General features: G+C 71.2%; 60 protein-coding genes and 1 pseudogene (2 of these 61 cut by a window edge). 26 read left to right on the top strand and 35 right to left on the bottom strand.

What is annotated here, in order from left to right; genetic code table 11:
• The 3 genes in view from C9J87_RS07575 to C9J87_RS07565 are tightly spaced (each overlapping or abutting the next) and all read right to left on the bottom strand, a layout consistent with a single transcriptional unit that may run on beyond the window.
• Nucleotides 1-2158, bottom strand: partial view of an ABC transporter permease family protein gene (locus tag C9J87_RS07575; RefSeq protein ID WP_107705142.1) — the 5' portion only. Its footprint begins 179 nt before the window's first position; 2158 of the gene's 2337 nt are visible here — the first part of the coding sequence; it begins with the start codon at nucleotides 2156-2158; its stop codon lies off the left edge, out of view.
• Nucleotides 2155-2811, bottom strand: coding sequence for an ABC transporter ATP-binding protein (locus C9J87_RS07570; RefSeq protein WP_010834491.1), 657 nt, complete (start codon nucleotides 2809-2811; stop codon nucleotides 2155-2157). The genes C9J87_RS07575 and C9J87_RS07570 overlap by 4 nt, the downstream gene beginning before the upstream one ends.
• Entirely contained in the window at nucleotides 2808-3695 is an 888-nt protein-coding gene (locus C9J87_RS07565) for an ABC transporter ATP-binding protein (RefSeq protein WP_232819927.1), read from the bottom strand. The genes C9J87_RS07570 and C9J87_RS07565 overlap by 4 nt, the downstream gene beginning before the upstream one ends.
• A 119-nt stretch (nucleotides 3696-3814) precedes the next feature.
• On the opposite strand from C9J87_RS07565, the gene C9J87_RS07560 reads away from it, so the two are divergent.
• The gene (locus C9J87_RS07560) at nucleotides 3815-6133 is read left to right on the top strand and encodes a DUF6351 family protein (protein WP_107705141.1); all 2319 of its coding nucleotides are present in this window, start codon (nucleotides 3815-3817) and stop codon (nucleotides 6131-6133) included.
• A 33-nt stretch (nucleotides 6134-6166) separates the two neighbouring features.
• Nucleotides 6167-7672, top strand: a complete 1506-nt coding sequence (locus tag C9J87_RS07555) for an SDR family NAD(P)-dependent oxidoreductase (protein ID WP_010834494.1) — start codon at nucleotides 6167-6169, stop codon at nucleotides 7670-7672.
• Nucleotides 7673-7807: 135 nt separating this feature from the next.
• Here the strand turns inward: C9J87_RS07555 and C9J87_RS07550 are convergent, their stop codons facing one another.
• The 5 genes from C9J87_RS07550 to C9J87_RS07530 all read right to left on the bottom strand — a co-directional run bounded on the left by C9J87_RS07550 (nucleotide 7808) and on the right by C9J87_RS07530 (nucleotide 11131).
• A complete protein-coding gene (locus C9J87_RS07550) occupies nucleotides 7808-8236 on the bottom strand; it encodes a VOC family protein (protein WP_107705140.1) in 429 nt (142 codons plus the stop codon).
• Between the two features lie 133 nt (nucleotides 8237-8369).
• Nucleotides 8370-8705: an antitoxin gene (locus tag C9J87_RS07545; RefSeq protein ID WP_010834496.1), complete on the bottom strand. Its 336-nt coding sequence runs from the start codon at nucleotides 8703-8705 to the stop codon at nucleotides 8370-8372.
• A gap of 119 nt (nucleotides 8706-8824) precedes the next feature.
• Entirely contained in the window at nucleotides 8825-9475 is a 651-nt protein-coding gene (locus tag C9J87_RS07540; RefSeq protein WP_107705139.1) for a CE1759 family FMN reductase, read from the bottom strand.
• A complete protein-coding gene (locus tag C9J87_RS07535) occupies nucleotides 9472-10620 on the bottom strand; it encodes an LLM class flavin-dependent oxidoreductase (RefSeq protein WP_107705138.1) in 1149 nt (382 codons plus the stop codon). The genes C9J87_RS07540 and C9J87_RS07535 overlap by 4 nt, the downstream gene beginning before the upstream one ends.
• A 124-nt stretch (nucleotides 10621-10744) precedes the next feature.
• On the bottom strand, nucleotides 10745-11131 hold the full coding sequence (locus tag C9J87_RS07530) for a hypothetical protein (RefSeq protein WP_198652300.1): 387 nt from the start codon (nucleotides 11129-11131) through the stop codon (nucleotides 10745-10747).
• A 181-nt stretch (nucleotides 11132-11312) separates the two neighbouring features.
• Here C9J87_RS07530 and C9J87_RS07525 point away from each other — a divergent pair, with 181 nt between their 5' ends.
• From C9J87_RS07525 to C9J87_RS07500, 6 genes are all read left to right on the top strand, one after another.
• Nucleotides 11313-12098 carry a glycerophosphodiester phosphodiesterase family protein gene (locus C9J87_RS07525; protein WP_107705207.1) on the top strand — a complete coding sequence of 262 codons (786 nt, stop codon included), beginning with the start codon at nucleotides 11313-11315 and terminating at the stop codon, nucleotides 12096-12098.
• 150 nt (nucleotides 12099-12248) lie between these two features.
• Nucleotides 12249-12545 carry a metal-sensitive transcriptional regulator gene (locus tag C9J87_RS07520; protein ID WP_010834501.1) on the top strand — a complete coding sequence of 99 codons (297 nt, stop codon included), beginning with the start codon at nucleotides 12249-12251 and terminating at the stop codon, nucleotides 12543-12545.
• Between the two features lie 8 nt (nucleotides 12546-12553).
• Nucleotides 12554-12757, top strand: coding sequence for a heavy-metal-associated domain-containing protein (locus C9J87_RS07515; RefSeq protein ID WP_036491373.1), 204 nt, complete (start codon nucleotides 12554-12556; stop codon nucleotides 12755-12757).
• Nucleotides 12754-13629: a hypothetical protein gene (locus C9J87_RS07510; protein ID WP_010834502.1), complete on the top strand. Its 876-nt coding sequence runs from the start codon at nucleotides 12754-12756 to the stop codon at nucleotides 13627-13629. Before C9J87_RS07515 ends, C9J87_RS07510 begins: the two co-directional genes overlap by 4 nt.
• Nucleotides 13616-15793 (top strand): heavy metal translocating P-type ATPase, encoded by a 2178-nt coding sequence (locus C9J87_RS07505; RefSeq protein WP_107705137.1) that lies wholly within the window; start codon nucleotides 13616-13618, stop codon nucleotides 15791-15793. Before C9J87_RS07510 ends, C9J87_RS07505 begins: the two co-directional genes overlap by 14 nt.
• Nucleotides 15794-15881: 88 nt before the next feature.
• Complete coding sequence (locus tag C9J87_RS07500) at nucleotides 15882-16592, top strand: EcsC family protein (protein ID WP_010834504.1); 711 nt, start codon at nucleotides 15882-15884, stop codon at nucleotides 16590-16592.
• Nucleotides 16593-16610: 18 nt separating this feature from the next.
• Here C9J87_RS07500 and C9J87_RS07495 read toward each other — a convergent pair whose 3' ends face one another.
• Genes C9J87_RS07495 through C9J87_RS07480 form a run of 4 tightly spaced genes read right to left on the bottom strand, consistent with a single transcriptional unit; the run spans nucleotide 16611 to nucleotide 20065 of the window.
• Complete coding sequence (locus tag C9J87_RS07495) at nucleotides 16611-17015, bottom strand: hypothetical protein (RefSeq protein WP_010834505.1); 405 nt, start codon at nucleotides 17013-17015, stop codon at nucleotides 16611-16613.
• On the bottom strand, nucleotides 17008-17361 hold the full coding sequence (locus C9J87_RS07490) for a hypothetical protein (RefSeq protein ID WP_010834506.1): 354 nt from the start codon (nucleotides 17359-17361) through the stop codon (nucleotides 17008-17010). The genes C9J87_RS07495 and C9J87_RS07490 overlap by 8 nt, the downstream gene beginning before the upstream one ends.
• 21 nt (nucleotides 17362-17382) lie before the next feature.
• Nucleotides 17383-18342: a TIGR03885 family FMN-dependent LLM class oxidoreductase gene (locus C9J87_RS07485; protein ID WP_107705136.1), complete on the bottom strand. Its 960-nt coding sequence runs from the start codon at nucleotides 18340-18342 to the stop codon at nucleotides 17383-17385.
• Nucleotides 18343-18367: 25 nt separating this feature from the next.
• Nucleotides 18368-20065: an alpha-amylase family protein gene (locus C9J87_RS07480; RefSeq protein ID WP_198652299.1), complete on the bottom strand. Its 1698-nt coding sequence runs from the start codon at nucleotides 20063-20065 to the stop codon at nucleotides 18368-18370.
• A 19-nt stretch (nucleotides 20066-20084) separates the two neighbouring features.
• Here C9J87_RS07480 and C9J87_RS07475 point away from each other — a divergent pair, with 19 nt between their 5' ends.
• Complete coding sequence (locus C9J87_RS07475; protein ID WP_198652298.1) at nucleotides 20085-21137, top strand: DNA polymerase IV; 1053 nt, start codon at nucleotides 20085-20087, stop codon at nucleotides 21135-21137.
• Between the two features lie 62 nt (nucleotides 21138-21199).
• Nucleotides 21200-21601: a YbaB/EbfC family nucleoid-associated protein gene (locus C9J87_RS07470; RefSeq protein ID WP_107705134.1), complete on the top strand. Its 402-nt coding sequence runs from the start codon at nucleotides 21200-21202 to the stop codon at nucleotides 21599-21601.
• 21 nt (nucleotides 21602-21622) lie between these two features.
• Here C9J87_RS07470 and C9J87_RS07465 read toward each other — a convergent pair whose 3' ends face one another.
• The gene (locus tag C9J87_RS07465) at nucleotides 21623-22816 is read right to left on the bottom strand and encodes a RimK family alpha-L-glutamate ligase (protein WP_010834511.1); all 1194 of its coding nucleotides are present in this window, start codon (nucleotides 22814-22816) and stop codon (nucleotides 21623-21625) included.
• Nucleotides 22817-22842: 26 nt separating this feature from the next.
• On the opposite strand from C9J87_RS07465, the gene C9J87_RS07460 reads away from it, so the two are divergent.
• Nucleotides 22843-23328: an ATP-dependent zinc protease family protein gene (locus tag C9J87_RS07460; RefSeq protein ID WP_036491375.1), complete on the top strand. Its 486-nt coding sequence runs from the start codon at nucleotides 22843-22845 to the stop codon at nucleotides 23326-23328.
• Here C9J87_RS07460 and C9J87_RS07455 read toward each other — a convergent pair whose 3' ends face one another.
• A complete protein-coding gene (locus tag C9J87_RS07455) occupies nucleotides 23329-23979 on the bottom strand; it encodes a TetR/AcrR family transcriptional regulator (protein ID WP_010834513.1) in 651 nt (216 codons plus the stop codon).
• Nucleotides 23980-24052: 73 nt separating this feature from the next.
• Here C9J87_RS07455 and C9J87_RS07450 point away from each other — a divergent pair, with 73 nt between their 5' ends.
• Both C9J87_RS07450 and C9J87_RS07445 read left to right on the top strand, forming a co-directional pair.
• The gene (locus C9J87_RS07450) at nucleotides 24053-25000 is read left to right on the top strand and encodes an NAD(P)-dependent alcohol dehydrogenase (RefSeq protein ID WP_036491377.1); all 948 of its coding nucleotides are present in this window, start codon (nucleotides 24053-24055) and stop codon (nucleotides 24998-25000) included.
• Nucleotides 25001-25064: 64 nt separating this feature from the next.
• The gene (locus tag C9J87_RS07445; RefSeq protein WP_107705133.1) at nucleotides 25065-26030 is read left to right on the top strand and encodes a succinylglutamate desuccinylase/aspartoacylase family protein; all 966 of its coding nucleotides are present in this window, start codon (nucleotides 25065-25067) and stop codon (nucleotides 26028-26030) included.
• Between the two features lie 12 nt (nucleotides 26031-26042).
• Here C9J87_RS07445 and C9J87_RS07440 read toward each other — a convergent pair whose 3' ends face one another.
• The 3 genes from C9J87_RS07440 to C9J87_RS07430 all read right to left on the bottom strand — a co-directional run bounded on the left by C9J87_RS07440 (nucleotide 26043) and on the right by C9J87_RS07430 (nucleotide 27894).
• Nucleotides 26043-26810 (bottom strand): WXG100 family type VII secretion target, encoded by a 768-nt coding sequence (locus C9J87_RS07440; RefSeq protein ID WP_107705132.1) that lies wholly within the window; start codon nucleotides 26808-26810, stop codon nucleotides 26043-26045.
• On the bottom strand, nucleotides 26807-27130 hold the full coding sequence (locus C9J87_RS07435) for a hypothetical protein (protein ID WP_156887261.1): 324 nt from the start codon (nucleotides 27128-27130) through the stop codon (nucleotides 26807-26809). The genes C9J87_RS07440 and C9J87_RS07435 overlap by 4 nt, the downstream gene beginning before the upstream one ends.
• Nucleotides 27131-27219: 89 nt before the next feature.
• Nucleotides 27220-27894, bottom strand: a complete 675-nt coding sequence (locus tag C9J87_RS07430) for a hypothetical protein (protein WP_107705131.1) — start codon at nucleotides 27892-27894, stop codon at nucleotides 27220-27222.
• 66 nt (nucleotides 27895-27960) lie between these two features.
• Between C9J87_RS07430 and C9J87_RS19930 the strand changes: the two genes are divergently transcribed.
• Complete coding sequence (locus C9J87_RS19930) at nucleotides 27961-28131, top strand: hypothetical protein (RefSeq protein WP_198016876.1); 171 nt, start codon at nucleotides 27961-27963, stop codon at nucleotides 28129-28131.
• Between the two features lie 104 nt (nucleotides 28132-28235).
• Nucleotides 28236-29201: an IS481 family transposase gene (locus C9J87_RS07425; protein WP_036491618.1), complete on the top strand. Its 966-nt coding sequence runs from the start codon at nucleotides 28236-28238 to the stop codon at nucleotides 29199-29201.
• Between the two features lie 19 nt (nucleotides 29202-29220).
• Here C9J87_RS07425 and C9J87_RS07420 read toward each other — a convergent pair whose 3' ends face one another.
• Genes C9J87_RS07420 through C9J87_RS07405 form a run of 4 tightly spaced genes read right to left on the bottom strand, consistent with a single transcriptional unit; the run spans nucleotide 29221 to nucleotide 31274 of the window.
• Nucleotides 29221-29586, bottom strand: a complete 366-nt coding sequence (locus C9J87_RS07420) for a hypothetical protein (RefSeq protein ID WP_107705130.1) — start codon at nucleotides 29584-29586, stop codon at nucleotides 29221-29223.
• A 38-nt stretch (nucleotides 29587-29624) separates the two neighbouring features.
• Nucleotides 29625-29837 carry a hypothetical protein gene (locus tag C9J87_RS07415; protein WP_036491382.1) on the bottom strand — a complete coding sequence of 71 codons (213 nt, stop codon included), beginning with the start codon at nucleotides 29835-29837 and terminating at the stop codon, nucleotides 29625-29627.
• Between the two features lies 1 nt (nucleotide 29838).
• Nucleotides 29839-30834: an SDR family NAD(P)-dependent oxidoreductase gene (locus C9J87_RS07410; RefSeq protein WP_107705129.1), complete on the bottom strand. Its 996-nt coding sequence runs from the start codon at nucleotides 30832-30834 to the stop codon at nucleotides 29839-29841.
• Nucleotides 30831-31274: an SRPBCC family protein gene (locus C9J87_RS07405; protein ID WP_036491384.1), complete on the bottom strand. Its 444-nt coding sequence runs from the start codon at nucleotides 31272-31274 to the stop codon at nucleotides 30831-30833. Before C9J87_RS07405 ends, C9J87_RS07410 begins: the two co-directional genes overlap by 4 nt.
• Nucleotides 31275-31376: 102 nt before the next feature.
• Here C9J87_RS07405 and C9J87_RS07400 point away from each other — a divergent pair, with 102 nt between their 5' ends.
• On the top strand, nucleotides 31377-31991 hold the full coding sequence (locus C9J87_RS07400) for a class I SAM-dependent methyltransferase (RefSeq protein WP_051204262.1): 615 nt from the start codon (nucleotides 31377-31379) through the stop codon (nucleotides 31989-31991).
• A gap of 3 nt (nucleotides 31992-31994) precedes the next feature.
• Here C9J87_RS07400 and C9J87_RS07395 read toward each other — a convergent pair whose 3' ends face one another.
• A complete protein-coding gene (locus C9J87_RS07395) occupies nucleotides 31995-32768 on the bottom strand; it encodes an acyl-CoA thioesterase domain-containing protein (RefSeq protein ID WP_010834522.1) in 774 nt (257 codons plus the stop codon).
• Between the two features lie 78 nt (nucleotides 32769-32846).
• On the opposite strand from C9J87_RS07395, the gene C9J87_RS07390 reads away from it, so the two are divergent.
• On the top strand, nucleotides 32847-33653 hold the full coding sequence (locus C9J87_RS07390) for a GTPase domain-containing protein (protein WP_107705128.1): 807 nt from the start codon (nucleotides 32847-32849) through the stop codon (nucleotides 33651-33653).
• A 23-nt stretch (nucleotides 33654-33676) separates the two neighbouring features.
• Here the strand turns inward: C9J87_RS07390 and C9J87_RS07385 are convergent, their stop codons facing one another.
• Genes C9J87_RS07385 through C9J87_RS07375 form a run of 3 tightly spaced genes read right to left on the bottom strand, consistent with a single transcriptional unit; the run spans nucleotide 33677 to nucleotide 35687 of the window.
• Nucleotides 33677-34183: an FBP domain-containing protein gene (locus C9J87_RS07385; RefSeq protein WP_107705127.1), complete on the bottom strand. Its 507-nt coding sequence runs from the start codon at nucleotides 34181-34183 to the stop codon at nucleotides 33677-33679.
• Between the two features lie 29 nt (nucleotides 34184-34212).
• Nucleotides 34213-35085 (bottom strand): RNA polymerase sigma-70 factor, encoded by an 873-nt coding sequence (locus C9J87_RS07380; protein ID WP_107705126.1) that lies wholly within the window; start codon nucleotides 35083-35085, stop codon nucleotides 34213-34215.
• Nucleotides 35086-35090: 5 nt separating this feature from the next.
• Nucleotides 35091-35687, bottom strand: a complete 597-nt coding sequence (locus C9J87_RS07375) for a carboxymuconolactone decarboxylase family protein (protein ID WP_107705125.1) — start codon at nucleotides 35685-35687, stop codon at nucleotides 35091-35093.
• A gap of 123 nt (nucleotides 35688-35810) precedes the next feature.
• On the opposite strand from C9J87_RS07375, the gene C9J87_RS07370 reads away from it, so the two are divergent.
• Complete coding sequence (locus C9J87_RS07370) at nucleotides 35811-36566, top strand: hypothetical protein (protein ID WP_107705124.1); 756 nt, start codon at nucleotides 35811-35813, stop codon at nucleotides 36564-36566.
• Nucleotides 36567-36569: 3 nt separating this feature from the next.
• On the opposite strand, the gene C9J87_RS07365 is transcribed toward C9J87_RS07370, so the two are convergent.
• Nucleotides 36570-37604, bottom strand: coding sequence for an esterase/lipase family protein (locus C9J87_RS07365; protein ID WP_157953142.1), 1035 nt, complete (start codon nucleotides 37602-37604; stop codon nucleotides 36570-36572).
• Between the two features lie 84 nt (nucleotides 37605-37688).
• Here C9J87_RS07365 and C9J87_RS07360 point away from each other — a divergent pair, with 84 nt between their 5' ends.
• Both C9J87_RS07360 and C9J87_RS07355 read left to right on the top strand, forming a co-directional pair.
• Nucleotides 37689-38282 (top strand): dihydrofolate reductase family protein, encoded by a 594-nt coding sequence (locus C9J87_RS07360; RefSeq protein ID WP_107705122.1) that lies wholly within the window; start codon nucleotides 37689-37691, stop codon nucleotides 38280-38282.
• A gap of 21 nt (nucleotides 38283-38303) precedes the next feature.
• Nucleotides 38304-38969, top strand: a complete 666-nt coding sequence (locus C9J87_RS07355; RefSeq protein ID WP_107705121.1) for a hypothetical protein — start codon at nucleotides 38304-38306, stop codon at nucleotides 38967-38969.
• Between the two features lie 19 nt (nucleotides 38970-38988).
• Here the strand turns inward: C9J87_RS07355 and C9J87_RS07350 are convergent, their stop codons facing one another.
• Complete coding sequence (locus C9J87_RS07350; RefSeq protein ID WP_107705120.1) at nucleotides 38989-40554, bottom strand: peptide chain release factor 3; 1566 nt, start codon at nucleotides 40552-40554, stop codon at nucleotides 38989-38991.
• A 51-nt stretch (nucleotides 40555-40605) separates the two neighbouring features.
• Complete coding sequence (locus C9J87_RS07345; protein WP_107705119.1) at nucleotides 40606-41274, bottom strand: hypothetical protein; 669 nt, start codon at nucleotides 41272-41274, stop codon at nucleotides 40606-40608.
• A 173-nt stretch (nucleotides 41275-41447) separates the two neighbouring features.
• On the opposite strand from C9J87_RS07345, the gene C9J87_RS07340 reads away from it, so the two are divergent.
• Nucleotides 41448-41747 carry a hypothetical protein gene (locus tag C9J87_RS07340; protein WP_157953141.1) on the top strand — a complete coding sequence of 100 codons (300 nt, stop codon included), beginning with the start codon at nucleotides 41448-41450 and terminating at the stop codon, nucleotides 41745-41747.
• A gap of 5 nt (nucleotides 41748-41752) precedes the next feature.
• Here the strand turns inward: C9J87_RS07340 and C9J87_RS07335 are convergent, their stop codons facing one another.
• On the bottom strand, nucleotides 41753-42115 hold the full coding sequence (locus C9J87_RS07335; protein WP_036493581.1) for a TraR/DksA family transcriptional regulator: 363 nt from the start codon (nucleotides 42113-42115) through the stop codon (nucleotides 41753-41755).
• 130 nt (nucleotides 42116-42245) lie between these two features.
• Between C9J87_RS07335 and mraY the strand changes: the two genes are divergently transcribed.
• Entirely contained in the window at nucleotides 42246-43331 is a 1086-nt protein-coding gene (mraY, locus tag C9J87_RS07330; protein WP_010834546.1) for a phospho-N-acetylmuramoyl-pentapeptide-transferase, read from the top strand.
• A 40-nt stretch (nucleotides 43332-43371) separates the two neighbouring features.
• On the opposite strand, the gene C9J87_RS07325 is transcribed toward mraY, so the two are convergent.
• Nucleotides 43372-43833, bottom strand: a complete 462-nt coding sequence (locus C9J87_RS07325; protein ID WP_107705205.1) for an SRPBCC family protein — start codon at nucleotides 43831-43833, stop codon at nucleotides 43372-43374.
• Nucleotides 43834-43967: 134 nt separating this feature from the next.
• Between C9J87_RS07325 and C9J87_RS07320 the strand changes: the two genes are divergently transcribed.
• Nucleotides 43968-44303 (top strand): antibiotic biosynthesis monooxygenase family protein, encoded by a 336-nt coding sequence (locus tag C9J87_RS07320; protein WP_107705117.1) that lies wholly within the window; start codon nucleotides 43968-43970, stop codon nucleotides 44301-44303.
• 103 nt (nucleotides 44304-44406) lie between these two features.
• On the opposite strand, the gene C9J87_RS07315 is transcribed toward C9J87_RS07320, so the two are convergent.
• The 5 genes and pseudogenes from C9J87_RS07315 to dnaB form a co-directional block, all read right to left on the bottom strand.
• Entirely contained in the window at nucleotides 44407-44889 is a 483-nt protein-coding gene (locus C9J87_RS07315; protein WP_232819914.1) for a DUF309 domain-containing protein, read from the bottom strand.
• A gap of 259 nt (nucleotides 44890-45148) precedes the next feature.
• On the bottom strand, nucleotides 45149-46846 hold the full coding sequence (locus tag C9J87_RS19925) for a M36 family metallopeptidase (protein ID WP_269801728.1): 1698 nt from the start codon (nucleotides 46844-46846) through the stop codon (nucleotides 45149-45151).
• A gap of 119 nt (nucleotides 46847-46965) precedes the next feature.
• Nucleotides 46966-47424 (bottom strand): annotated as a pseudogene (locus C9J87_RS20415) (M36 family metallopeptidase); the annotation flags it as partial.
• 1599 nt (nucleotides 47425-49023) lie between these two features.
• Entirely contained in the window at nucleotides 49024-49428 is a 405-nt protein-coding gene (locus C9J87_RS07300; RefSeq protein WP_107705114.1) for an NUDIX domain-containing protein, read from the bottom strand.
• Between the two features lie 81 nt (nucleotides 49429-49509).
• Nucleotides 49510-50916: a replicative DNA helicase gene (dnaB, locus tag C9J87_RS07295; RefSeq protein WP_198652296.1), complete on the bottom strand. Its 1407-nt coding sequence runs from the start codon at nucleotides 50914-50916 to the stop codon at nucleotides 49510-49512.
• Nucleotides 50917-51454: 538 nt separating this feature from the next.
• On the opposite strand from dnaB, the gene C9J87_RS07290 reads away from it, so the two are divergent.
• The 3 genes in view from C9J87_RS07290 to C9J87_RS19630 are tightly spaced (at most 54 nt apart) and all read left to right on the top strand, a layout consistent with a single transcriptional unit that may run on beyond the window.
• Complete coding sequence (locus C9J87_RS07290; protein ID WP_107705112.1) at nucleotides 51455-52780, top strand: MATE family efflux transporter; 1326 nt, start codon at nucleotides 51455-51457, stop codon at nucleotides 52778-52780.
• The gene (locus C9J87_RS07285) at nucleotides 52777-53286 is read left to right on the top strand and encodes a hypothetical protein (protein ID WP_036491398.1); all 510 of its coding nucleotides are present in this window, start codon (nucleotides 52777-52779) and stop codon (nucleotides 53284-53286) included. Before C9J87_RS07290 ends, C9J87_RS07285 begins: the two co-directional genes overlap by 4 nt.
• 54 nt (nucleotides 53287-53340) lie before the next feature.
• Nucleotides 53341-54080: the 5' portion of a hypothetical protein gene (locus tag C9J87_RS19630; RefSeq protein WP_010834555.1), read on the top strand. 394 nt of this gene lie beyond the right edge of the window; the window shows 740 of its 1134 coding nt (coding positions 1-740); its start codon is at nucleotides 53341-53343; its stop codon lies beyond the right edge, outside the window.

Genomic DNA, 54080 nt, shown 5'->3' with positions numbered 1-54080 from the left:
GCCCGCCGAGCAGCAGGTGCACCGCGAGCCAGCCGCCCGCTGCCACCGAGCCCAGGACGACCGCGGCGAGGGCCGCCAGCTCGACCCGGCCGGCCCGGCGGGCCTCGCCCAGCCCGACCCCGAGCACTCGCAACGAGGCGACGTCGTGGCGATAGCTGCGCAGGTGCCGGGCGATGCCCGCGGCCAAGGAGAGCAGCGCGACCAGCGCGCAGAAGGCCGCCATCAAGGCGTAGGCCCGGGACTGGTCCGCGCCCGCTGCGGTGGAGACGCTGCGGCGTACGTCCTCGAGGGAGCGGGCCTTCGTGCCGGTCGCCTCGGTCAACGCCGCCAGCATCGCGGACGGTGTGTCGTCGGCGACCACGATCGAGGTCTCCGCGTCGGGCACCGTCGGCCGGGATCCGACCATGCTCGTCGGCAGGTCGGTCAGCTGCCCGATGCCACCGAGCAGCGGCAGCGCCTCGAAGCGGGTGCCCTCGCCGAGCACGCGATCGTTGCCGGCGATGTCGAGCGGGAGGCCGGGCTCCGCACCGGCCGCGAACTCCGGGATCGGGTCGGAGATCGCCGCCACCTGCAGGTCGAGCAGGCCGTCGGGCAACGGATTGACCTCGAGGCCGTCGAGCCGGTTGGCGACGGACCGGTAGTGGAGGTCGAGACCGGGATAGAACCTGATGTTGCCCAGGCCGTCGATCGCGGACCGGTCCGGTTGCCACGCGACGTCGAGCAGAGAGCGGTCGCCCACGGACAGCTGCGTCAGGAGCACGCGGTAGGAGGTGTCATCGAGCTCGAAGACGTTGCCGCCACCACCCGCGAGCGTTCGGGCGATCGCCAGCCCGGTCACCTGGCAGCCGGCGGTGCAGCCGGGCAGCCGGACGGAGCGACGATCCTGCTGTCCCGGGCGCGGGTTGAGCAGGGCCTCGATCGATGCGCCCTTGCCATCGGCCGTGACGTAGTCGAGCTCCAGGATCAGCCGGGTCGTGGCGGTGGGGCCGGACTCGATCCGCTCGCTCGCGACCTCGAGCCGGTTGCCGCGCACGGTCAGGTCGGCGGAGTCGGTGGTGAGCTCATCGATGCGTGCGGCCGCAGCTGCCGCCGGGGTGTCGTCGTAGAAGTCGCCGGCCACGGACTCGAAGCGCGCCGCGTCGACATAGGCCCGCCGCTCGCCGAGCCGGCCCTCGTTGGGCACGACCGCCACCGCCATCAGGTGCTGGCCCTCGGGGTCGAGGTCGCGGGTCAGCGCCAGGGCTTGTACGGCGCCCTCCTCGACCGGCACGCTCCGCGGACCGCCGGCAGCGATCCGGGCGCCACCGTCGACCCAGTCGGTGACCGAGGAGGCGCCGGTGAGGGCGAGGACGCCGACGACGGCCGCGGCGACGAGCAGCCGCATGGGCGTCACGAGGTCGTCGGCCCGCGACAGCCGCCGCGTGGCCAGGAACCCGGACAACCCCGACGTCGCCGTGGCACCGGTCGCACCGCGGGCGAGCAGGCGCAGCACCCAGATCGCGACCTGGCCCAGCGCCAGCCCGACCAGGGCGGGCCCGAGCAGCACCAGGACGTCGGGATCGCCGACGACGGCCTGGCGGCTGCGGTAGGCCGCGACGGCGGCACCGACGATGACGAGCACGCTTCCGAAGAGCACCAGCGTCGTCGCGCGCCGGGGTCGGTTGCGGGTCGCGACCTGCACCGACAGTGGTTCGGTGACGGTCGCCCAGGTGCCGAGCAGGACGATCAGCAGGCTGCCCGCGGCGGTGCCGAGGGCGACGCCGGCAGCCGTCGACCCGAGCGCCGGCACGTCGGCGTCGAGCCAGGCGCTGCCCGCGACGCGTGCGACCAGCGAGCCGAGCACGAGCCCCAGACAGGTGCCGAGCACGATCGTGACGAGGGGCTCGGCCAGCAGGACGCCGCCGAGCCGGAGCCCGCGGATCCCCCGCAGCCGAGCCAGGCCGATCTCCTCGCGGCGCGCGGCCGCGAGCTCACGACCGATGCTGGGGATCGCGACCGCGCCGAGCAGCAGCAGCGGCGACATCAGCCAGCGCGAGGTGCCGGCGGCCTCGGCGAAGCCGAGAACGGCGACCGCTCCGCCGACGACGACGGTCGTCATCGCGAGCAGCGTCAGCAGGGTGCCGCGGCGGCTCCACGCTCCGCGGAGGGCACGGGTCATGCGTGCGCTGTCCGGCTCTGCACCAGCCGGCCCTCGTCGAGGGCGTAGTGCACGTCGCAGGCCTCCACGACCGCCGGGTCGTGGGTCGCGACGACGACCACGGACCCGCGGGCCGCCTCCTCGTGGAGCTCGGCCAGCACCACGCCGCGGTTGCCCTCGTCGAGCTCGGAGGTGGGTTCGTCGGCGAGCAGGATTCCGGCGCCGACGACGAACCCGCGGGCGCAGGCGACGCGCTGCATCTGCCCGCCCGAGAGCTCCTCGACCTGCCGGTCACCGAGGTCGGCGATGCCGAACCGGCCCAGCGCCGCCTCGGCCTCCTCGTCCGCGTCGCGCGGGTCGACCCCGCGAGCACGCAGGGCGATGGAGACGTTCTCGCGAGCACTGAGGATCGGCACCAGGCCATAGACCTGCAGCACGAACGCGACGTCTGGGCGCGGGTCGCCGGTGCCCTGCCACATCGACGCATCGGCGTACGACGTCGTGCCGGTCGTCGGCTCGAGGAGCCCGCCCGCGATGGAGAGGAGGGTGGTCTTGCCCGACCCGCTCGGACCGGACAGGGCCGTCACCTTGCCGGCCGGGAAGGTCAGCGTGACGTCGTCGAGCAGGGTGCGGCCGGCGACGTAGGTGATGTCGCTGAGGACCAGGTCGCTCACTGGGCTGCCCCTTCTCCGCTCGAGCGGGTGATGATCAGGCGCCCCTGGTCGTCGTCCTCGAACTTCACCAGCGTGCCGGGCGGCCACTCAGCCGCGACGTGGCCCGGGAGGTGGAGCACGCCGTCCTCGCCGACGACGGCGTATTCGGAGCCGTGGCGGCCCTCGGCGCCGACGCGACCGCCCTTCATCGTGATCGAGCGCGGGAAGGTCGCGGCCACCTCGGGCTGGTGGGTGACGACGACGATGGTGGTGCCGAAGTCGTCGCCGAGCGAGTGGATGAGGTGCAGGACGTGGTCGCGGTCCTCATGGCTGAGCTGGCTCGTCGGCTCGTCGGCCAGCAGCAGCCGGGGCGCGGTCGCGACCGAGCAGGCGAGCGCGAGCCGCTGGCGCTGGCCGCCGGACATGGTGGAGACGACCTGGTCGGCCTGCTCCTCGAGACCGACGCGGCTCAGCAGCTCGGTGTCGAGCATCGCGTCGCGGCGCTCGGTGGAGCTGAGGGAGAGCCGGGCGAAGGCGATGTTCTGGCGACCCGTGGCATAGGGCAGCAGGTTGCGGGTCGCGCCCTGCAGCATGGTGGAGACCGACCGGGAGCGGATGCGGGCGAGATAGCGCTCGCCCATCCGCGAGATCTCCTCGTCACCGAGGAAGATCCGGCCGGCGCTCGGCTTCTGGATGCCGCCGAGCAGCGTCAGCAGCGTCGACTTCCCGGAGCCGGACGGGCCGAGGAAGGCCACCCGCTCGCCCGGCGCGATGACGAGGTCGACGCCACGCAGCGCGACCACGTCGTGCCCGCCGAAGGTCTTGTAGAGGTGCACGACGCCCTCACAGCGCACCCCCAGTCCCCCGATGGCGACCGCCGGCCGCGCGTCTGCCTGATCCAGCACTGCACTCCCCCTCGCAACGGCCCTCGCAACGGGCCTGGTCGTCACCCTAGCCACGCCCACCGACCGACGTAGCCGGGTCAACGGCGAGTCGTTGTGCTTCCGACACCCAAGGAGTGCCCGTGACCCTCGCCCTCATCCGTCGCACCGCCGCCGTCCTTCTCACGCTGGTGCTCGGCGCCTCGCTGCTCTCCGGTTCGGGGCCACTCGTGTCCGCCGCGGCCGCCGGCTCCCCCACCGTCGGCTCCGCCGATCCGGGTCGTACGGCGATGCGCCCACCCGGCAAGCGCAAGCCGCGGCTCCGGATCTCGGTGCTCTCCAACCGGGCCGACCTGATCTCGGCCGGCGATGCGCTGGTCGTCGTACGGCTCCCGCGCAGGGTCGACCCGAAGAAGGTCGTCGTCACGGTCGGCGAGCGCAGGGTGACCCGGGCGTTCAAGGTCCGCGCGGACGGCCGCTACTGGGGCCTGGTCAGGCACCTGAGGCTCGGGCGCAACGTCGTGAAGGCCTCCGCGCCGCGGGCCCGCAGCGGCCGGACGGTCATCACCAACTTCCCCAACGGTGGCCCGGTCTTCGCCGGCCCGCAGCCCGGGCCCTACCAGTGCCAGCCCACCGCCCGCGACGCCCAGTGCAACCAGCCGGCGTCCTACTCCTTCCTCTACAAGTCCACCGACCCGCTCAAGACCGGCCTGTCGCGCTACCACCCGAAGAACCCGCCCGACGACGTCGCGACGACGACCACCGACCAGGGGGTCACGGTGCCGTTCGTGGTGCGCCGCGAGGACGGCTTCCAGGATCGCGACCGCTACACGATCCTCACCCTCTTCAGGCCCGGCAAGGCCTGGAAGGCGTGGGCCCCGCAGGCCCAGTGGAACCACAAGGTGCTCGCCACCCACGGCGGCGGGTGCGGTGCGTCCTACGGCCCGGCCCACCCCAACCTCCACGACTTCGCGGGGACCCTGCCGGCATCCCCGGTCGAGGACAGCTATGTCACCGCGCTCGCCAAGGGCTTCGCGGTGCTCGCCACGGCGCTCAACAACACCGGCCACAACTGCAACCTCGCGGTCGAGGCCGAGTCGATGATGATGGCGCGCGAGCGGCTGGTGGAGCGCTACGGCGAGGTGCGCTACCTCATCGGCACCGGCTGCAGCGGCGGGTCGATCGCGCAGCACACGATCGCCAACTCCTACCCCGGGATCTACCAGGGCCTGGTCACGACCTGCTCCTACCCCGACGTCTTCACCGCCGGCGCGCAGTTCGCCGACTACCACCTCATGCGCAAGTACTTCGAGGACCCGTCGCGGTGGTCGCCCGGCACCGTCTGGCTGCCCACGCAGATGGCCGACGTCGAGGGACACATCAGCCACCTCAACGCGGTCGCCGCCGACGAGTTCCTGTTCAAGAAGGCCATCAACCCGGAGACGCCGTGCCTCGGCACGAAGGACCCGGTCGCCGGTGACCCCTCGACCCGTTTCGACTCCGACATCAACCCGGCCGGTGTCCGCTGCTCGATCCTCGACATCGTGATGCAGCTGCTCGGGCCGCGTCCCAAGTCGGTCTGGTCGGCGCAGGAGAAGGCCGCCGGGCACGGGTTCGCGGGCGTCCCGTTCGCCAACACCGGCGTCCAGTACGGCCTGAACGCGCTCAACCGGGGCACCATCACGCCCGAGCAGTTCGTCGACCTGAACGAGAAGGTCGGGGGCATCGACGTCAACGCCGACCCGACGCCCGGTCGCATCGCCGGCGACCCGACCTCGATCGCCCGCGCCTACCGCACCGGGCTCATCAACGAGATGAACCACCTCGACGAGGTGGCGATCATCAACCACGGCGGGCCCGACCCCGGCGTGGCCCACGACTACGCCCACGCGTGGTGGACCGAGACGCGCCTCGAGCGCGACCAAGGGCACACCGACAACAGGGTCATGTGGTTCGGCCCGGCCCCGCTGATCGGGGACGTGGAGTGGTCGCGCGAGGCGTTCCTCGCGATGGACGGCTGGCTCGCGGCTGTCGAGAAGGACAAGCGGGCCATCCCGCTCGCGCAGAAGATCACCGCCGACCGGCCCGCCACGGTGACCGACCGCTGCATCGGGGTGTGCGCGACCGATGTGACCCAGCTGCGTCTGTCGACCCCGCGCCAGGAGGCCGGCGGCGACATCGCCAACGACGTGGTCGCCTGCCGGCTGACGCCGCTCGACCGGTCGACGTACACCTCGCCGCTGCCGTTCAGCGACGCGCAGTGGGCGCGGCTGCAGGCCGTCTTCCCCGCCGGGGTGTGCGACTGGAGCAAGCCCGGCGTCGGGCAGGGACGGGCCGAGACCTGGCTGGGCTACGGCACCGCCACCGAGGTCGTGTACGGCGGTCGCCCCCTGCGCGCCGCCCCCGCCCGCTCGGGTGCCGGGCTGATGTCGCGGTCCTTCCGGGAGCTCCTGCGGAAATGAGGTAGCGGCCCGCGCCGCCGTACCATTGCGCCAGTGACCTCCCCGCATGACGCCGGCCTCGACCCCGAGGACCTGGCCGCCACCCTCCGCGTGCTGCAGCAGCTCCACACGCTGCCGCCCGAGCACCCCGACCACGTGACGGTCAAGCGCGCGGCCTCGCACATGTACAAGGCGATCAAGGCCGAGCGGAAGCTGACCAAGCGCGCCGAGGAGCTCGCCCACGACCGGGCGGTCACCGAGCTCACGGCGACCGGGTCGCCGGTGCGGATCGACGACGAGACGTCCGGCATCCCGCTCGTCTCCAACGCGCCGGGCGCCTTCGCCGGCGAGCTGATCAACCCGCGCGGGTGCTACATCTGCAAGAACGACTACACGCTGGTCGACGCGTTCTACCACTGGCTGTGCCCGAGCTGCGCGGCCTTCAGCCACACCAAGCGCGACCAGCGCACCGACCTCACCGGCAAGCGCGCGCTGCTCACCGGCGGTCGCGCCAAGATCGGGATGTACATCGCGCTGCGGCTGCTCCGCGACGGCGCGCACACGACGATCACGACCCGCTTCCCGCGTGACGCCGTGCGTCGGTTCTCCTCGCTCGAGGACTCGGACGACTGGCTGCACCGCCTCAAGGTCGTCGGCATCGACCTGCGCGACCCCACCCAGGTCATCTCGCTGGCCGACGACGTCGCAGCCGCGGGCGCGCTCGACATCCTGATCAACAACGCCTGCCAGACCGTACGCCGCACGCCGGGCGCCTACGCCCCGCTGGTCGACGCCGAGCTGGCTCCGCTGCCGACCGACCGGGAGCTCCCGGAGATGGTCACCTTCGACCGCATCTCCGAGGCGCACCCCGCCGCCATCGCCGGCGCGCTGGCCGACACGGCCGTCGCCCACCACCTCGGCGAGAGCGCCGAGCACGCCCTCGCCGCGCACAACGCGGCGTCGCTGACCGCCCTCGCACTGACGGCCGGCAACGCGTCCCTCGACGCGCACATTGCGGGCACCGCCGTCGACGCGGGCGGCCTGCTCCCCGACGTACAGCTGAACAACTCCTGGACGCAGACGGTCGGCGAGGTCAACCCGCTGGAGCTCCTCGAGGTGCAGCTGTGCAACTCGATCGCGCCGTTCCTGCTGGTCTCCCGGCTGCGACCGGCGCTGGCCGCGGCGGCGGTCACTGCGTCGTCCGGGCGCGCGTACGTCGTGAACGTGTCGGCGATGGAGGGACAGTTCGGTGGCCGCCGCTACAAGGGCGCCGGGCACCCGCACACCAACATGGCCAAGGCCGCGCTCAACATGCTCACCCGCACGTCGTCGGAGGAGATGTTCGAGACCGACAAGATCTTGATGACCGCCATCGACACCGGCTGGATCACCGACGAGCGCCCGCACGCCGAGAAGCTGCGGATGGCGGCCGAGGGCTGGCACGCCCCCCTCGACCTCGTCGACGGCGCCGCCCGCGTCTACGACCCGGTCGTCCTCGGTGAGGCCGGCGAAGATCTCTACGGCTGCTTCGTGAAGGACTTCAAGCCCTCACCCTGGTGAGGGCCGTCAGCGCGCTAGCCAGTTGAGCAGCAGGGTCAGGACGACCGAGGCACCGATCGACACGAGGATCATGACGAGGCAGCCGGGGCCACCCCCGAGAGGTCTGATCTGGACAGGGCTCATGTGCCCACCCTGTCAGGCCGGGGCGCCCTCACCGGCGATGTTGACCAGCCAGTTGATCCCGAACTTGTCGACGAGGGCACCGAACTCGTCACCCCACGGGGCGGGCTCGAGCGCCTGGACTACCTGGCCGCCGTCGCTGAGGCCGGCGAAGTAGCCGCGGAGGGCCTCGCCGTCCTCGCTCGTCCCGGACAGGCTGATGGAGACGTTGTTGCCCCTCGTCACCTGCACCATCTCGGGCGGCGCGTCGGCGACCATCAGCGTGAAGCCGGCGGGCGTCTCGAGCTGGCCGTGCATCACCTGGACGGCGAAGTCGCCCTGGGTGCCCATGTCGCCGAAGGTCATCACGGTCAGCTCGCCGCCGAGGACGGACTGGTAGAACTCCAGCGCCTCGCGGGCCTGGCCGTCGAGGACGTTGACGTAGGGGTTCAGCCGTGCAGCCATCGGGTGCCTCCTGGGGTCGGGAAGTCTCTTCGACCAACCTAGGAGCCCGTCACGGTCTGCGTCGAGCGTCCTCGGGAAATAGAAGAAGGCCCGCTCCCCACGGGGGTGGAAGCGGGCCTTCAGTCTGGGTCGATCACTCGGCGGCGGGGATCTCGTCCTCCGCGACCGGCGTGACCGGGGTGGTGCTCGGGCGCTGGTCCGCGAGCTTGGTGACACCGTTCGACACGGTCTCACGGACCTTGTCGACGTGGGGCGCGAACCGGCCCTCGGTGCGTTCGTCGATGGTGGTGCTCATCTTGTCGAGGAAGCGCTCCACGTCGTCGCCGCGCTCGGCGGCCAGCGTCGCGACCTTGTCGCGGGCGGTGGTGAAGGCGGTCTCGAGCTGGATGACGAAGTCGTTGACGTGCTTGTCGATCTGCAGCTCGTCGATCGTCTGCTTCAGCTTGTCAGCGATGTTGGTGTCGGACATGTGCGTCCCCCTTGAGCGGGTCGTGCGGTTGCCGCCGGTCGGCTGCACTGTCCTCAACGATGCCCCATGGGCCGCGATTCCGTCGCCCGGGGTGTCGATCGCCACGTGCCCGCCGGGAATCAGCCCGAGTGTCCGCGCAGCAGCTCGGCGAAGTCGGCGACGGGCGCCAGGTCGTTCCCGGACGTACGGCGACGCGCGGTCGGGTCCGGGGCGAACCCGGCGACGTGGTCGCTGCCCGAGACCACAACGGCGTTGGCCAGCTCGGCCGCGGCCCGGGCCACCCGGTCGGAGAGACCCGTGCTGCCGAAGTCCTCGGTCGCGGCGAACACGCCGGTCGGGAGCACGACGGCTCGCAGGTAGCTGAACAGCGGGCGCATCGCGTGGTCGAGGACCAGCGAGTGCCGGGCGGTGCCGGCGGTCGCGGCGATCAGCACCGGCATGCCGTTGAGGGCGTCGGTGTCGAGCGCGTCGATGAGCATCTTGAACAGCCCGCTGTAGCTCGCGCTGAAGACCGGGGTGACGGCGATCAGGCCGTCGGCGGCCGAGATCTGCTCGCGGACCGCGGCCAGGCGGGGCGTGGCGACGCCTCCGCTGGTCATGTAGCCGGCGAGGTCCTGGGCGAGCTCGCGCACCTCGACGTACTCGAAGGACACGGCCTCGCCGCGGGAACCCACGGCCGCCGAGACGGCGTCGGCGAGCTGGTCGCCGAGCAACCGGGTGGACGAGGGCACCGTCAGGCCGGCGGTGAGGACGACGATCGTGCGGGTCATGACTGTGCTCCTTCGGTGACGGTTGCGGTGTCGTCGGCCTTGGCGGGCTCGACGAGGTGGTGCCTGGCCTCGGGACCGGCGGCCACGAGGGAGGTGTGGGTGGGCGGGTCGCTCGGCACGTGGGCCGGGCGGCGGCGGTCGAACTCCGCGCGGAGCACGGGGACGACCTCGCGACCCAGGATCTCGAGCTGCTCCAGCACGACCTCGGTCGGCAGGCCGGCGTGGTCGATGAGGAACAGCTGGCGCTGGTAGTCACCGGCGTAGTCGGCGAAGCCCAGCGTCCGCTCGATGACCTGCTCGGGTGTGCCGACGGTCAGCGGGGTGGCGGCGGAGAAGTCCTCGAGGGACGGGCCGTGGCCGTAGACCGGGGCGTTGTCGAAGTAGGGCCGGAACTGCTTCTTGGCCTCTGCCTCGGTGGCACCCAGGAACACCTGTCCGCCGAGGCCGACGATCGCCTGGTCGGCGGCGCCGTGGCCGTAGTGCTCGAAGCGCTGGCGGTAGAGCCGGACCATCTTGGCCGCGTGGTCGGGGCCCCAGAAGATGTGGTTGTGGAAGAACCCGTCGCCGTAGTAGGCCGCCTGCTCGGCGATCTCGGGGCTGCGGATCGAGCCGTGCCACACGAACGGCGGCGTGCCGTCGAGCGGCGCGGGCGTGCTCGTGTAGCCCTGCAGCGGGGTGCGGAACTGGCCCTGCCAGTTGACGACCGGCTCGCGCCACAGCTTGCGCAGCAGGTGGTAGTTCTCGATCGCGAGCTTGATGCCGTCCTTGATGTCCTTGCCGAACCACGGGTAGACCGGGCCGGTGTTGCCGCGCCCCATCATCAGGTCGATGCGGCCACCGGAGAGGTGCTGCAGGAAGGCGTAGTCCTCGGCGATCTTCACCGGGTCGTTGGTGGTGATCAGCGTGGTCGAGGTGGAGAGCTGCAGCTTCTCGGTCTTCGCCGCGATGTAGGCGAGGTGCGTGGTGGGCGAGGAGACGGTGAACGGCGGGTTGTGGTGCTCGCCGGTCGCGAAGACGTCCAGGCCGACCTCTTCGGCCTTGAGCGCGATGCGGGTCATCGACTCGATGCGCTCGCCCTCGGAGGGCGTGACGCCGGTGGTGGGGTCGGGAGTGATGTCGCCGACGCTGAAGATGCCGAACTGCATGGTGCCCTCCGTTGCTGGACTAGTTGAAGATTGTACTACATATAACCGGACCGCGGTCCGGTCTATTCCGCGGCGAGCGCCAGCGCAGCGCCGTACCCCTCCGGAGCGGGCACGCGGGCGCACATCAGGCCGCGTAGCCGCCGAGCAGGTGCGCCAGCTTGAGGTGCGGCGCGGCCTCGTCCGCCTTGCTCTGGCGCTGCAGCGAGCGGCCGATGAGCAGGTGGGCGTAGGCCTCCTGCGGGTCGATCGCGAGCACCTCGCGCGCGGCGTCGATCGCGGGGCCGAGCAGGGCGGAGTGGTAGTAGGAGCGCGCCAGCAGCAGGCGGGCGTCCGTGAGCGCGTGCCCGAAGTCCTCGGGCTGCTCGAGCAGCTCCTTGAGCAGCACGATCGCCTCGCGGTAGGCGCGGTCCTCGAAGAGCGACTGCGCGCGGACCCACCGGTCGTGCAGCGAGTCCTCGAGGAGTCCGGCGTGGCCGGCCAACAGGTCCTCGAAGGGGGTGAAGTCGGTCATGGCTGGCTCCTCTCGGGTCGTCGGTCGAGGTCACAACGCCCGCCCGAGGTGTCCGATTCCCGCGAGCCCAGGTGGCCGGCAGGTGTCCAGGCTTTCACCCGGACGAAGGCTGCGTGAACACCTGCCTCTCTGCCGCCGTACGGCTGTCCGCGTGCCCGCCGAGCGGCTCATGCTGGGGGTCATGAGGTATGGCGAGGAGCACGGCCCGCTGGCGATCGCCCACCGTGGCGGCCTGGCGTTGGGCCCGGAGAACACGCTGGCGACCTTCGCGCGGGCCACCGCGCTGGGGGTGCGCTACCTGGAGACGGACGTCCACACCACGAGCGACGGCCACCTCGTCTGCTTCCACGACGCGACGCTGGAGCGGGTCACGGGCGCACCCGGCTCCGTCGCGGACCACACGTTGCGGTCGCTGAGCCGCCTGCGCGTCGAGGGCCGAGAGCAGGTCCCGACCCTCGCGTCGGCGCTGGCCTCCTTCCCCGACACCCGCTTCGCGATCGACCTCAAGGACGAGCCGGCCGGCCCGGCCCTGGTCGCCCTGCTGCTGGCGAACCCGTCCTGGGCGAAACGGATCTGCATCGCGGGCGCCTGGTCCAACCGGTTGCAGCGCGTCCAGCACGCAGTGCCGGACGTGACGACCGCACTGGGCTGGCGTGCGCTGACGACCCTCATCGCCGCCTCGCGCTCCTACGCCCGCCCGCCCGCTCGCGTTGCATCGGGCACGTTCGCCCACGTCCCGCTCCGGCTCGGGCGGGTGCCGATCTACACCGAGCGGATCGTCCGGCGCGCCCACGCCCTCGACATCCGCGTCGCAGTGTGGACCGTCAACGACCAGCCCACCATGCACCCGCTCCTCGACGCCGGCGTCGACGCGGTCATCACCGACCATCCCGACCTCCTCCGCGAGGTCCTCATCGCGCGGGGCCAGTGGGCGCCGCTCGCCGGGCGCCGTACGACGTCTGCCTGACGCCCCTTCCGGGCACTGGTGGGGGAAGTCTTGCACCTCTGGGGCGTTGCAACGGCCAAGAGGTGCAGGAGTCCCCGCCTAAGCGGGGACTCCGACACATCACCATCACCCCCACTTGAAACCCCTACCCCCTAGGGGTATGGTCATGTCATGGCCCACGAACACAGCTACGTCGCCCACGGCACGAAGGACGCCCACCTCAAGCGCCTGAAGCGCATCGAGGGGCAGGTCCGCGGGATCGCGCGGATGGTCGACGAGGAGCAGTACTGCATCGACATCCTCACGCAGGTCTCCGCGGTCACCCGCGCCCTGCAGGCGCTCTCGCTCGGGCTGCTCGACGAGCACCTGGAGCACTGTGTCGTGGAGGCCGTCCGCGAGGGCGGCGACGAGCAGGCCATCAAGCTCAAGGAAGCCAGCGACGCCATCGCGCGCCTGGTCAAGTCATAGGAGAAGACATGGAAACCCAGAACCTCACCGTCACCGGCATGACCTGCGGCCACTGCGTCGCCAGCGTCACCGAGGAGATCAGCGAGCTCGCCTCCGTCGAGGCCGTCGACGTCGACCTCGCGACCGGCTCCGTCACCGTCACCAGCAGCCAGCCCCTCGATCCCGCGGCCGTGCGCGCCGCAGTCGAGGAAGCCGGCTACGGCGTGGCATGAGCACCCCCGTCCGTCTCGCGGTCTTCGGGCTGGGTCTGCTCGTCGCCTTCGCCGCCGCCTGGGGCGTGGGTACGGCGATGGGCCCCGTCCTCGACGACGATCCGGCCGCCTCCCATGACATGGAGATGGGCGACGACGACGCCGGCCACGAGCAGGCCGCCCACCTCCCGGGCGGGCTCCTGGTCAGCCAGGACGGCTACACGCTGTCACTCGCCGAGACGACGATCAAGCCGGGCACCCGCCCGCTCGCGTTCACCATCACGGGCGCCGACGGCGAGCCGGTCACCGACTTCGACATCGAGCACGAGAAGCAGCTCCACCTCATCGCCGTACGCCGCGACGGCTCGGGCTACCAGCATGTCCACCCCGTCCTCGGGGACGACGGGACCTGGCGCACCGACCTCGACCTCGTGCCCGGCGCGTGGCGGGTCTTCGCCGACTTCACGCCCGACGGCGGCGAGGGCCTGACCCTCGGTGCCGACGTGACGGTCCCCGGCCAGGTCGGCAGCACGCCCGCAGCGAGGACCGCCACCACGGAGGTCGACGGCTACACCGTCACCATCGACGGCCACCTCACCGACGGCAGCTCGAGCGACGTCACGGTCGCCGTCGAGCGCGACGGCGAGCCGGTCACCGACCTCGAGCCCTACCTCGGCGCCTTCGGCCACCTCGTGGCCCTGCGCGCCGGCGACCTCGCCTACCTCCACGTCCACCCGGAGGAGAGCGGTCCCGGCCCCAAGGTTCCGTTCGTGGCGGAGGTCCCCAGTGCCGGCGACTTCCACCTCTACTTCGACTTCCAGCACGACGGCGTCGTGCGGACGGCGCAGTTCCTCATCAGCGCCGAGGAGGGCGGTTCCCATGACGACCACTGACACCGACGTGTCCACCACCGAGCTGCAGATCACCGGCATGACCTGCGCGTCCTGCGCCAACCGGATCGAGCGCAAGCTCAACAAGCTCGACGGCGTCACCGCCTCGGTCAACTACGCGACCGAGAAGGCCCACGTCAGCTACCCGGAGTCCGTCTCGACCGACGACCTGATCGCCGGCGTCGAGGCCGCGGGGTACGCCGCCACGCTGCCGACGCAGGAGCAGGCCGACGCTGCGCCCGAGCGCGACGAGGCCTTCGTCCGGCTCGTCGTCTCGGCCGCCCTGACGGTCCCCGTCGTCGCGATGGCGATGGTGCCGGCGCTGCAGTTCGAGTTCTGGCAGTGGCTGTCGCTGACCCTGGCCGCACCGGTCGTCGTCTGGGGCGGCTGGCCGTTCCACCGCGCCGCGTGGACCAACCTGCGCCACGGCGCCGCGACCATGGACACCCTGATCAGCCTCGGCACGCTGGCCGCCTTCGGCTGGTCGGTCTACGCCCTGTTCCTCGGCACCGCCGGGACGCCGGGCATGACCCACCCCTTTGAGCTGACCATCGAGCGCAGCGACGGCGCCGGCAACATCTATCTCGAGGCGGCAGCCGGCGTCACCTCCTTCCTGCTGGCCGGCCGCTGGTTCGAGCACCGCGCCAAGCGGACGGCCGGGGCCGCCCTCACCGGCCTGCTCAACCTCGGCGCCAAGGACGTCGCCGTCCTGCGCGACGGCACCGAGACCCGCGTCCCCATCGACTCACTCGTCGTCGGCGACACCTTCGTGGTCCGCCCCGGCGAGCGCATCGCCACCGACGGGGTCGTCGAGTCCGGCACCAGCGCGGTCGACCTCAGCCTGCTCACCGGCGAGCCGGTGCCGGTCGAGGTGAGCGTCGGCGACTCCGTCGTCGGCGCGAGCGTCAACGCCGGCGGTCGGATCGTCGTCCGGGCGACCCGGGTCGGCGCCGACACCCAGCTCGCGCGACTCGCGCGCCTGGTCGAGGAGGCCCAGAGCGGCAAGGCGCCGGTGCAACGGCTGGCCGACCGGATCTCCGGGATCTTCGTGCCGATCGTGCTGGTGCTCGCCGTCGCCACGCTCGGCTTCTGGCTCGGCAACGGAGCCGGCGGACCGGCCGCGTTCACGGCCGCGGTCGCCGTACTCATCGTCGCGTGCCCCTGCGCCCTCGGCCTTGCGACCCCGACCGCACTCCTGGTCGGCACCGGTCGAGGCGCCCAGCTCGGCATCGTGATCCGCGGACCCCAGGTCCTGGAGTCCACCCGCGCCGTCGACACGATCGTGCTCGACAAGACCGGCACCGTCACGACCGGCCAGATGAGCGTCGTGTCCGTGACCACCGTGCCGGGCGTCTCCGAGGACGAGGTGCTGCGGCTGGCGGGAGCCCTGGAGTACGCCTCCGAGCACCCGATCGCCCGCGCCATTGCGGCGTACGCCGATTCGCCGCTGTCCGTCAGCGACTTCGTCGCCACCGGCGGGGTCGGGGTCACCGGCACCGTCGACGGACGGTCGGCCTTCGCGGGCCGGCCGAAGTCACCGGAGCTGAGGGACGCGGTCGAGGCGGCGTACGCCAACGGCGCGACCCCGATCGAGGTCGGCTGGGACGGGCGCGCGACCGCGATCATCGTGGTCGCCGACACCGTGAAGCCGACCTCGAAGCAGGCGGTCGCCGAGCTCAAGGCGCTCGGCCTGACGCCGGTGCTGCTGACCGGCGACAACCGGGCAGCCGCGGAGGCGGTCGCGAAGGACGTCGGCATCGACACCGTGATCGCGGACGTCATGCCCGAGGGCAAGGTCGCGGCGGTCAAGGACCTGCAGGGCCAGGGGCGCGTCGTCGCCATGGTCGGCGACGGCGTCAACGACGCTGCCGCGCTGGCGCAGGCCGACCTCGGCCTGGCCATGGGCACCGGCACCGACGTCGCGATCGAGGCCAGCGACCTGACGCTGATGCGCGGCGACCTCCGCGTCGCGGGCGACGCGATCCGGCTGTCGCGGCGCACGCTGTCCACGATCAAGGGCAACCTGTTCTGGGCGTTCGCCTACAACGTCGCCGCGATCCCGCTCGCCGCCGCCGGGCTGCTGAACCCGATGCTGGCCGGCGCCGCGATGGCGTTCTCCAGCGTGTTCGTGGTGACCAACAGCCTGCGGCTGCGCGCCTTCTCGTGACCTCTCGTCACCGGCACATGGCAGGATCTGCGGCGAGGCAGCGGCGCTGGCCGCTCGACACCGGCAACTTTCTGGGGAGTGCACGAACATGGGTCTGATCGACTTCTTCAAGCCGAAGCGTGACGAGGTCAAGGAGACCAAGTCCGCCCTCGACGCGGCCAACGACCCGACCGTCGACGACGGCGCGATCAACAAGGTCGTCACGATGCTGCTCGACATCGGCCTCGACGGCCGCGGCCCGATCAAGTCGGCCCCCCAGGTCGCCAGCGCCGCGAAGAAGGACAAGGGCTCCCGCGAGGAGGCGATCAAGGCGATCGCCCGCGCCACCACGGTCCGCGGCGGCATCGGCGGCTTCGTCACCGGCCTCGGCGGCTTCGTCACGATGCCGATCGCGCTCCCGGCCAACGTGCTCGAGTTCTACGTCCAGGCCACCCGCATGGTCGGCGCGATCGCGATCCTGCGCGGCTACGACATCAACGAGCCGCGGATCCGCACCGCCGTGCTGCTCACCCTCGTCGGCTCGAAGTCCGACGACGTGCTCAAGAAGGCCGGCATGGCCACCGGCGGCGGTCGCGTCACCGCGCTCGCGCTGCGCAACATGCCGCCCGCGGCGCTGATGGTGGTCAACAAGGCCGTCGGCTTCAACCTGATGCGCGGCGTCGGCACCAAGGCGCTCGGCCGCCTCGGCCGCGGCGTCCCGGTCGCCGGTGGCTTCGTCGGCGCCGGCATCGACTCCTACATGATGAAGAAGATCGCCGACCACGCGATGAAGGAGTTCCCGGCCGTCACCGGCGGTTGAGCAGGCCCGCCAGGGCCGTCACGAAACCCGGTCGCGGGTGTGCAGCAGCCACGCCAGCCCGAGGAACGGCAGCACCAGCGGCAGGTAGCCGTAGCCCTGTCCGTACGCCGACCAGACGGTCGCGTCCGGGAACAGCGCCGGGTCCAGCACGGTCAGGGTGCCGACCGTGAGCACGCCGACGAGCTCGAAGAGGACGGCCGCCCACGCCAGTCGGCGTGGGGCCGGCCCGACCTCCGCCAGCCCGAGGGTGGCCGCGATGTAGACGAGGCCGGCCACGGCCGAGAGCGTGTAGGCCACCGGTGCCTCGGACGCCTTCGTCGCGAGCTGCACGCCGGAGCGGGCGGTCGCGGACAGCGCGAACACCGCATAGACGGCGATCAGGGCGCGACCGAGGCCGGACCTGGTCGAGGTGCCCTCAGCCATGCAGCTGCACCACGCGCAGGACGAGGAATGCCACGGTCACGGCGGCGACGATCAGCACCGCGGTCGCGCCGCGACTGCGCTCGGCCAGCGACCAGAGCACGCCGAGCGGCAGCACCAGGACGGCCGCGAGCAGGTAGCCGACGAACGTCACCGGGCTGGCCACGTCGTCGTCGCCGGCGACCTGCGCGATGCCGATGACCGCCTGGGCGATGACGCCCAGCTCGAGCAGGCCGGCCAGGGCGACGACGGCGTTGTCGGGACCGCGGTCGAGGGCGACGTACACACCGGCGACGACAGCGAGCAGCAGCGAGGCGACGAGCAGGCTCGTCTGGAGGGGCTCGATCACGGGCCCAGTGTCTCAGGCGGCTCAGTCGCGCAACGCGGGCAGCACCTCGGTGGCGAAAGCGTCGATGAACGGTCCCTGGTCCTGGCCGACGAAGTGCAGGTAGAGGTCGTCGAAGCCGAGCGCGGCATATTCCGCCAGCCAGGCGCGGTGCTGCCCGAGGTCGGCCGAGACCCGCACGTGCTCGCGCACCGTCGCGGGAGTGACGTGCTGGGCCATCAGGTCGAAGGCCTCGGGCAGCTCGGTGTCCCAGCTGACCGGTTCGGGGAAGACGTTGGTGCGCCACTGGTCGTGCGCGATCGCCTCCGCCTCGTCCTCGGTCGCCGCCCAGGACAGGTGCACCTGCAACGCGGCCCGGCCGCGACCGCCGGCGTCGCGATAGGCGGCGAGCAGGTCGCGCAGCACCTCGACCGGCTGGTTGAGCGTCACCAGGCCGTCCGCCCAGCCCGCGACCCGGGCCGCGGACTCGACCGACACGGCGGGACCCACGAGGAGCGGCCGGGGATCGGGGATGTCCCACAACCGGGCACGGTCGACGGTGACCAGGCCACGATGGGTGACCTCCTCGCCCGCGAGCAGCCGGCCGATGACGTCGACGCACTCCTCGAGCCGCCCGGTCCGCTGCTCCTTGTCGGGCCAGCGCTCCCCGGTGATGTGCTCGTTGGACGCCTCGCCGCTGCCGAGCGCCGCCCAGAAGCGTCCGGGGAACATCTGGCCCAGGGTCGCGATCCGCTGCGCGTGCACCGCCGGGTGGTAGCGCTGCCCGGGAGCGGAGACGCACCCGATGGCCAGGTCCGTGGTGGCCAGCGCGGCCCCGAGCCAGGCCCACGCATAGCCCGCGTGCCCGTGCCGCTTGCTCCACGGCGCGAAGTGGTCCGAGCACATGGCCATCTCGAAGCCCGCGCGCTCGGCTTGCTGGACGTCGGCGAGCAGCCGACGGGGCGAGATCTGCTCGTGCGAGGCATGGAAGCCGACGCGGGTCACGACTGGTCCTTTCCCTCGGGGGCGGTCAGTGGTCGATGCGGCGGTCGTCGTCGAGGACGACGCGCAGCCAGCGATGGTCGTACGCCGAGAGCGTGCACGTGAACCGGCCGCGCGGGCCGGTCTCCAGCTCCTCGGAGGGACCCGGCGTGAGCAGGTCGACGAGCCTGGTCCCGCGCGTGAGACCGGGCACCTCGAGGCTGACCTCGACCGGCTCGTCGGCGAAGTTGTGGAGTGCGAGGAGGGCCCACTCGTCCTTGCGGCACACGTGGGCCAGCACCCGGTCGTCACCGTGGTCGAACACCTCCACCGTCGACCACCCGATCTCCGGTGACTGCCGGTAGCGGGAGATGATGCGGCGTACGAACGACCACAGCGAGTCGGGATCGCTGCGCTGGGCCGCCACGTTGACCTGGTCCGCGCCGTAGGCGCCCCGGGTGACCGGACGGACCAGCGAGCGGCGTCCGGCGGTCGAGAAGCCGCCGTGGTCGCCGGGCTGCCACTGCATCGGTGTGCGGACCGCCAGCCGACCGGGCACGTCGAGGTTCTCCCCCATCCCGATCTCCTCGCCGTAGAACAGCACCGGCGTGCCGGGCAGCGAGAACATCAGCGAGTAGGCCATCCGGATCCGCCGCTGGTCGCCGCCCAGCATCGGCGGCAGCCGGCGCCGCAGCCCGCGGTCGAAGAGCTGGTGCTCCGGGTCGGGGCCGAAGGCGTCGAAGACCTCCTGGCGCTCGTCGGCGCTGAGCTTGTCGAGCGTCAGCTCGTCGTGGTTGCGCAGGAAGTTGGCCCACTGGCTGCCGACGTCGATCGCCGGTCGCTCGCGCAGCGCCGTCGTGAGCGGGCGGACGTCTCCGCGCGCCAGCGACAGGTAGAACGCCTGCATGCCGATGAAGTCGAACTGCATCGACAGCTCGTCGGCGTCGCCGCTGCCGAAGAACGCCGCCATGTCCGGGTAGGGGAGGTTGACCTCGCCGAGGAACATCACGGTGCCGTTCCGCCGCCCGGCGTGCGCCTTCAGGTTGCGCAGGTAGTCGTGGGGGTCGAACGGCGGGAACCTGCGCTCCTTCTTCGGCACCTGGTCCTCGGTGAAGAGGAAGGGCACGGCGTCGATCCGGAAGCCGTCGATGCCGAGCTCGAGCCAGTAGCCCATCGTGCGCATCACCTCGTCGCGGACGGCGGGGTTGGCGAGGTTGAGGTCGGGCTGGGTCTTGTAGAAGTGGTGGAGGTACCACTGCCCCGAGGCGGGGTCCTGCTCCCAGATCGAGTCCTCCTTGTCGGGGAAGACGACCTGCTTGCTGGTGTCGGGCGGCGTGGACGAGCGCCAGACGTACCAGTCCCGGCGCGGGTCGTCCTCACCGCGGAGCGCCTGCTTCCACCACGGATGCCGCTCCGAGGTGTGGTTCATGACGAAGTCGACCACGACCCGGATGCCGCGCGAGTGGCACGTGCGCACCAGCTCGACGAGGTCGCCGGCACTGCCGAGCTGCGGGTCCACGCCGTAGAAGTCGGTGATGTCGTAGCCGTCGTCACTGCCACCCGTCGGGTAGAAGGGCATCAGCCACAGACAGGTCACGCCCAGGTCGGCGAGGTAGTCGACCCGGTGGAGCATGCCGCGCAGGTCGCCGTTCCCGTCGCCGTCGAGGTCGAGGAAGGTCTGGACGTCCGCGCAGTAGAGGACCGCGTTCTTCCACCACAGGTCGGCGGTGTCGGCGAGGTTCACCACTTCACGACATCATGTCGGGGTGACAGGCACTTCACCCCGCTGGGTGCTCCATGTCGACATGGACCAGTTCCTCGTCGCCGTCGAGCTGCTGCGCCGTCCCGAGCTCATCGGCCTGCCCGTCATCGTCGGCGGCCGGGGCGACCCGACCGAGCGGGCCGTGGTCTCGACCGCGTCCTACGAGGCGCGCGAGCGCGGCGTGCACTCGGGACTGGCCCTGAAGATCGCCGTACGCCGCTGCCCCGACGCGATCCTGCTGCCGGTCGACTTCCCGGTCTACGAGGCCGCGTCCGCGGAGGTGATGGCGACCCTGCGCGCCCACCCCGGCGCCGTGGTGGAGGTGCTCGGCTGGGACGAGGCCTTCGTCGGTGTCGAGACCGACGACCCGCTGGCGACGGCGCTCGAGCTGCAGGCCGCGGTGCTCGCGCGGACCGACCTGCACTGCTCGATCGGGATCGGCGACACCCTCGTCCGGGCCAAGATCGCGACCGACTTCGGCAAGCCGCAGGGCACCTACTTCCTGCACCGCGAGAACTGGCTCGACGTGATGGGCCACCGGCCGACCACCGCGCTGTGGGGCGTCGGACCGAAGATCGGCCAGCGGCTGGCGGCGATCGGGATCGACACCGTGGCCCAGCTCGCGGCCAGTCCCGACGAACCGCTGGTCGAGGCGTTCGGTCCCAACACCGGCCCGCACATCGGCCGGCTCGGGCGCGGCGGCGGGCGCGCCTGGCCCGACGACACGCCCTGGGTCGCGCGGGCCCACGGCCGGGAGACGACCTACCAGGCCGACCTGACGACCCGCGACGACGTCGCCGTCGCCCTTCGGGAGCTGGCCGAGCGGGTGATCGAGGACCTCGCCAAGGAGGGCCGCGCGGCGACGCGGGTGCACCTCAAGGTCAGGTTCGCGCCGTTCTTCACGCACACCAAGGTGCGCAAGCTGTCAGGGCCGACGATGGATCCGGCCGTCCTGGCCGACACCGCCCTGGCGCTCTACGACGCGCTCGCCGACGACCGGCCGGTCCGGCTGCTCGGGGTGCGGGCCGAGATGGAGCCCCCCGAGGGCGGCTACTGAGGGTTGTCCACAGGCGCAGGTCTCGAGGTTCCTCGCCGGTCGCCCGCGGGAACCGTCCACGCATGACCCAGACACCACCCTCCGAGCCCTGGCTCGACGACCTCCGCCGCGAGACCGCCCGCCACCTCGAGCAGATCGCACAGGTGCAGGACGAGCTCTCCACGTTGTACGGCGAGGCGCACGCCGCCGAGGGACGCGTTCGCGTGCGCGTCAACGCAGCCGGACGGCCGACCGTGCTCACGCTGGAGCCGAGCGCCCTGGCCCTGCCGCCCTCCGACCTCGCCGCCGCGATCCTGCGGGCGGTCGACGACGCGACCGCGCGGGCGGGTGAGCGGCTCGCGGAGCTCGTCGGCACGCTGGTGCCCGCCGCGGACCTCGACGCGATGCTGGCCGGCCGACCGACGGACGCCGACCGTGTCGCCGTACGCGCGGAGCTCGACGCCCTCTCCGCTGACGGCGGTTGAGGAGGTCGCGCAGCGGCCCGGCTACTCCTGCTCGTGGATCGGGACCCTCGGCAGCTTCTTCACCTTCCGGATCCGCTTGCGACGGGCCGGGATCATCGAGCGCATCTCCTCGAGCTTGCCGAAGCACAGCAGCCGGTCGTCAGACTCGAGCACCGTGTCGGCGCGCGGGTTGGGGATGACGGCGGTGCCGCGGTGCAGGGTCAGCACGGAGATGTCCTTCTCGCGCAGGCCGGACTCGCCCAGGGTGAGCCCGACGATGTCGGCGTCGCCATGGACGAGCAGCTCGGCGACGCCGTACCCCGTCGAGACGCTGAGCCGCTGCCGGACGTCGATCTGCGGGAAGGCGACCTGGTTGTCGATGTGGTCGATGATCGCGCCGGCGACGTCGAGCTTGGTGGCGGTCTCGATGCCCTCGAGCCCGGGCGAGGAGTTGACCTCCATCACCAGCGGGCCGTCGTTGCCCTCGAGCATGTCGACGCCGGCGACCCGCAGGCCCATGATCTGCGCGGAGCGGACCGCGGCCTCCTCGAACGCCGGGTCGAGCTCGACGGCCTCGACCGTCCCGCCGCGGTGCACGTTGGAGCGGAACTCGTCGCCCTTCGCGACCCGCCGCATCGCCGCGACGACCCGGTCGCCGACGACGAGGGCGCGGATGTCGCGACCCTTCGACTCCTTGACGAAGCGCTGGATCAGGACGTTCTGCCGGGTGCTCTGCAGCGTCTCGATGATCGCCTCGGCGACCTTGATGTCCGGCGCCAGGATGACCCCGATGCCCTGGGTGCCTTCGAGCAGCTTGATCACGACCGGAGCGCCGCCGACGCGCTCGATCGCCGGGATCACGTCGGCGCGGTCGCGGACGAACGTGGTCGCCGGCATCGCGATCTCGTGCTTGGACAGGATCTGCGAGGCCCGCAGCTTGTCGCGGGAGTTGGAGATCCCGTAGGCCGTGTTGGGGGTGTAGACGTCCATCTGCTCGAACTGCCGCACGACGGCGGTGCCGAAGTAGGTGATCGAGTTGCCGATGCGCGGCAGGATCGCGTCGTAGTCGGAGAGCTGCTTGCCGCGGAACTGCAGGTCGGGCTGGTCGCCCGACAGGTCGATGCCGAAGCGCAGGGTGTTGAGCACCTTCACCTCGTGCCCCCGGTCCTGGGCGGCGGTGCGCAGCCGCTGGGTGCTGTAGGAGCGCGGGGCGCGGGACAGAATGGCCAGCTTCACGAGATCACACCTGATTGGATAGGGGGGTGGCAGCCACCCATCCAACCAGCCCCGGTCAGTTGACCGCCGGTTGGCGCGAATGGGTTCGTCTGCCCGGCATCGACGTCGAGTGGGTCAAGGCCAAGCTCGACACCGGTGCCCGGTCGAGCGCGATCCATGCCTTCGACATCCACGAGTTCGACCGCGACGGCGAGTCGTGGGTGCGCTTCTCCATCCACCCGTGGCAGCGCTCGCGCGAGGACTCCGTCGACGTCGAGCTGCCGATCCACGACCGCCGGCACGTGCGTTCCTCGACCGGGCACGTGCAGGAGCGCTACGTCGTGCTGCTGGACGTCACCCTCGTCGAGCGGACCGTGACCGCGGAGGTGACGCTGACCAGCCGCGACCAGATGGGCTTCCGGATGCTGATCGGACGCGAGGCGCTGCGCCAGGGCTATCTCATCGACTCGCGCCGGTCCTACCTCGGCGGTCGCCCGAAGAAGTCCGTACGGCGCCGCAACCGCGGCGTCTGATCAGGCCCGCAGCCTCTGGGCCAGCCCGTCGAGGATGAGCTCGAGCCCGTAGTCGAACTCATCGGCGTACGCATAGTCGCGACCCACGACCTGCTCGGTGATCATCTCGACGAGGTGCGGGTAGTCGTCGCCCAGCTGCCCGAGCTCGGCGGCGAACTCCTCGGTGCTCTCGCCGGGCTCCATCGGCAGGTTGAGCTCGGTCAGCACGAAGCCGAAGACGTAGGCGTCGATGACGGAGTAGGCGTGGGCGGCCAGCGCGACCGAGAAGCCGTGCCGGCGCAGGCAGCCCAGCACCGCGTCGTGGTGGCGCAGGAGTGCGGGGCCGGGGTGGCGTCGCGACTCCAGCAGCCCGAGCGTCCAGGGGTGGCGGCGGAGCACGTCGCGAGCCGACGACGTGCGGGTGGAGATCGCGACCCGCCACGGCAGCTCGGGATCGGGGAGCGTGATCTGGGCGAAGGCCCAGTCGGCGAGGGCGTCGAGGAGGTCCTCCTTGCCGCGGAGGTGGTGGTAGAGCGACATCGCCTCCACGCCGAGCTCGCGCCCGACGTTGCGCATGCTCACCGCCGCCAGGCCGCCGCGATCCGCGACGGCCACGGCCGCCGAGACGATCAGCTCGCGGCTGAGCGCGGGGCGGGCAGGCTTCGGGGACATGTCAGGGATCTCCCTAGTAGTGGACTTACGAGTGTAAGGATACGCTCTGCCTTACATGTGTAAGGAGATCACCATGAAGGCAGCAGTCCACCGCGCATACGGCGCTCCGGACGTCGTGCATGTCGAGGACGTCGCGACCCCCATGCTCGGTCCGAAGCAGGTGCTGGTGCGCGTGCACGCCACCGCCGTGACCGCCGCTGACTCCCGCATCCGCGCCGCGCGGTTCCCGCGGGGCTACGGCCTGATCGCCCGCGCGCTCTTCGGCCTGCGCCGACCGCGACGTCCCGTGCTCGGCTGGGTCGCCAGCGGGGTCGTGGAGGCCGTGGGCGCTCGCGTCGAAGGGTTCGCGGTCGGCGACGAGGTCTGCGGCACCACCGGCCTGGGCGCCGGCTGCCACGCCGAGCTCGCGGCGCTTCCGACCAAGCGCCTGGTGCACCTGCCGGCCGGCGTCACGCACGAGCAGGCCGCGGGAGTGCTCTTCGGCGGCGCGACTGCGCTGTACTTCCTGCGCGACGTCGGCAGCGTCCAGCCCGGGCAGACCGTCCTGGTCAACGGCGCGTCGGGGGCGATCGGCACCAACGCGGTGCAGCTGGCCAAGCACTTCGGTGCCGAGGTCACCGCCGTCGCGAGCGCCGCCAACGCCACGCTCCTCAAGGAGCTCGGCGCCGACCACGTCGTGGACTACGCCCTGACGCCGGTCGCGGGCCTGAGCGAGCGGTTCGACGTCGTCCTCGACACCGTCGGCAACCTCGGCCGCGACACCGGTCGCCGGCTTCTCACGCCGGACGGCGTCCTGCTGCAGGCGGTGGCGGACCTCAGCGACAACCTGCTCGCGCGCGGCAACGTCAAGGCCGGCACCACCCCGGAGCGGGCCGAGGACTTCGCGACCCTGCTCGACCTCGTCGCCGAGGGCCGGTTGGTCGTCGTGAACTCGCACGTCCTGCCCCTCGAGGACATCGTGCGCGCCCACGAGATCGCCGACTCCGGTCGCAAGGTGGGCAACGTCGTCGTGGTCCCGTGATGCCGCGTGCAGGGTCGGGCGACTGCGAGAATGCGCAGATGCCTGCCCACCACGACGCCCGCTGATGGCGCGCGAGTCCTTCGGGATCGGCACGGTCCGCATCCGCCCGGGCTCGAGCCGCAACCTCGAGCTGCCGATCACCCGCCTGGTCACCGGCTCCGACGTCAGCCTCCCGGTCCGGGTGGTGCACGGGCGCGAGGACGGCCCGACGGTCTGGCTCAGTGCCGCGATCCACGGCGACGAGGTCGTCGGGGTCGAGGTGATCCGCCAGGTGCTCGCCGGGCTCGATCCCAAGACCTTCCGGGGCACGCTCGTCGCCGTACCCGTCGTCAACGTCCTGGGCTTCATGACCGGGGACCGCTACCTGCCGGACCGCCGCGACCTCAACCGCTCCTTCCCGGGCTCGGCCCGCGGCTCGCTGGCGGCGCGCATCGCGCACCTGTTCATGACCGAGGTCGTGGCGAAGTGCGACGTCGGCCTCGACCTGCACACCGGCTCCGACCGCCGCTCCAACCTGCCCCACGTGCGCGCCGACCTCGACGACGACCTGACCCGCCAGCTCGCAGAGGCGTTCGCTGCGCCGGTGATGCTGCACGCCGGCATCCGCGACGGCTCGCTGCGCGAGGCCGCCCGCGAGCAGGGCGCCAAGGTGCTGCTCTTCGAGGCCGGTGAGAGCCTGCGCTTCGACGACTACGCCATCGACGCCGGTGTCATCGGTGTACGCCGCGTGCTGGCTGCACTGGAGATGACCGAGCCGGTCAACGAGTCGGCGCCGACCCCTTCGGTCGAGTCCCGCGCGAGCGGCTGGGTGCGCGCGCGGCGCACGGGCATCCTGCACCTCGACGTCACGCTCGGGCAGCTGGTCACCGAGGGCGAGCGGCTCGGCGCGCTGCACGACTCCTTCGGCAAGACGCTGCGACTGGTGCACGCGAACCGGACCGGGATCGTCATCGGCCGCACGGAGCAGCCGCTGGTCAACTCCGGCGACGCGCTGATCCACATCGCCGACGTCTTCACCGGCGACGCCTAGTCATCCAGCTGGTCACCAGCTCGGACCCGCCGTCGGCTGCTCGAAGCAGGGCTCGGGCTCGAGCCTGATCTGCGCGAGGCTCAGCGCCGACGGCTTCCAGTTGCCGTCGAGGGACGTCACCTCCTTGACGACGAGGCCCTGGGCCGCACCCAGGATCCGCCGCTGCACGAAGCCGAGGTTCTTCGCCCAGACCTGGTAGATCCCGAGGGCGAACTCGATGCGCCGCAGCTCGAGGGCGAGCTGGCCGAGCCGGGCGGTGATCTGGGCGCTGACGATGCCGGCCCGCGCGGCAGCGGCAGCCGCCCCGGCCGCGGCCGAGGCGCCGAGGGTGATGATCGCGCCGGCCGCGCTGAGCGCCAGCGAGATGGCCGCCCACTCGATCAGCTCCCGGACGAGGTCGCGCACGAGCTGCTCGCACCGGCGGACCGCGAGCGCGGCCTGGTCGAGCAGGTCGGCCACCTCGCTCGCGCCCTCGGCGACGGCGTCCAGGTCGCGCCTGATGTCGATCACCGCCTCGACGAGGGCCGTGTGGGCCAGGCCCTCCCACTGGCCGTCGACGCGCTCGAGCGCACCCCGCTCGTCATGCGCCACGTGCGTCAGCGCCTCCGACATCGCCCGCCAGCGGCGGGCCAGCTCGTGCACCTGCTCGCCGTCGCCGGTCACCCACTCGAGCTTCTCGAGCAACGGCGCCAGCAGCGGTCGCATGAGCGCGGCGATCTCCGCGCCCAGCGCACCGAGCTGCGACTCGAGGTCGAGCGCGTGTGCAACCCGGGGGCTCATCGCGGGCCGCCCAGGAGCGCCTGGAAGCGCTCGGCGACGTCGGCGTCGACGGCTCGGAACAGGTCGCGCACCTCGCGGACGCCGTCACTGAGGTCCTCGCACCGCTGCGCGACGTCCCAGATCTCGGCGCGGACGGCACGGTTGACGGCACGGAACGTCTCCACGACCTCGTGGGCGGGCAGGATCTTGCCCAGGGCGTCGGGGTCCAGCACCGCCTCACGCCGGTCGTGCTGGATCCGGATCAGGGTGTTGCGGGCGTGGCGCTGGTCGGCAGCGACGCGGGTCATCGCTGCGAGCTCGGCAACTAGTCGGCCGGTCATGGTGTCCTCCACTGCTGGGCGTTGGTGCAGGGAGAGTGCCCGCGCGAGGTGGGGGCGGAAACGACCGAGTCGTCAGCTGTGGAAAACCCTCAGCGCCAGCGGTCGCGCGCGCTGGGGGCGCGGCCCGCTCCGGGCTCGCCGACCTTCACCTCGCGCCCGTACGCCCAGCCGTCGGTGAGCGGCAGGAAGTCGCCGCTCCAGAAGGTGCCGGGGTCGAACCACTGCGCGCGCCGGTCGAGGGCGATCACGCCCATGTCCTGCAGCGTGGTCGCCACCACCTCGGCACAGAAGGCCTGCTCGGGGCGGACCTTGCGGCCGCGGTGCCGCTGCGCGACATAGGCGTCGCGCGCGCGGAACCAGCGCGCCAGCAGCTTGGCCGTGCTGGGGAAGGACACCCCGTCGAGGCGCGCGATCGCGGTCAGCATCGAGTCCTCCTCGCGGCGCCCGACCTCGGGTGTGAGCTGCCGTAGCCACGCCTGCTGGCGGTAGGTGCCCGACCACCGGTCGACGGCCTCGCGCAGGTCGTGCAGCTGCACGCCGCGGTGGTTGCCGCCCGTCCAGACGTCGGTGAGCACCTTGGAGAGCTCGGCGTGCCACATCAGCGGTGGCAGGTCGTCGATGACGACGGCCATCCCGACGTGGTTGACCGGGGAGTTGGTCAGCGTCCGGATCGCCCGGTCGGCGACGGTGCGTCCGCGGAAGAGCCACAGGTCGCCGGTCCGGGTGATGTCGACCGCTTGATCCAGGGTCAGGGCGTCGTCCATGGCGGCCAGTCTGCACTGGAGGGAAGGCCGCTGACCTCATCCGGGCAGAACGCCTATGCTCCGGTCATGGCCAAGAGGTTCGCGTGGTGGAAGTTGCTCGGCCTGGCCGGGGTGCTCGGCGGCGTCGCGACGGGCGCCGCGATCACGCGCCAGGAGCGCGAGCGCCGGTCCTACTCCGCCGACGAGATCCGCGAGCGCCTGCACCGCCGGCACGCGGAGATCGAGGATCCGTCCTAGCTGTACTCGGCAGGGACGTTCGTGACAGTGGGGGTCTTGTGAAACGGGAGAACCTCCCGGCTTAGTGGAGATGTCTAAGTCACCCACTCGCCCAGGAGGTCCTCGTGGCCCACGCTAACGCTCGCTTGAATCTGCACGGTCGTCGTTTGCTCGTCTCACGCGTGATCAACGACTGCAGACCGGTCGCCCACGTCGCGAAGGAACTCGGCGTCTCGCGCCAGTGTGCCCACCGTTGGGTTGCCCGGTTCCGGATCGAAGGCGACGCCGGCCTCCACGACCGACCCTCGCGACCACGCAACTGTCCACGCAGAACCCCGCTCGACGTCGAAGAACGGGTGCTCGAGCTCCGGCGCGAGGAACGTCGCGGTCAGGACTGGATCGGTCCCGAACTCGGTCTCGCTCCGCGAACCGTCTCAGCGATCCTGCGCCGCCACCACGTGCCCTACCTGCGCGAGTGCGACCCGCTGACCGGAGAAGTCATCCGGGCCAGCAAGACCACCGCGCTTCGTTACGAGCGCGACCATCCCGGCGATCTGATCCACGTCGATGTGAAGAAGATCGGCAAGATCCCCGACGGCGGCGGCTGGCGAGCCTTGGGCCGCGCCGCCACCGCCGCGCAACGTCACAAGCACGAGAAGATCGGCTACGACTACGTCCACGCCGCCGTCGATGACCACTCACGGCTGGCCTACGCCGAGATCCTCGACGACGAAACCGGACCAACCTGCGCCTCGTTCATGCTCCGGGCCGCACTGTTCTTCCTCAGCCACAGCATCAGCGTGCGCGAAGTCATCACCGACAACGCCCGCAACTACACCGTCTCCTACGACTTCCAAGCAGCGCTCAACGCCATCGGCGCTCGCCACCTGACCATCCGCCCCCACTGCCCGTGGCAGAACGGGAAGGTCGAGAGATTCAACCGCACCATCCAGACCGAATGGGCCTACCACCAGATCTTCGAGACCAACACCGAACGAGCCGACGCGCTTGATCCCTGGCTCGATCACTACAACACTCAACGACGCCACTCAGCCCTCGGAGGACTACCCCCGATCAGCCGGCTGTCATGAACCTGTCAGCCGAGTACACCTAGCCGTCCAGGTGCATCGCGTCGGCCTCCGGGCCGCGCTCGCCGTCGAGGTCGACCGAGTCGTCCTCCTCCGAGGCGTCACCCCCGAGCACGTCCTCACCCGCGGGGATCGCGTCCGGGTCGTCGCCACCGAGCATCTGCTCGTGCTCGGCCAGGTCCTCCGGGTCGGCCTCCTCCTGCCGTAGCCGGACGCTGAGCGACTCGTCATCGAGCTCCGCCAGCTCGGCGCCACGGGGGTGGCGGTCAGGCGGCGACCACGGCTCGTCGGCACCCGCGGTGGGGTCGTCGAGATTGACCTCTGCCTCGGACTGCTCCTGCGGGTCGAGCTCGGTCTGGCCGAAATCGCCTTCGCCCTGGTTGCTCATGCCTCCACCTTGTCCGCCTGCCCGGAACCGGACAAGCCTCACTCGTCGTTGGTCTCGTGGGCCCGGGAGTCGATCGCGTCGGTGTCGACGGTGTCGTTCTGCTCGGCGTTGCCCGCGGGCTCGGCCGCGAGCGCGGCGAGGCGCTCGGCGTCGTCGACGTGACGACCTGCCCCGGGGAACACCGAGCCCGGGTCCACGTCGTCGTCGCTGGCGTCGGGGTCGTGCCAGGGGTCATCGATCTGGGCAGCCATGTCAGTGCTCCTTCGTCTCGGTGCGCGCCGTCGGGTGCTCCAGCCCCGCGGCCTCGGTCAGCCATCCCCATGCCTGCGCCCGGGCCGCCTCGTCCGCGCGCGTGGTCGGCACGAGGTTGACCGGCCGCGGCCGTCGGTCGTGCCAGAAGAGCGCGGTGGGCGGAGCCGGCTGCGTCGCCGAGAGCCACACGCTGGTGTCGGCGCCCTGCGCGTCGTCGCGCAGCAGCGGTCGGGTCACCGCCCGGAACCGCGGCAGTGACTCCCGCACGCCCGGGGTGTCCGCCCAGCCCGGGTGCATCGCAGCCGTGGTGATCTCGTCGAGCGACCACCGGTCCGCGAGGAGCGGCAGCACCTCGACCTGCATGCGCTTGGACCGTGCGTACGCCGCTGTCGGGGAGTAGTCCCCGCGACGGAACCCGGGATCGTCGGACCGCAGGGGCTGGCCGTACATCCCGCCGCTGCTCACCAGCACGACCCGGCCGCCGGTCAGAACGGGCCGGAGGGCCTCGGTCATCACGACCGGCCCGAGCAGGTGCACGGCCATGCTCAGCTCGTGGCCCTGCGCCGACTCGGTCCGCTCGGGCGGCATCACGCCCGCGTTGTGGACCGCCGCGTGCAGGGCGGGCACCTCGCTGCCGAAGTCGGCAGCGAAGCGCCGTACGTCCTCGAGGTCGCCCACGTCGCAGCGCCACAGGCGCATCACGGCTCCGGGCAGCCGGGAGGCGATGTCGTCTCGCACCCGCGCTCCCTTGACCTCGTCGCGCACCACGAGGTGGACGGTCGCGCCGAGGGCGGCCACCCCCTCGACCGTGGCGGTGCCGAGCCCCGAGCTGGCGCCCGTGACCAGCATGTGTCGGCCGGAGAGCGCGCCGGGAGCGGGGTCGGCGGGCCAGCCCGGCAGCGCACGCCGGACGTTGAGCCCGATCTTCGTGTAGCCCAGGACCAGCGTCCGGTCCAGGAAGGTGTCGAGCGCGCGCGCGGGGAGCGGGGCGGTCATCGTGCCCCCGGGAGCCGGTCGAGGCAGCCGCGCATCTGCTCGACGGTCGTGCGCGCGAGGAAGGGGAGGTAGGCAGCCACGACGGGGACCGCGAGCTTGGACTTGCCGTGGAAGGAGAACTGAGCCGTGTAGGTCACCTCGGACCCGCCGTCGTGCGCGCGGATCCCGAGCACGTCGTGCCCGTGGAACTGCTCGTTGCGACCGGTCAGGCGGATGCGGGTCGGGTGCTCGAGCTCGACGGTGGTGTAGGTGATCACCGCCTCGCGGCCGAGGAAGGACGAGACGTTGCGATAGGTCGTGCCCACTCCCCCCGCACCCGAGGTCCGCTCGCACGACTTCGTGCCCGGATCCCACTCCTCGGCGTTGGTGAAGTCGGCGAGGTAGTCGAAGACCACCTCGGGTGGCGCGGTCGTGGTGAACGTGCGGGACACGGTCGGCATGTGGGCTTCCTCCTCGGTCGCTGTCCACGCTACGTCCGCTCCCCACACGACGGACCACCCTTGCGGACCGTCGCTGGTGCACACTTTCTCCAGGGAGGTCCGATGAACGAACACGCACACCACCCCGACGCCGAGGACTGGGACGAGCGCTACGGCGACGACCAGATGTGGAGCGGGCACCCCAACGAGCAGCTCGTCGTCGAGGTCAGCGACCTCGAGGCCGGCACGGCCCTGGACGTGGGCTGCGGCGAAGGCGCCGACGCCATCTGGCTGGCCGAGCGCGGCTGGCGTGTCGTCGGCATCGACGTGTCGGCCCGCGCCCTGGACCGGGCCGCGCGTGCCGCGGCAGCCGCGAGCGCTGACGTCGAGTGGCGACCGATCGGCCTGGAGCAGGTCGACGCATCGACGTACGACCTGGTGATCTCGTTCTATCCCGCCCTCGTGCGCAGCGACGGCGCCGTCATCGAGACCCTGCTCCGGACCGTCGCACCCGGCGGCACCCTGCTGGTGGTGCACCACGCCCATGTCGATCGCGAGCGGGCGCGCGAGCACGGCTTCGACCCCGATGACTACGTCCGGCACCAGGACCTGCTCGCTGTCCTCACCGGCCGCGACGGGTGGACGATCGAGGTGGCGGAGGAGCGGGGGCGTACGGCGCCCGAGGGACCCGGCGCCCACCACCACACCGACCTCGTCCTGCGCGTCCGGCGCGACTGAGGCTCAGCCTGGTCGCACCGTCAGCGACTGCGAGAGCGTGCCGATCGGTCCGTGCTCGTCGTGCAGCACGCTGCTCGTCACGCCCAGGCCGCCGGGACCGAAGGAGACCGTGGTGTCGAAGCCGAGCCAGCCGGGCTCGGGCGCGCGCAGCAGGTGGGCCGTGAGGTCGACGTTGGGGAAGGCGACCTCGCGCGGGTCGGCGCGGACGGTCATCCCGTTGGCGATGTCGAGCAGCCCCATGGCGGTCGCGGTGGCGCTGGCGGGCTCCTCGAGGAGCTGGGTGGCGCTGCGTGCCCAGAACCTTCCGCGACCGGGCCCGTGGTGGTCACGGCGCAGCGACGCCGAGGCGATGAAGCCGCCCGGCCAGACCGTCGTCGGGTCCCACTCGTCGAACGACTCCGGGTCCGGCATCGGCGGCAGGTCGGTGCCCGCCACCTCGCCGGTGTCGCCGCCCGCGAGCAACCAGGCACGCAGCAGCACGCCCGGGCGGCCGGCGTGCGTCAGCACCGCCTCCACGAGCTCGACGGTGCGACCGGGTCGGACGACGCGGACCTCGATCTCGACCTCCTCCAGCGGCAGGACGCCGAGGATGTCGTAGGAGAGGCGGCTCAGCCTCACGCCGTCGGAGCGGCGGGCGTCGAGGTCGAGCTCGACCGCGTGGGCCATCAGCCCCATCGCGGGCGCGATGTGCTGCTCGTCGGTGCGCCACGCACCACCGACGTGCTCGGTGGGGGCGAAGGTCGTCGGTCCGGTGCGGCGGAAGTAGGTCTGGTCCACGGGGACAGCGTGCCCCACGGCCCGGACCGTAGGCTCGGTGCACGCCGCTCCACCTGAGCCACCGGCCGAGGAGGCCCCTTGTCCCGCACTGCCACCCGCATCCGGACGATCCTGCCCAGCACGGGTCGCACCGCCCTCGGCGCCACGATCGCCGGCGGCGTCCTCACCGGCCTGGCGTCCGCGCCCGAACGGATGGGCCGGCTGTTCCGGCGCCGCTACCCGACGGTCGCGGTCACCGGGATGACCGGCGTCGGCAAGTCGCAGCTGGCCGACCGGCTCTCGCGGCGCTCCTCCGGCAACGGTGTCACCGAGGTCGGCTCGGCGGTGATGGAGCGCCGCACCCGGCGCTCGGCCCGCCTGCACGGCTTCCGCTTCCTCGTCGTCCCCGGCGACAACGCCGCCACCCGGCTGGGCGCCCTCGACGAGGTCTTCCACGACGAGCCGGTCGACGGCGTGATCCACGTCGTCGCCAACGGCCACGCCACCCCTCGCCGTACCGCCGGCACCACCGGAGCCGCGAGCGCCACCCGCGAGGAGCAGCTCGCCGCCGAGCTCGAGGACTGGGCGATCACCGCCCACCGCATCGCCTCGATGGCCGTCCGCCGCGACCGACCCGTCTGGCTCGTCATCGCAGTGACCAAGGCCGACCTGTACGCCGACGAGCTGGACGACGTCGTGCACTACTACTCGCCGGGGAGCGGATCGCCGTTCGGCGACAAGATCGACGAGCTCCGCGCACTGGCCGGCGGCGCGAAGCTCTCGGTCGACGTGCTCCCGGTGAGCAGCCAGGGTGGCGATCGCAAGTCCACCATCTCCACCAAGCAGGCGAGCGCCATGGTGGACGCGCTGGCCACCCGGCTCGCCCAGCTCAGCGGCCACGTCTGACCCGAAATTCCGGTACAGCTGTGTCAGGTCGGTTCGACGGCGCCGACCACGCGGCGTACGAACGTGTCGAGGTTGGTCTGCAGCCGAGCGACCCGCTGCTCGGTGCTGAGCGTCTCGACCGGCTGGACGCGGGCGGGGCGCTTGAGCCGGCGGGCGTAGAGCGAGCAGGCGAGGTCGGTGCACAGGTAGGTGCCGACGGTGTTGCCGTTGCGGCCCGAGGCGCCGGGGCGCGGCGCGACCATCAGCGCGACGTCGGTGGTGGAGTGGACGGTGCCGCACAGGGCACACATGTTCTGCCTCCCGGTCGCGCGACGATCGGTGCCCAGCCGCAGGACCAGGCCGGTGAGCGCCCCTCGCCACTCGGTGACGACGTAGGCCGCCGCCGGGGAGCCCGGGTCGCGCCAGCCGAGGAAGTCGAGGGAGTCCCAGGCCGTGTCGGCGAGACCCGACGGGATCCGCAGCCGCTTCGCCTCGCCCTGGGAGCAGTTGATGAACACCTTGCGGATCTCGGCCTCGGAGAGCGGGGTCATGGGTCCATCATGCGTGGACCGGGCCGGCCTCAGCGACTGACTTCCGCCACCTCCAGGATGCGCGACAGCTTCTCGGGGTTGCGGACGGTGTAGATCCCGGAGACCAGGCCCTCCTCGACCCGCATCGTCATCACCGAGTCGACCTCGCCGTCCTGGCGGACCAGCAGCGCCGGCCAGCCGTTGACCTGGACCAGCTCGGCCGTGAGCTGGCCGACCACGGTCGGGAGGCCCGCAGCCAGCAGCCGCGAGACCTTGTCGGCGCCGGAGATCGGACGTGGCAGCGCCTGCTTGATGCCGCCGCCGTCGCCCAGCAGCACGACGTCCGGCGCGAGGATGTCGACCAGGTCCTGGAGGTCCCCGGTGACCAGCGCCCGCTGGAAGGCCTCGAGCGCCACGCGGGTGTCGGCTCGCGACGTGACCCCGCGCGGGCGCCGCTCCGCGACCTGGGTCCGGGCGCGGTGGGCGATCTGGCGCACGGCTGCCTCGGACTTGCCGACAGCCTCCGCGAGCTCGCCGTAGCCCACGTCGAACACGTCGTGGAGCAGGAACACGGCACGCTGGGTGGGCGTCAGCGTCTCGAGGACGAGCAGCATCGCCGTCGACAGGCTGTCGGCGAGCTCGACGTCCTCGGCGACGTCGGGACTGGTCAGCAGCGGCTCGGGCAGCCACGGACCGACGTACTCCTCGCGCCGCCTTGACACCGTCCGCACCTGGTCCAGCGCAGTCCTGGTGACGATGCGGACCAAGAACGCACGTGGGTCGCGCACCTCGTCCTGATCGACGCGCTGCCACTTCAGCCAGGTCTCCTGCACCACGTCCTCGGCGTCGGCCGCGGAGCCGAGCATCTCGTAGGCGACGGTGAACAGCAGGCTGCGGTGGGTGACGAACGGGTCTCCGCTCATGCTCGTCAGGCTACGGGCTCGGTCCGGGCCTGCGACCGGGCTGCGAGAGGTGGCAGCCCGCACGCCTCGGCGTAGTGCTCGGACTGGATGCCGAGCGCGATGTTGCCGCGGGCGCTGGAGTTCATGAAGCCGACCTTGGCGGTCAGCTCCAGCAGCCCGGGGGCGCCGAGGTCCTCGAGCAGTGCCGCGGACATCTCGTCGGTGACGGTCACGGGCGTGTGGCACATCGCGACGGCGTACTCCATCACCCGCCGCTCCAGCGGCGTGAAGACCGTCGACTCCCGCCACCGCGGCACCTCGCGGGCCTTCACCTCGTCGAGGCCCTTGTTGTGGGACATGAAGTAGCCGAGGTCCAGGCAGAAGCTGCAGCCGATCTCGGCGGCCGCCGCCATGGTCGCGAAGGACGTCAGGTTGTGGTCGAGCTCGTGCCACTTCTCGCTCTTGCGGCCGAAGCTCATCGAGTCCTTGAAGACGGCGCGGTGGTGCCACATCACCTCTGCTCCCGCAGGCACGCCGCCCATCATCTTGCGCATGGCGATCTTGAGCAGGCCGCCGTAGACGCCGGTGATCTCTGCCCTGGGGATGCGCGGTTCGCTGGTCATCACTGTCTCCTTGTCGTGTGTACGCCGTTGCGTTCTGGACATGAAGACGCCGGCCGATCCCGTCGTGTGACATCCCGATCCCACTAGGCTTCTGCCCGGATCATCGACAACTCGGGAGAAATCATGGCGAAGAAGAAGGTGGTCCGGGTCGACACCGGGGCCGAGGAGACGAGCAGCGGACCCACGTGGAAGCCCACGCCCGAGGCAGAGGGCAGCGCCACCAAGCTCCGGCTCGTAGCGGGGCTGCTGTGGCTGCTGGCGATCGCGGGCGAGCTCTATGCGATCTTCGGGGTCCTGCGCGACACCCCGGTCAACATGGTGCTGCTGATCGGGCTGCTCGTGGTCATCGGACTCCTCGCGGCGGGCGGCTCGCTGCTGTGGAAGAAGGCCAACCGCCTCGACCCGGCCTCGCGCCGCGACACCGTGCGGTTCTTCGTGCAGAACCAGCTCGGCGCGATCATCACCGTGATCGCGTTCCTGCCCCTGATCGCGATGATCCTGCTCAACAAGGACATGAGCGGCAAGGAGAAGGCGCTGGCCGGCGGCATCGGCGCGCTGGTCATGATCGCCGCGACCGCGGTCGGCATCGACTGGGACGCGCCGTCGGTGGAGCAGTACACCGAGGAGAGCAACCAGGTCACCGACATCACCGGCGCCGACCTCGTCTACTGGACGAAGTCCGGCGAGGTCTTCCACCTCTGCGAGAAGGTGTCGGCGGTCAACCTGGAGTCGAAGGACAACACGATCTACTCCGGCACCGTCGCCGAGGCGCACGCCGCCGGCAAGGAGCGGCTCACGCTCCAGGTCGAGCAGGAGCGCAAGCAGTGCGGCTTCGACGCGCCTCCCATGGAGGAGCCGTCGGCCCCGACCCAGCAGTGATCCTCAGCAGCGCTTCCGGAACACGTAGCACCGCAGTCGCGGCTCGCTGGGCAGCATCGACGCCCCGGCTAGGTTGACGATCGGCAGCAACGTGCTGCCCAGGCTCGGCACCCCGAGGATCGCCGGCACGAAGTCGAGCGCCGCGGGCTCGACGTACGGCATGTAGGGCTGGGTGCAGACGGCCCTGTCGATCCGCGCGGGGTTCGCCGGACCGCGGTGGCCGAGGGCGTCCATCACCAGCGCGTAGGCGACGGGGTCGATGGTCCCGACGAAGTTGTGCTCGGAGGTCGCCGCGGGGCAGATGTCCTGGATCGCGGTGTTGCTGATGCGGCCCTTGCCGGTGCTCAGGAACGACGACGTCATCGGCGTCACCACCTCGTCGAGGCGGCTGGTGATGACGGTGTAGCTGATCCGGCGGAAGGTCTCGGTGCGTGAGTTGAGTGCCTGCATGAACCGCGCCTCGTCGACCTGCTGCCACACCGCCGGGGTGCAGGTCGTGGCGCCGGGGACGCAGTGCTGCAGCGCGGTCGTGCCGTGGTTGGAGGGAGCCATCCCGATGACTTCCGCGACCATCTTCCGGGTGTCGGGCCAGAAGCGCAGAGCCCAGCGCGGGTTCATGCCGCCCTGGCTGTGACCGAGGATCGCGATCTTGCGACCGGTGCGCTCGTGCATGGTGCGGATGGCGAAGACGTGGTGCTCCCCCGCGACCTGGATGTCACCGAACGTGTGGTGGGGCATCGTGATGGAACACCAGTAGCGGCCCTGGTCGGTGAAGGCCTTCGCGTAGTTCCAGGAGTAGTTCTCCTCCGGAGTCACGCTCGTGGCCGGGCTGAGCAGCACCGGGCGCTTGCGAGCCGACGGCGAGCCGTGGCAGTCGAGTGCCGCGCGCAGGTCGGCGCGCGGGACCAGCAGCCGCGGACCCGGGCGGTTGAGCGGCGCGTACGTCGATGACGACCCGCCGTCGCGCGCGGAGTCGGCAGCGGCGGGGACCGATGAGGCGCCCGTCAGGACGAGGGCGGCCAGGGTCAGGGCAGTCAACAAACGCTTCACGTATGTGACAACTGCGGGCGACCTGTCATGTCACGGCTGGCCGGTTGTCGCTCGCGTCACTAGCCTGCTGGCATGGGCCTCGTCACCGCCGACATGTCCGTCTCGCTCGATCTCGTGGGCGCGGGCCGCGACCAGTCGCTGGAGCATCCGTTCGGTCCAGCCGTGGGCGAGCGCTTCCACACGTGGATGTTCGAGCACGGCGAGGAGAGCGCCGACGAGATCGCCGGCATCCTCGACGCGGGCGCCTTCATCATGGGCCGGCACATGTTCGACCCCCACCGCGGCGAGTGGGACCTCGGGTGGACGGGCTGGTGGGGGCCGGAACCGCCGTACCGCGCGCCGGTCTTCGTGCTCTGCAGCCGACCGCGGGAACCCCTCACGATGGAGGGCGGGACGACCTTCCACTTCGTCACCGAGGGACCGACCGTGGCGCTCGAGCGCGCTCGGGCCGCGGCGGGCGAGCGCAACGTCTCGATCGCCGGCGGTGTCACCACCCTCAACGGCTACCTCGCTGCGGGCGTCGTCGACGAGCTGCGCCTGCACGTCGCACCCTTCACGCTGGGTGAGGGACTGCGGGTCTTCGACGACGTCCCCGACCTGACGATGGTCCCGGCCGCCAGCCGGACCACCCCGCACGTCACCCACCTCACGTTCCGCCGCGCCTGATCCGTGCGGCAGGCTTGCGCCATGACCTCAGACGTCGGCGACCGCATCGCCACCTGGCTCGAGGGCCTCGACCTCGCCCCTCACCTCGCCGAGGCCGGGCTCCCCACGTTCGAGCGCGACGAGCAGGGGCGCGCGCTGTGGACCGACCCCGCGACGGGCGAGGCGATGACCACCGCACAGCTCGAGGCGCTCGACCAGCTGCTGCACTCCGACGGCGACGACCCGGCGTACGCCGTGCCGATCGCGCTCGTGCAGGTCGCACGCCAGGAGCGGCTGCGCAGCGAGCTGCTCGCGAGCCCGTGGTTCACCTACGAGACGCTGGCCGAGGTGCGCGGCACCTCCATCGACGCGGCCCGCTTCGTCATCCACAAGACGGCGTCCCTGCACGGCCTGCTCATCGTCAGCCACGAGGGCCGCACGCTCGTCCCGGCCTTCCAGGTCACCGCCGCCGGCGAGCCCCGGCCGGAGCTCGCCCCTGTGCTCGCCCCGCTGCTCGCCGCCGGCATGGACCCGTGGAAGGCGTGGATCTGGCTCACCCAGCCGGCCGCGCTGCTCGGCGGCCTCGTCCCCGAGCAGGCCGCTGCGGACCCGGAGCATGCCGAGCTGGTCGCACACGCCGCCGTACGCCTGGCCGAGAAGGTCGCGGCGCAGCCGGTCGAGCGCGTGGTCAAGCCGCACACCTGCTGAGCAGCAGGCTGCGAACGGCTCAGCCGCCGCCGGCGGGCAGCGGCTCGAGCATGACGTCGGGGTTGTCGCGGGCTGTGGCAGTGGCGCGCCACTGGTCGGTGAAGATCGCCAGGTGGGTGCCGTCGGAGCGCTGCAGGACCTCGACGCCGCGGGCGCCGCGCAGCGCCAGCGCACCTTCCGCGTCCGTGCGGCGCGCGACCTTGTAGTCGAGCGACGAGAGCCGGATCGGGGAGTTGAACTCGTTGGCCATCCGCTCCTCGACGACCTCGAACTGCATCGGGCCGACGGCCGCGAGCACGGGGCTCTGGTCGCCGCGGAGGTCGGAGCGCAGCACCTGCACCACGCCCTCCTGGTCGAGCTGCTCGATGCCGCGGCGGAACTGCTTGTAGCGGCCGATGTCCTTCGCCGTCGCGGTCATGAAGTGCTCCGGGGCGAAGGTCGGCACCGGCGGGAACTCGATCGGCTCGCCGGCATAGACCGTGTCACCCACGCGCAGCGCCTGGGCGTTGACGAAGCCGACGATGTCGCCGGGGTAGGCGTGCTCGATCGAGGTGACCTCGCGACCGAAGACCGCCTGGGCGTACTTCGTTGCGAACGGCCGACCGGTCGCGGCGTGCGTGACGATCATGCCGCGCTCGAAGTCTCCGGAGACGATGCGGGCGTAGGCCAGCCGGTCGCGGTGCGAGGCGTTCATGCCCGACTGCACCTTGAAGACGAAAGCGCTGAAGTCGTCGTCGACCGCGCGCGAGGTGCCGTCCACGCCGGCGACCGTGCCGGGCGCAGGGGCGAGGTCGAGCAGCAGGTCGAGCAGCTGCGCGACGCCGAAGTTCTGCAGGGCGCTGGCGAACATGACCGGGGTCGTGACGCCGGCGAGGAAGCGCTCCTGGTCGTGGTCGGCGTCGTCGAGCGAGAGCAGCTCGTGCTCCTCCACCGCCGCGGCCCAGACGTCGGCGTCCGCGGCGTCCACGTCATCGGCCGACATCCGCAGCTCGGGCGCGCGGGTGGCGCCGCCGGCGGTGCGCGTGTACTTCACGAACTCGCCCGTACGGCGATCGAGGACCCCACGGAAGTCACCGGCCTCACCGACGGGCCAGGTGAGAGGCGTCGGGCGCAGCTTGATCTGCTGCTCGATGAGGTCCATCAGCTCGAGGGCCGCGAGACCGGGACGGTCCCACTTGTTGATCACCGTGATGACGGGGATGCCGCGCAGCGCGCACACCTTGAAGAGCTTGAGCGTCTGCGGCTCGAGCCCCTTGCCCGCGTCGACGAGCATCACGGCGGAGTCGACGGCCGAGAGCACGCGGTAGGTGTCCTCGGAGAAGTCGGAGTGGCCGGGGGTGTCGACGAGGTTGATGACGTGGTCGCGGTAGACGAACTGGAGCGCGGCCGACGTGATCGAGATCCCGCGCGCCTTCTCCATGTCCATCCAGTCGGAGACGGTCGCGCGGCGACCACCCTTGCCGTGCACGGCACCGGCCTCGGTGATCACCCGCGCGTGCAGCGCCAGCGCTTCGGTGAGCGTGGACTTTCCGGCGTCAGGGTGGCTGATGACGGCGAAGGTACGGCGGGGGCGCTTGTCGGACACGTCCGGAAGTTACCCCGCCGCCAGCGACGCGCGGAATTTCGGAGCCACTGATCAGTGGCTGTGGCCCTCGTCGTGATGCCCATCACCAGCGTCGGTGGGTGCCTGGTCCGCGGGCGCCTGCTCGGTGGGCGCCGGGTCCGCGGGCGTCTGGTCGGTCGAGGTCTCGGAGGTGCCGTGGTCGTGCTCGGCCGGCTCCATCGTGGACGCGAGGGCGTCCATGCCGAACCAGGTCAGGGCCGCGACGACGAGCAGGCCGGCACCGAACGGGCTCACCAGGTCGCGCCAGCGGCCTTCCTGGTCCTTGGCCACGAACGCGGCGTACGACATGAGCAGGCCGATGGGCGTCATCGCTGCCGAGCGCCCCGGGAACTGCTCGAAGTGCTGGATGCCACCGCCCAGGAGACCGACGCCGAACGACAGGAGCAAGGAGAAGGCGACCAGCGAGATCGCGCGCGTGAGCGTCGGGCGCTCGGCGGCGAAGACGAACTCGTTGACCACGGTGCCGAGCAGGAAGACGAGGGCGCCGACGGCGCAGATGACGGTGTAGACCGGCGGGTCGATCGGGTAGTGCACCACGGCTCCGGCGATGAGCGCGGCGCCCACGAAGTAGAGCATCGCGCCGACGTAGCGGGCGTGCACCGAGGGCGTTCCACCGGCCGTCGGGCCTGAGGGCGCCTCCGGCGTGGTGCTCTCGTGGGACGGGGCGGTGATCGTGGACATGCGGTTCCTTTCGGTGCCTGGGTGCCTGCTGACCCCGGCGAGGGTCTGGGTCGCGGGCGACGTCGGCGCGGCGGCGCGACGCTAGACGGGCGACGCCGCCATTTCCAATCGCCGGTCGCGACGTGGCAGGGACTGCTACTCGGGCCGACGGATCCGCCGCTAGGGTCGGCGTCATGAGTGCGACCGTGCAGCGCGTGCTCGGTGTGCTGGTGCTCCTCGTCGCCGGGATGCTGAGCCTGCCCCTCGCCGCGACCTTCCTCGACGACCCCGGCTCGGAGAACTGGATCATCGCGGTCCAGCTCGTCGTCATGGCTGCGATCGGCGCCGGGGTCACCCTCGCCCTGCCCGCCCTGGCGCGGTCCGGCTCCTCGACCGGGCGACGCGCCCTGACCGGGGTGTGGTGGGGACTGCTCGCGGCGTTCGTCGGCGTGGTCGTGTACTGGCTCCTGATCAGCGGGCTGCGCGGCGCCTGAGCGGCTCACCCTCCGGCTGCGCGGGCGCAGCCGATGCACAGGCGTGCCGTCGGCCTGGCCTCGAGCCGCCCGGCGCCGATCGCCTGCCCGCAGGTCTCGCAGGCGCCGTACGCTCCCTCGTCCCAGCGGGCCAGGGCCGCCTCGACCTCCGCGAGCTGCCCCTGTGCCTGCCGGACGAGCGCGCTCAGCTGTGACCGCTCGAAGGCGATCGTCGCGCCCTCCGGGTCGTGCTCGTCGTCGGCATTGGTGTCGCGCGAGGCCGCGACCACCCCGTCGAAGTCGTCGGTGAGGAGGGCCAGGCGGGCGCGGACGTGGGCCAGCTCCGCCTCCAGGAGCTGACGAACGTCCGGCGTGCTCGGGCCATTCATGTCAGCAGTCTGGCCGCTGTCGCGGCGGGTGACACGCAGCTCGACGAGAATCGCGTGCCCATCGCGCACAATGTCCGCGGGCTACTCCTGCCCGCAGCGAGGACCGGACGGGCGAGAGAGGTGCAGGTGCATGCGGGCAATCCTGTTCAGCAGCGGCTTGGCGGTGGTCTTCTCGCTGCTCGGGACCCGGTGGGCGATCCGGTGGTTCACGAAGCAGGGCTTCGGCCAGCCGATCAGGGACGACGGCCCGACCACGCACCACGTCAAGCGGGGCACGCCGACCATGGGCGGCCTGGTGATCCTGGTGAGCGCCACGGCGGCCTACCTCGTGTCCACGCTGGTCACCGGCGGGCTGCCGAGCGCGAGCGCGTGGCTGCTCCTGCTGCTGTTCCTCGGCTGCGGGGTCGTGGGGTTCCTCGACGACTTCATCAAGGTCTACACCCAGCACAACCAGGGGCTCTCCAGCCGCGCCAAGATGGCCGGACAGACGGCGGTCGCGCTCGCCTTCGGGGTCCTGGCCACCCAGTTCTTCGCCGATGAGCGAGGTGTCCGGCCCGCCTCGCACTACATCTCCACCACGCACGACTGGGGGATCAAGCTGCCCCTGGTCGTGGTCCTGCTGGTGATCTGGTTCATCGTGACCGGGACGTCCAACGGGGCCAACCTCGCGGACGGCGCCGACGGACTGCTCGCCGGCACCTCGGCGATGATCTTCGGCGCCTACACGATGGTGAACATCTGGCAGAACAACCAGCTGTGCGGCTCCGCCCGCCCCACCGTGGTGGAGTCCCAGTGCTACCAGGTGCGCGACCCACTCGACCTCGCGGTCTTCTCCGCGGCCATCGCGGCAGCCTGCATCGGGTTCCTGTGGTGGAACGCCAAGCCCGCCCAGATCATCATGGGCGACGTCGGCTCGCTCGCCATCGGAGGTGCGCTCGCAGGGCTGGCGATCATGTCGCGCACCGAGCTCCTGATGGTGGTCATCGCCGGGCTGTTCGTCATCGAGACCTTGTCGGTGCTGCTCCAGATGAGCTACTTCAAGCTCACCCGGCGCCTCACCGGCACCGGGCGGCGCATCTTTCGGATCGCCCCGATCCACCACCACTTCGAGCACCTGGGCTGGGACGAGGTGACGGTCGTGATCCGCTTCTGGATCGTCGCCGGCGTGTGCGTGGCGAGCGGGCTCGGGATCTTCTACGCCGCCTGGCTCGGCTGAGCGCGACCGACACTCGCGCCCAGCCGTCGAGCCTGACCGGTCAGGACCCCGCGTCGACGTCGCCGCGCCAGGCACCGGACTCGTTGCCCCGGCTCTCGATGAGCTGCTTGAAGCTCTCGAGGTCCTTGGCGACCTGGCGGTCGTCGACGTTGATCGCCGAGGCGACCTTCTCGGCGGCGCCGGACGGCTGCCAGTCGATCTGGACCATCACGCGCGTGGTGGACTCGTCGAGGCGGTGGAAGGTGACCACGCCGCCGTGCTGCACCTCGCCGCCCACACTGCGCCACGCGACTCGTTCATCGGGGTGCTGCTCGGTGATCTCGGCATCGAACTCGCGCTCGACGCCGGCGATGTTGGTGACCCAGTGCGTGTGGGTGTCGTCGGACTGCGTGATCGACTCGACCCCACCCATGAACTCCGGGAAGGACTCGAACTGGGTCCACTGGTTGTAGGCAGTGCTGACGGGTACGTCGACATCGATCGACTTCTGGACCTGGCCCATGGTCGTGACCTCTTTCTCGTTGGCGAAGTGTGTGTCGTTGCACCTCGCCGTACCCACCGCGCGCCGACCCATACGGACCAACCAGGTGGGCCTGGCCAGGGCAGAGCTGGTGGTCGGGGTGGCAGGCTGGGGGCGTGACCACGATCAAGATCAACGCCATCACCGTCCCCGCGGGCTCCGGCGACGAGCTGGCCCACCGCTTCGCGGCACGCGCCGGCGCGGTCGACGGGGCCGAAGGCTTCGAGGGGTTCGAGCTGCTCCGACCCACCGATGAGCGCGAGCAGTGGCTCGTCATCACCCGCTGGCGCGACGAGGCGTCGTTCCAGGCATGGGTGAGCTCGCCCGGCTTCGCAGAGGGACACCGCTCCGCGACCGAGCGAGCCGGCGGCGACGCGCCCCTGCCGGTCTCGACCCACAGCGAGGTGTGGAGCTACGAGGTAGCAGGCGGTTCGGACCCGAATCCCGCCTGACCGGCTCGACCGGGCCCACCCGGGGTGGTTGGCCCCAGCGTGAGGTCCCCGCGGGCCGGAATCGCGAGCCCCCCGCCCAGGGGGCTGGGGGCAGTCGGATGTCTCAGTCGTCGAGGACCCGGACCCGGGCGCATGCGATGAGCGATCCCAGGTCGAGACCGTAGCTCGGACCGGCAGCGTCTTCGTAGGCCTCCAAACGACCCGATGCGCGTTCGACGAGCCGAGACGCCCCGACCTTGTTGCCGCGCGCATGATGCGTCAACCCCACGCACAACTGTGCCAAGCCTTGCCACAGCTCGCGTTCCTCGTCCGGGCACGACTTCCACCGGACCTCAAGGGCTTCGTGTGCCGCGAAAGGACGTCCTTCGTCCAGGAGACGGCGGGCGTACGCCAAGGTCTCCGCGGGCGCAAGAGGTTCCTCGGAGATCGGCTCGACGCCCTCCGCGCCATAGGGCAAAGGGCGCCCGAGAGCGTCGCGTGGTCGAGCCTGCTGGGCACGCCCGTGTTCGTTTCGATCCCGATCGCCGAGCACGTCAAGCCCGCTTCGCGACCGCATGAAGCACGACGGCGCGGATGCTCCGGCCATGCGTGGCTGACAACGCTGTCTCCCGGTAGCGCGCGAAGGCCACCCGTGACTCCGTCAACATCGTTCTCCTCCGTGCTAGGGACGTCGAGTGCTCCATCGGCGCGCTTGACACTCCCGAGGCGCCGTCTGTCCTCACCATACGGACGCCACCGGGACTGCGTCGCGAGCCACCCGAGTAGCCAAAGCCTGTACGCACGACTGGCCGGACACGCACCTGGCCCCGGATCCGAGGACCCAGGGCCAGGTGGTGTGTGGTGACTCAGGGCTGGCGCGTCCCCTTGGGACCGCCCTTGACCTTCGTCGTCGTGGCCACCGGTCCGAAGACCTGCAGCTCGGCGATGCGGACCATGTTCTCCGGCGGATTGAGCACCGCCCGGTCCGGCGTCGACGCGGTGCTGTCGCAGTCGGGGTTGCTGAACACCGGGTCGTTGGACGGGTTGGTCTCGTTCTGGTACTCCGGGCCACCGGTGCACTGGTTGTCCCGCACCCGGATCCGGACGTGCGTGGCCCGGACTGCGGTGAACGCGAAGCTGCGCAGGGTCAGGTCCGGCGCCGCCGGCCGCGGCCGGACGCCCGGGAAGGCGTCGGCGGCACTGCGGTAGACGATGTCGAACTCCGCCTCGTCCGTGGTGCAGGTGTTGCCCGCAACGGTGGCGTCGCAGACGAGGATGTCGAACGAGCGCAGGGCCGAGAAGCGGCTCTGGCTACCGGAGTCGGGGTCGCTGGCATCGGTGGGCCGGAGCGCGGTACTGACCTGCACGTCGGTGATGTCCACCGGCGTGCTGCCGAGTTCGACCGTGACCTGACGGCCCTCGACCTGGCGGCCCTCGCCCTTGCCCTGGCTGGCGGTCCCCTCGGCCGTCAGCGACGCCCAGTTGGTCTCCTCGGTGTCGTCGATCAGGCTGCCGAGGTTGATGCCGTCACCCGTCGCGGTCGCACCGTTCGCGGCCGAGGCGAGGTTGCGGCGCATGGGCACCGACAGGGTCACCGTCTCGCCCGGGGCGAACGTGCGGGTGAACCGCTGGGCGCCGTACCCCGGGGCCTGGGCGATGAACTCGTACGTGCCCGGCACGAACTGCACGGTGTCGGAGGTCGCGGTGCTCGGGTCGTTGTCGGCCGTCGGGCTGATGCGGGCCTCGTAGACGCCGGTGTAGACGGTCATCTTCTGAGCCACTCCGCTACCGGTGTCACCAGCCGCGAACGTCACGGTGGCCTCGTCGGTGGCCAGCGGCGAGGACCAGCCCGGCACGGGCTCGCGGTCGCTCGCGTCGGTCGAGGAGGCAGTCTCACCCATGCCGCGCTTGGCGAAGGCCCGCCAGAGCACGGCTTGGTTGGCACCGTCGAAGCGCAACCGGTCCGCGGCGAGCATCGCGTCGCGCGAGTCGAGCATGGTCGAGCCGGCCGGGTTCAGGAGCAGGCCGTCGAACATGATCTGCGCCCAGCGCCGGTTGCCCGGGCACTGGTCGGCGGGGAGCACGCCCTCGGCGCAGCGCAGCTGCAGCGCCTTGTCCGAGGACGGGAACTGCGCGTCGTACTTCGCGTTGAGCGCTTCGGCAAGGTCGTAGTTCGTCGCGCTCCAGATCTCACTGTCGGCGTGCGCCGTGGTGGTGCCGTTGCCGTCATACTCGAGGTCGGAGTAGTTCAGCGGGCTGACATTCATCCCGTAGTTGCGGATGCCGCGCTGCTTGTTGCCGCTGACGTACGGCGCGAGGGCGAACGGGTTGGCGCCCTCTCCAGTGCTGATCCCGTAGCCGCGGAAGTACTCGGCGAAGATCAGGTCCGACCACGACTCGGTCTGGCCCTGCGTGCTGCCGGTGCCGGTGTCGGGACCGGCCACCATCCGGTTGCTGATCGCGTGACCGTACTCGTGCGCGACCACCGCCATGTCGTAGGCACCGTCGGTGCAGGCGGCGTAGAACGCACCCGCGAGCGGCTGCCAGAGGTACTGGTTGGTGATCGGCGCGATGCCGTCCTGCAGGGTGATCTGGTTGGCGTTGTCCCGACCGTTGAAGGTGCGGCGGCCGGCCTGGGCGTTCCGACCTCGGGGTCGTTCTCGCGGTGAGGGGCGGTGTTGCCGAAGTTGGACACCTGCAGGTTGGAGTTGAGCTCGGTGAAGCCGAGGTAGTAGCTCCAGTCGTGCATGCGGTTGTGCATCGCGAACAGGTTGGCGGTCGCGGCGTCGTCGTCGTTGCCGCCGACCTGGTCGAAGGTCCGGGGGTCACAGCTGGAGGTGAACCAGGTGTTCTTCCACGGGTAGTCGTAGCGACGGTCGGGCGAGTAGGGCCGCTGCACCACGGTGTCGGGCGTGAGGAAGCTGACCTCGGAGATCGAGGTCGTCGCGTTGTTGCCCATGGTGGTGAACGTCGCCAGGCTGGGCGCCAGGACGTCCCACGGGACGCGGGAGGCGATGTTCTGCTGCTCCTCCTGGCACGCAGAGCTGTCGGAGATCCAGCACCACAGCTGCCGGGTGTCGGCATCGGGAGCGTTGGAGTCGACGAAGTTCGGGTTGGCCGGGAAGACCCGCCACCGCGGCATCTGCACCTCGGCGCTCGCTGTCGGACCGGTGCTGAACGACCCGGCGTACCCGATCGAGCCCGCGCCGGGCGTGAACTCGCAGATCTCGACGAAGTAGTCGCCCGCAGGCACGCCGCCGCCCGGGGCGTAGGTGAGAACCTCGGGGCTGGTCAGCAGGTCCTGGGACGCGACCGCCGCGTCCTGGCCGCTGCGATAGAGGTTGATCTTGACGTCGTCGTCGAGGCCGTTGGGCATCGTCGTGGCGACCGAGACGGTCAGCTGGCCCTGATCGGAGTCGACGGCGTAGGGGCCGTGCCGCTGGTCCGCGGGGGTGCAGCTGCCCGCGTCGTCGGTCGACCCGGAGAAGGTTGCCGCTGTGGGCGCAGCCCCCGCTGTCATCTTGAGGCCGTTGGCCAGGTGGTCCACGCGGTTGTCGCGCACCCACACCTTGCCCGTCTCGGCGTCGACGAAGCTGATGTACGCCGCGGGGTCGCCGTGCTCGTCGTCGCTGTGGTCGGCCTTGAGCAGCGTGGTCTCCCACACCCGGCGCACGCCGTCGGTCGGCGTCGGCAGCGCCATCAGACGCGCTCGCTGGACATCCCGCGAGGCGGAGCTGGAGAAGGTCGTCCACACCCCCTCGACCCCGGTCTCGGTCAGCGTGCCGAGCTCCATGCCGGCGTCGGCAGCGGCGGCCTTCAGGGCCGCGACCGCACCGAGCGACTGCGTGCCGCTGACCGCGTCATCGCCGGTGACGGAGGAGGACACCCAGGCGACCCGACCGTCGCGCTGGACGCCGACGGTCAGCAGACCCTCCCAGGCGGCGACGAGGTCGTCGAAGGTCTGCCGGAAGGTGACGACGTGCGCCACGTCGAGATTGCGGATCTCTTGGCCGTCGCGCTGGCGCGCGAGGTCGGGAGCGTCGAGCAGTGGCGCGTCGCCGACCACCTTGAGCGAGGCGACCCCGCTGGCGGAGAGCCGGAACAGGTCGCGGTTCTGATCCACGAAGGAGCGGGCGACGTCCACCGCCGCGCCGGCCTTCGGCCCCGACAGGTAGCCGGTGGTGCTCATCAGCACGTGCGGGGTGCCGAAGTGGTTCCAGCGAGCCGTGTCGGCGCCGAGTGTCTGCGCCGCAGCACGCTGGGAGGCAAGGGGGGCGATCTCCCCGGGGCGGGCGTCGAGGTTGGAGACCTTGTCCTCCTCCCCCTGGAAGGAGAACTTCGCGTTCTCCAGCTGTGGCTGGGCAACGGACTGGCCCGAGGCGGGCAGGCCGCTCGCCAGCAAGGCCAGGCCGATCGCGGATGCACCGAGGAGGGTTGCCCTCCGGCGCCGTGACTTCGCAGGGACGTGGTGCACGTGTGATCTCCTCCGCGCCGGCCGCAACAGCTGGCGCTGATGGGCGACCCGGTGGGGCCGCGGGGGTAGTTGTCGACGTACGTGACGCGACCCGTGGCATCGGTGTCTCCTCCGCAACGAGTGCGTCAGGCCCTCAACGAGCCAGTGTGAGCCAGGTCACGCCGATGTTCTCGACCACTCCGCCGAGCGAGGCGCACTGTCACCGGACAGGTGTCTGGACGTCTCTCGCCACTCGCGCAGCCCCGTCTCGGTCTTGTAGCTCGGAACTCAGCCGCGGTAGCTCCGTATCGCATCCACCACTGCCGCGCGCACGAGTTCGTGGGCCGGAGCAGGCAGCTCGTCGAGACCGAACCACCCGATGCCGTCGTGTTCCTCTGGAGCGATGTTCTCCGGCGTTCCCTGCCAGTCGCGCACCAGCCAGGCGCTCAGGAGCGCCGGCTCTTCCGCAGGCCCTGCAGTCACGCGACACAGATGGGATGTCGAGTCGGTCGCGATCCGCACGCCGAGCTCCTCGTGCAGCTCTCGTGTCAGCGCGCCAAGCTCTGACTCGTCAGCCTCGATGACCCCACCGGGCAGGTCCCAGACGTCCGGGTAGGCACGCTTGTCCGGCCTTCGGTGCACGAGAAGCACCCGGTCGTCACGGATCAGCGCTCCAACGACGACCTTGTGCATCCGTCTAGCGAAGCACGGGCCCCCGACAACGGGCGTGGGCCCCTGCCGGGGTGCGTGCTCTACTCGGCAGTGCCCAGCCCGTCAGTGCGCCATGTCCACGAAGCGCGAGTAGTGGCCCTGGAAGGCGACGGTGATGTCACGGGTCGGGCCGTTGCGGTGCTTGGCCACGATCAGGTCGGCCTCGCCGGGGCGGGTCGACTCCTTCTCGTAGACGTCCTCGCGGTGCAGCAGGATCACCATGTCGGCGTCCTGCTCGAGCGAACCGGACTCGCGAAGGTCGCTCATCATCGGCTTCTTGTCGGCGCGCTGCTCCGGACCACGGTTGAGCTGGGAGAGCGCGATGATCGGCAGCTCGAGCTCCTTGGCCAGCAGCTTGATCTGCCGGGAGAACTCCGAGACCTCGAGCTGGCGCGACTCGACCTTCTTGCCCGAGCTCATCAGCTGCATGTAGTCGATGACGATCAGCTTGAGGTCGTGGCGCTGCTTGAGCCGGCGGGCCTTGGCGCGGATCTCCATCATCGTCATGTTGGGCGAGTCGTCGATGAACATCGGCGCCCCGGAGACCTGGCCCATCTTGCGGGCGAGGTGGTCCCAGTCCTGGTCGGTCATCTGCCCGTTGCGGATGTGGTTGAGCGGCACCTTTGCCTCGGCGGAGAGCAGCCGCATCATGATCTCGGTGCGCGTCATCTCGAGGCTGAAGAAGACGCTGGTCAGGTTGTTGTGGATCGACGCGGCCCGGCAGAAGTCGAGGGCCAGGGTCGACTTTCCCATGGCAGGACGCGCCGCGACGATGATCATCTGACCCGAGTGCAGACCGTTGGTCAGCTCGTCGAGGTCGGCGAAGCCCGTGGGCACGCCGTAGAGCCCGGCCTCCCGGTTGCCGATCGCCTCGATCTCGTCGAGCGTCGGGTTCATGATGTCGCTCAGCGGCGCGTAGTCCTCGGTCGCGCGGCGGTCGGTGATCTTGTAGACCTCCGCCTGCGCCTGGTCGACGACGTCGTCGACCTGGCCCTCACCGGCATAACCGATCTGCACGATCTTGGTGCCGGCGTCGACGAGCCGGCGCAGGATCGCCTTCTCGCGGACGATCTCGGCGTAGTAGCCCGCGTTGGCGGCGATCGGCACGTTGGCCGAGAGCGTGTGGAGGTATGGCGCTCCGCCGACCCGCTCCAGCTCGCCCTTGCGGCTCAGCTCGGCCGCGACGGTGACCGGGTCAGCGGGCTCGCCGCGGCTGTAGAGATCGATGATCGCGTCGTGGATGACCTCGTGGGCGGGGCGGTAGAAGTCGGGGCCGCGCAGCGTCTCGGTGACGTTGGCGATCTCGTCCTTGGAGATCAGCATCGCGCCCAGGACGCTCTGCTCGGCCGCGTTGTCCTGCGGGGGCGTGCGGTCGCCCGGGCGGCGCGGTGCCTGGCCGGGCTCGAAGGCCGCGGGACCGTCGCCCCACTCGAAGTCGGCCTCGCTGCGACCCTGCTCGGTGATGCTCACCGTTGTCCCCTCACTGGCGATCGCCCACCTGGCGACCACCCATCGACACTCGCACCACGACCCCGAAACCGACCGTAGACGGCGCCACCGACATCGTCGGAGACCCCGATCGGCGCCGGCGAGCACCCTGCGCGTTCGCGCGACCGTACGTCCTCGCCGAGGCCGTGTGCCAGTCGTCGAAACGGAGTTATCCACAGGCCTTGTTGATAACTGGGGAGAGCAGGTGGACGACACGCCACCCGATGTGCAACGACTGGGGACCCAGCTGTGGACAGACCGGAGCGCTCGCCAGCGATTATCGCTTTGACCTGCAGAAACAGTGTCGTGGGCCTGTGGAGGAAAATTGGGGTCGAAAGAGTTTGCCCAGCTTCTCGGCATGTGGGAGCTGCCGGTCGGTTTGTCGACATGGCGCCGGATTGTCATGTCTTCGACGAGTTGTGCACCGTTCATGCACAGGTAGTCCGAAAGGACTATCGACATCATCGGATCGCAGTGTTCGTCATGACCAGAGTGGGCGCCTGGCCGTTACACTCGGCTCGTGACGTCCACCGATCGCGAGATCCTGCGCCTGGCTGTGCCGGCGTTCCTCGCCCTCGTCGCCGAGCCGCTCTTCCTGCTCTCCGACGCCGCGATCATCGGTCACCTCGGCACCACCGAGCTCGCGGGACTGGGGATCGCCGGCGCCGTGCTCCAGACGCTGGTCGGCCTGTGCGTCTTCCTCGCCTACGGCACGACGGCGAGCGTGGCGCGACACCTGGGCGCCGGCGACACCCGGGGCGCGCTCACCCAGGGCATCGACGGCTGCTGGCTCGCGGTGCTGATCGGCACGCTCGTCACCGTCGTCGGCGCCGTGCTCGCGCGGCCGCTCGTCGAGCTCTTCGGTGCCGGGGCTGCCGTCAGCGACCAGGCGACGGCCTACCTCCAGGTCGCGATCTTCGGGGTGACGCCACTGCTGCTGATGCTCGCCACGACCGGCGTGCTCCGCGGCCTGCAGGACACCCGGACCCCGCTGTGGGTCGCCGTCGGCGGCAACATCGCCAACATCGTCCTCAACGTGGTCTTCGTCTACGGCCTCGACCTCGGCATCGCCGGGTCCGCCCTCGGGTCCGTGCTGGCGCAGCTCGCCAGCGCGGGCGTCCTCGTCGCGGTCGTCGTGCGCGCAGCACGACGCGAGGGAGCGCCGCTCACCCCCGACCGCAGCGGCATCGTCACCGCCGCTCGCACCGGCGTACCCCTCGTCCTGCGCACCCTCACGCTGCGAGCCTGCCTGCTCGTCGGCACCTACGCCGTGACCCTCGCCGGGCGCGACACCGCGCTCGACCTCGCCACCCACCAGATCGCCATCACGCTGTGGACCTTCCTCGCCTTCGCCCTCGACGCGCTCGCGATCGCTGCCCAGGCCATCACCGGACGTGCCCTGGGCGCGGGTGACGTCGACGGCACCCGCGCCCTGACCCGGCGGATGGTGCAGTGGGGCTGGGGGGCAGGCATCGTGAGCGGTCTGCTGCTCGCCGCCAGCGCCCCGTTCCTCGGACCGCTCTTCTCCCCGGACACCGGCGTCCACCACCTGCTCGTCCCGGTGCTGCTCGTCGCGGCCCTCGGCCAGCCGATCGCCGGTGTGGTCTTCGTCCTCGACGGCGTGCTGATCGGCGCGGGCGACGGCGCCTATCTCGCGTGGGCCGGCCTCGGCGTGCTCGCCCTCTACGCTCCCGCCGCCGTCCTCGCGGCCCTCGGCCCCGGCGGACTGGTCCCGGTCTGGCTCGCGATGGTCGTCGTCTTCATGGGCGCGCGCTTCGTCCTGCTCACCCGACGCGCACGCACTGACACGTGGCTGGTCACGGGGTCGCTAGCCTCACGCCCATGAAACCGCTCCAGTCCGTCGCGATGGGACTGGTGATCGTGGTGCTGGTCGCCCGGTTCGGCGGCTACGACGCGCTCGCCGATCCGGTGGGCTGGCTGCTCGTGCTCTGGGGCGTACGGCGCCTGCCTGACCCCACCACCCTGCTGGTGCTCGCCGCGGCGGCCCTGGTGGTCGCGTGCGCCGTCTGGTTCCCCGCGACCCAGCAGCTGCTCGACGACGGCGACCCGTCGTTGCGGTGGGCGGTCAACCTCCCGCAGGTCCTCTTCGCACTGGTCCTGTGCCGGCACCTCGCCGGCATCGCCGGTGCCGCCGGCGACCAGCGCGCCCGGGCCTGGCTGCGCACGGCCGTCGTCCTCAACGCGGTGCTGGCCGTCGCGCCCGTGCTCGTCTTCGCCTCCTCGGCCGACGAGCTGATCGCCTCGGTCTATGCAGCGGCGGCCGGCGTCGCGCTGCTCCTCATCGTCTTGCTGTTCGCCTACGCAAGCCGGCCGTGGGCACCGGGCTCGTAACCTAGGCAACGACCGGCGGCTGCTCGGAAGGCCCCCACACCCTCAGGAGACCGCATGCGCACGCGCCGCCTCGGCGTCACCACCGCCCTCTCGCTCGCCGGCGCCCTGCTCGTGGGGGTCCCCCTGGGCACCGGGCCGGCCACCGCGGCGGCCGACTGCCTCTCCGAACCGCCGACCGGGCTCCTGGGCGCGTCGTGCGACGACACGGTGCCGCCCGAGACCACGCTGACCGCCGTGTCGACCCCACCCAACGCCGGGGGCTGGGTCGCCACCGCCACGATGGGGTTCACCTTCGCCGGCTCTCACACCGACGCCGACACCGGGACGCTCGCCTTCGAGTGCCGGCTGGGCGGCCCGGTCCAGGCCCACGACTGGGTGCCGTGCACCTCCCCGCGCTCCTACACCGGGCTGGTCGACTCCGACGCGGCGCCGTACACGTTCCAGGTCCGCGCCGTCGACACCGCCGACCGCAACCACCGCGTCGGCGGCGGCTTCTCCCCGCCTGAGGTCGAGGACCTCGACGCCACGCCGGCCCAGCTCAGCTGGGGCCAGGACACCGTCGCGCCCGTCGCCTTCGTCAACCCCGACCTCTACGACGAGGAGACGCCCCAGCAGCCGGTCGTGGTCGGTCGCAGCCTCGCCGTCCGTCTCAACAGCAACGAGCCCGGTGCCACCTTCGACTGCGAGATCGACGGCGAGGCGACTCCGTGCACGCCCGGCCGGTGGACCTACACCGGCGCCACCTCGGGCCGGCACTTCCTCCGAGCGCGCAGCGTCGACAAGGCCGGCACGCC

Source organism: Nocardioides allogilvus, from assembly GCF_003047285.1.
GTDB classification, from domain to species: Bacteria; Actinomycetota; Actinomycetes; order Propionibacteriales; family Nocardioidaceae; genus Nocardioides; species Nocardioides allogilvus.
Note: the sequence above shows the minus strand (reverse complement) of the source record. Positions and strands in the feature narration are given on the sequence as shown.

Excerpts from the sequence above, each read along its gene's own strand:
- mraY (WP_010834546.1), top strand. The coding sequence starts at position 42,246 with ATGCGGGCAATCCTGTTCAGCAGCGGCTTGGCGGTGGTCTTCTCGCTG.
- C9J87_RS07435 (WP_156887261.1), bottom strand. The coding sequence starts at position 27,130 with ATGACCGGCCGACTAGTTGCCGAGCTCGCAGCGATGACCCGCGTCGCT.
- C9J87_RS07535 (WP_107705138.1), bottom strand. The coding sequence starts at position 10,620 with ATGCAGTTCGGCATCTTCAGCGTCGGCGACATCACTCCCGACCCCACC.
- C9J87_RS07495 (WP_010834505.1), bottom strand. The coding sequence starts at position 17,015 with ATGGCTGAGGGCACCTCGACCAGGTCCGGCCTCGGTCGCGCCCTGATC.
- C9J87_RS07430 (WP_107705131.1), bottom strand. The coding sequence starts at position 27,894 with ATGGACGACGCCCTGACCCTGGATCAAGCGGTCGACATCACCCGGACC.
- C9J87_RS07345 (WP_107705119.1), bottom strand. The coding sequence starts at position 41,274 with ATGTCCACGATCACCGCCCCGTCCCACGAGAGCACCACGCCGGAGGCG.
- C9J87_RS07445 (WP_107705133.1), top strand. The coding sequence starts at position 25,065 with ATGGCGCGCGAGTCCTTCGGGATCGGCACGGTCCGCATCCGCCCGGGC.
- C9J87_RS07410 (WP_107705129.1), bottom strand. The coding sequence starts at position 30,834 with ATGACCGCCCCGCTCCCCGCGCGCGCGCTCGACACCTTCCTGGACCGG.
- C9J87_RS07285 (WP_036491398.1), top strand. The coding sequence starts at position 52,777 with ATGAAACCGCTCCAGTCCGTCGCGATGGGACTGGTGATCGTGGTGCTG.
- C9J87_RS07300 (WP_107705114.1), bottom strand. The coding sequence starts at position 49,428 with ATGCACAAGGTCGTCGTTGGAGCGCTGATCCGTGACGACCGGGTGCTT.
- C9J87_RS07515 (WP_036491373.1), top strand. The coding sequence starts at position 12,554 with ATGGAAACCCAGAACCTCACCGTCACCGGCATGACCTGCGGCCACTGC.
- C9J87_RS07360 (WP_107705122.1), top strand. The coding sequence starts at position 37,689 with ATGGGCCTCGTCACCGCCGACATGTCCGTCTCGCTCGATCTCGTGGGC.
- C9J87_RS07550 (WP_107705140.1), bottom strand. The coding sequence starts at position 8,236 with ATGGCTGCACGGCTGAACCCCTACGTCAACGTCCTCGACGGCCAGGCC.
- C9J87_RS07525 (WP_107705207.1), top strand. The coding sequence starts at position 11,313 with ATGAGGTATGGCGAGGAGCACGGCCCGCTGGCGATCGCCCACCGTGGC.
- C9J87_RS07455 (WP_010834513.1), bottom strand. The coding sequence starts at position 23,979 with ATGTCCCCGAAGCCTGCCCGCCCCGCGCTCAGCCGCGAGCTGATCGTC.
- C9J87_RS07450 (WP_036491377.1), top strand. The coding sequence starts at position 24,053 with ATGAAGGCAGCAGTCCACCGCGCATACGGCGCTCCGGACGTCGTGCAT.
- C9J87_RS07380 (WP_107705126.1), bottom strand. The coding sequence starts at position 35,085 with ATGAGCGGAGACCCGTTCGTCACCCACCGCAGCCTGCTGTTCACCGTC.
- C9J87_RS07510 (WP_010834502.1), top strand. The coding sequence starts at position 12,754 with ATGAGCACCCCCGTCCGTCTCGCGGTCTTCGGGCTGGGTCTGCTCGTC.
- C9J87_RS07385 (WP_107705127.1), bottom strand. The coding sequence starts at position 34,183 with ATGACCCCGCTCTCCGAGGCCGAGATCCGCAAGGTGTTCATCAACTGC.
- C9J87_RS07505 (WP_107705137.1), top strand. The coding sequence starts at position 13,616 with ATGACGACCACTGACACCGACGTGTCCACCACCGAGCTGCAGATCACC.
- C9J87_RS07340 (WP_157953141.1), top strand. The coding sequence starts at position 41,448 with ATGAGTGCGACCGTGCAGCGCGTGCTCGGTGTGCTGGTGCTCCTCGTC.
- C9J87_RS07470 (WP_107705134.1), top strand. The coding sequence starts at position 21,200 with ATGACCCAGACACCACCCTCCGAGCCCTGGCTCGACGACCTCCGCCGC.
- C9J87_RS07440 (WP_107705132.1), bottom strand. The coding sequence starts at position 26,810 with ATGAGCCCCCGGGTTGCACACGCGCTCGACCTCGAGTCGCAGCTCGGT.
- C9J87_RS07355 (WP_107705121.1), top strand. The coding sequence starts at position 38,304 with ATGACCTCAGACGTCGGCGACCGCATCGCCACCTGGCTCGAGGGCCTC.
- C9J87_RS07530 (WP_198652300.1), bottom strand. The coding sequence starts at position 11,131 with ATGACCGACTTCACCCCCTTCGAGGACCTGTTGGCCGGCCACGCCGGA.
- C9J87_RS07500 (WP_010834504.1), top strand. The coding sequence starts at position 15,882 with ATGGGTCTGATCGACTTCTTCAAGCCGAAGCGTGACGAGGTCAAGGAG.
- C9J87_RS07420 (WP_107705130.1), bottom strand. The coding sequence starts at position 29,586 with ATGAGCAACCAGGGCGAAGGCGATTTCGGCCAGACCGAGCTCGACCCG.
- C9J87_RS07375 (WP_107705125.1), bottom strand. The coding sequence starts at position 35,687 with ATGACCAGCGAACCGCGCATCCCCAGGGCAGAGATCACCGGCGTCTAC.
- C9J87_RS07545 (WP_010834496.1), bottom strand. The coding sequence starts at position 8,705 with ATGTCCGACACCAACATCGCTGACAAGCTGAAGCAGACGATCGACGAG.
- C9J87_RS07415 (WP_036491382.1), bottom strand. The coding sequence starts at position 29,837 with ATGGCTGCCCAGATCGATGACCCCTGGCACGACCCCGACGCCAGCGAC.
- C9J87_RS07405 (WP_036491384.1), bottom strand. The coding sequence starts at position 31,274 with ATGCCGACCGTGTCCCGCACGTTCACCACGACCGCGCCACCCGAGGTG.
- C9J87_RS07335 (WP_036493581.1), bottom strand. The coding sequence starts at position 42,115 with ATGAATGGCCCGAGCACGCCGGACGTTCGTCAGCTCCTGGAGGCGGAG.
- C9J87_RS07540 (WP_107705139.1), bottom strand. The coding sequence starts at position 9,475 with ATGACCCGCACGATCGTCGTCCTCACCGCCGGCCTGACGGTGCCCTCG.
- C9J87_RS07325 (WP_107705205.1), bottom strand. The coding sequence starts at position 43,833 with ATGGGCCAGGTCCAGAAGTCGATCGATGTCGACGTACCCGTCAGCACT.
- C9J87_RS07520 (WP_010834501.1), top strand. The coding sequence starts at position 12,249 with ATGGCCCACGAACACAGCTACGTCGCCCACGGCACGAAGGACGCCCAC.
- C9J87_RS07370 (WP_107705124.1), top strand. The coding sequence starts at position 35,811 with ATGGCGAAGAAGAAGGTGGTCCGGGTCGACACCGGGGCCGAGGAGACG.
- C9J87_RS19930 (WP_198016876.1), top strand. The coding sequence starts at position 27,961 with ATGGCCAAGAGGTTCGCGTGGTGGAAGTTGCTCGGCCTGGCCGGGGTG.
- C9J87_RS07400 (WP_051204262.1), top strand. The coding sequence starts at position 31,377 with ATGAACGAACACGCACACCACCCCGACGCCGAGGACTGGGACGAGCGC.
- C9J87_RS07315 (WP_232819914.1), bottom strand. The coding sequence starts at position 44,889 with ATGGCCGGAGCATCCGCGCCGTCGTGCTTCATGCGGTCGCGAAGCGGG.